This window comes from Sedimentitalea sp. XS_ASV28, from assembly GCF_041224545.1.
In the GTDB taxonomy this organism is placed as follows: domain Bacteria; phylum Pseudomonadota; class Alphaproteobacteria; order Rhodobacterales; family Rhodobacteraceae; genus Sedimentitalea.
Genome location: NZ_JBGFGP010000130.1, coordinates 1 through 57,671, shown reverse-complemented (window position 1 = coordinate 57,671; position 57,671 = coordinate 1). Strand labels below are relative to the sequence as shown.

Genomic DNA, 57,671 nt, shown 5'->3' with positions numbered 1-57,671 from the left:
CGACGGCGCCCGTACTGATCGTGACGCACAAGACGACACGCGCGGCACTGGATGATGCGCTCGCCGAAATGCAAAAAACCGATGTCATCGCCGCACCCCCGGTTGCGTTGCGCATCGAGAGCGTATGATATCTTGTAAAACACCGCCCGAAACAGGAGCCTTCCATGACCGAAACCAATGAATTCCACGATCGCATGCTGTCGTTGGGCCTCGCCCGTGTTGCCGAACAGGCCGCGCTCGCGTCTGCGTCGCTGATTGGTCGCGGTGATGAGAAAGCCGCCGACCAGGCAGCCGTCAACGCCATGCGCGAGCAGTTGAACCTGCTGGATATTGCCGGCGTCGTGGTCATCGGGGAAGGTGAGCGGGATGAGGCGCCAATGCTCTATATCGGCGAAGAGGTCGGAACCGGCAACGGTCCGGGCGTCGACATCGCGCTCGATCCGCTGGAAGGCACCACGCTCACGGCCAAGGACATGCCGAATGCGCTGACGGTGATCGCGATGGGACCGCGCGGCTCGATGCTGCACGCACCTGACGTGTATATGGACAAGCTGGCCATCGGTCCGGGCTATTCCGAGGGACTGGTGTCGCTCGACATGCCGCCGGCCACACGGGTTTCGGCGCTGGCGACGGAAAAGGGCTGTTCGCCAACCGACATTACGGTTTGCATCCTCGAACGCCCGCGTCACGAAGAGATGATTGCCGAAGTGCGCAGCACCGGCGCGTCGATCCGCCTCATCACCGACGGGGACGTGGCCGGTGTCATGCACTGTGCCGAGGCCGGAAAGACCGGCATCGACATGTATATGGGTCAGGGCGGAGCGCCCGAGGGTGTGCTCGCTGCGGCGGCGCTGAAATGCATGGGTGGGCAGATTCAGGGTCGCCTGCTGTTCCGCAACGACGATGAAAAAGCCCGCGCCACCAAGGCCGGGATCACCGATCTGGACAAGATCTACACCCGTGACGAGATGGCCCGGCAGGACGTGATCTTTGCCGCGACCGGCGTCACCGGCGGCACCTTGCTGGCCGGTATCAAGCGCGAGCCCGGCTGGCTCACCACCCAGACCCTGCTGATGCGCTCCAAGACCGGCTCGGTGCGCCGCATGGAATACCGCACCCCGGTCTGATCGCTCCGCGAAATCTGCCGGTCGGCCCCTCCGGGGGTCTGCCGGTCATTCATCAAGCCAACGGAGAAAGAGACTCGTCTTGGCATTTCTCGACATCGAGTCCTCGCTCACCGGACGCCGCTGGATCGGGCCGGATGTCGACGCCGAGCGCGCAGCCGACGCGATGGCTCAGGAAACCGCCCTGCCCCGCGCAGTCTGTCAGGTCCTGACTCGGCGCGGGGTGCCCGCTGCCGAGGCCGAAGCGTTCCTGTCCCCGCGCCTGCGCGACCTGCTGCCCGACCCGCGCAGCCTGCGCGACATGCAGGTGGCCTCTGCCCGGTTCCTTGAGGCGGTAAGTCAACGCCAGCGCATCGCGATATTCGCCGATTACGACGTGGATGGCGGAAGTTCCGCCGCGCTGCTGATCGTCTGGCTGCGGCATATGGGGCTTGCCGCCACTCTCTACATCCCGGATCGCATCGACGAAGGTTATGGCCCGAACGTGCCGGCAATGACACAGCTCGCCGCCGCACATGACCTTATCATCTGCGTCGATTGCGGCACGCTTTCGCACGAGGCGATTGCGGCGACCGGCGACGCGGATGTCATCGTGCTTGATCATCACCTCGGCGGCGAAACCCTGCCCGCCGCGCTCGCCGTGGTGAACCCGAACCGGCAGGATGAAAGCGGAGAGCTGGGATATCTCTGCGCCGCCGGTGTCGTGTTCCTGATGCTGGTCGAAACCGCGCGCCAGATGCGCGAGGCCGGGATGAAGGCAGGGCCGGACCTGATGGAGTTTCTGGATCTGGTGGCGCTGGCCACCGTCGCCGATGTCGCCCCCCTGATCGGTGCCAATCGCGCGCTTGTGCGTCAGGGGCTGAGCGTCATGGCCCGCCGCGAGCGGCCGGGTCTGGTGGCGCTCTGCGATGTGTCGCGCATGGAGTCCGCCCCCAGCAGCTACCATCTCGGATTTCTGCTCGGACCCCGTGTGAACGCTGGTGGACGGATCGGAAAGGCCGACCTCGGCGCCCGTCTTCTAGCCACCGGGTCGGCCAGCGAAGCCGAGGCACTGGCAGCACAGCTCGACATGCTCAACACCGAGCGCCGGGACATCGAGAGCGCGGTGCGGGCGGCCGCGATGGAACAGGCCGAAGCGCGTGGTCTGGACGCGCCGCTGGTCTGGGCCGCCGGTGAAGGGTGGCACCCCGGTGTCGTCGGAATCGTTGCGTCCCGGCTCAAGGATGCGGCCAACCGCCCGGCCATCGTGATCGGTCTCGATGGCGACGAGGGCAAGGGCTCGGGCCGGTCGGTCGCCGGCGTCGATCTTGGAGCCGCAATCCAGCGCCTCGCCGCCGAGGGTCTCTTGCTCAAGGGAGGCGGTCACAAGATGGCCGCCGGCCTGACCGTTGATCGCGATCGCCTGCCCGAGGCAATGGAGCGTCTGTCGGAGCTTCTCGCCCGGCAAGGTGCGGGCCGTGCCGGGCCCGCCGACCTGCGGCTGGACGGGGTGCTTATGCCCCGGGCGGTCACGATCGAGCTGATCGAGCAGATCGAACAGGCCGGTCCGTTCGGCGCCGGTGCCGCGGCACCCCGCTTTGCCCTGCCCGATCTGGAGGTGCGCTATGCGCGACGCGTCGGTGAATCGCATCTGAAACTCTCGCTCAGCGATGGCATGGGCGGATCTCTGGATGCGATTTCCTTTGGCGCATTCGACACGCCGCTGGGGCAGACAATGATCGATCACGGCGGCGCCCGTTTCCACGTCGCCGGCCGCCTTGAAATCAACGAATGGCGCGGTCGCAAGACGCCCCAGCTTCGCCTGGACGACGTCGCACCTGCGCGATCCGCCTGACCCGGTCGCTCATCCACTTTCTTTTCGATTTCGGTATTTTTTCTCTTGCGTGCCCCCGTGCGATTGCCTAATGAACGCCCACTAACGCTGGCCCGTTCGTCTATCGGTTAGGACGCCAGGTTTTCAACCTGGAAAGAGGGGTTCGATTCCCCTACGGGCTGCCAGCCACCTTCCCTCAAAAGAGACAGGAATATCAGGGCGCTAGCGCACTGTCCCGGATCTGAAATCCGGGCATTTGGCCGCCCCTTCGTTAAGAGGACTGGCCGCGAAGATGCCGGCCCGCCTGACGGACGATCTCGGCAACCTGCATCAATTGCTCGCCCAGGGGATTGGTCTTGCGCCAGATCATCCCGATGCGCCGTGACGGTTGCGGTTCGGCAAAGCGGGCAATCGACACCGATGCCGCACGCGTTTCGACCGACACGGCCATCTCCGGAATCAAGGTGACTCCCATCCCGGCATCTACGATCTGAACCAGTGTAGACAGCGAACTTCCATCCAGCCCGTCGCGGGGCAAGGAGGACTGGATATTGCAGAACGCCAGGGTTTGATCACGAAAGCAATGCCCCTCTTCCAGCAACAAAAGGCGCATCCGGCGCAACTCCTCGCCTTTTGGAACCGGATTGCCGGCTTCTGCCCTCGGGCGGATCAGCACGAAGTTTTCCGAGAACAGCTCGGTCTCGACCAGCGACGGTTCACCAATCGGGAGAGCGACAATCGCGGCGTCCAGACGTCCGTCCAGAAGCTCCTGGACCAGCTTGGGAGTCATCGTTTCGCGCACGAACACATCCAGTTCGCCATGTGCCTCGGACAGGCGGGCGATGATTGTCGGCAAGAGGTACGGCGCAATCGTGGGGATCACACCAAGGCGCAAACGCCCGACCAGCCCGGCGTGCGAGGCCCGCGCAAGATCGCCCAGCCCCTCGACCGCGCGCAGCACGTCCTGCACCCGCAACAGGAACGCCTCGCCCAAGGTCGTCAGCCGGACCTGCCGCGCGGCGCGCTCGAAGAGAATCGCGCCAAGGTCCTGCTCGAGTTCCTTGATCTGCACCGAGAGCGCCGGTTGCGTGATGGCACAGGCTTCGGCGGCTCGGCCGAAATGCCTGTGTCGGGCGAGCGCCTCGAAATAGCGCAACTGTTTGAGCGTGACATTTTTCATAAGAAAATTTTATCGCAACAATGAAAAAATACAACTTATAGAAATCATCGAGCTTTGTTATAACGATTCTAGAAAGCAGGAGATGCCACAGGACCAGCCGATAATCGGACCGCGGCCTTACCAATGGCCGGATGAAACTGCGATTTGCATGGCAAGCCCGGTGAGGCCGTGCCGTGCTCTCGCAAGTGAGATGTGCCTGCTTTGAAACGTCAGTTAAGATAGCCAGAACGGGAGCTAAGACATGGACGGAAACAATATCGACACATCGGGCAAATGTCCGGTTCTGCACGGTAGCAATACCGAGAGCAGCAAGTCGGTGATGGATTGGTGGCCGAACGCGCTGAACCTTGACATCCTGCACCAGCACGACACCAAAACCAATCCGATGGGTCCGGACTTCAACTATCGCGAAGAGGTCAAGAAGCTCGATGTCGAGGCGCTCAAGGCTGATCTTCGCGCGCTGATGACCGAAAGCCAGGACTGGTGGCCTGCCGACTGGGGCAGCTATGTCGGGATGTTCGCCCGGGTCTCCTGGCACGCGGCGGGATCGTATCGCCTCGCCGATGGTCGCGGTGGCGGCGGCACCGGAAACCAGCGTTTCGCGCCGCTGAACTCCTGGCCTGACAACGTCAACACCGACAAGGGCCGTCGTCTGCTCTGGCCGATCAAGAAGAAGTACGGAAACAAGCTCTCCTGGGCCGACCTGATCATCCTGTCCGGTACCGTGGCCTATGAGGTCGCGGGGCTGAAGACCTACGGCTTTGCCTTTGGTCGCGAGGACATCTGGCATCCCGAGCATGACGTATACTGGGGCGCCGAGAAGGAATGGCTGGCGCCCAGCGACGCGCGCTATGAAAATGTCGAAGAGCCGGCCACCATGGAGAACCCGCTGGCGGCTGTCCAGATGGGTCTGATCTATGTGAACCCCGAAGGCGTCAACGGCCAGCCGGACCCGGCAAAGACTGCGGAGCAGATCCGCGAGACCTTCAAGCGGATGGCGATGGACGACGAGGAAACCGCCGCGCTGACCGCCGGTGGGCACACCATCGGCAAAAGCCACGGTAATGGCTCTGCCGACAACCTCAGCCCCGAACCGGAAGCCGCCGGCCCCGAATACCAGGGCATCGGCTGGGTAAACACCAAAGGCCGTGGCGTTGGCCGCGACACAGTGGTGTCAGGCATCGAGGGCGCATGGACAGCCAATCCGACCAAATGGGACATGGGCTGGTTCGACATGCTGTTCGATCACGAGTGGGAGCTGAAAAAGAGCCCGGCAGGCGCGTGGCAATGGGAACCCGTCAGCATCGACGAAGCCGACATGCCGGTCGACGTAGAGGACCCCTCGATCCGCTGCATGCCGATCATGACCGATGCGGACATGGCGATGAAGGTCGACCCCGCCTATAATGCGATCTGCCAGAAGTTCCGCGAAGATCCGAATTACTTCTCGGAAACCTTTGCGCGTGCCTGGTTCAAGCTGACCCACCGCGACATGGGACCCAAGGCACGCTACATCGGGCCTGACGTACCTCAGGAAGACCTGATCTGGATGGATCCGGTGCCGGCCGGTTCGACCGATTACGATGTGGACGCACTCAAGGCAAAGATTGCCGATAGCGGCCTGAGCCTGTCGGACATGGTTTCAACCGCCTGGGACAGTGCCCGGACCTATCGCGGTTCGGACATGCGCGGCGGTGCGAATGGCGCCCGCATCCGTCTTGCGCCGCAAAAGGACTGGGAAGGCAACGAGCCCGAGCGTCTGACCCGTGTCCTGTCGGTGCTGGAACCGATCGCGGCAGAGAGCGGTGCCTCGCTCGCCGATGTCATCGTGCTGGCCGGTAATGTCGGTGTCGAACAGGCTGCAAAAGCTGCCGGTGTCGAGATCAAGGTGCCGTTTGCACCCGGTCGCGGCGATGCCACGGACGAGATGACCGACGCCGAAAGCTTTGACGTGCTTGAACCGCTGGCCGATGGCTATCGCAACTGGCAGAAGGCCGATTACGTGGTGAGCCCGGAAGAGATGATGCTCGACCGCACCCAGCTGATGGGCCTGACCGCAAGCGAGATGACGGTTCTGGTCGGCGGCATGCGGGCCATGGATACCAACCACGGCGGAACCAAGCATGGCGTGTTCACCGACCGTCCCGGCGCGCTCACTCCCGATTTCTTCGTGAACCTGACCGACATGGCGTATCAGTGGATCCCGGTCGATAACGGTCTCTATGAAATCCGTGACCGCAAATCCGGCGAGACCCGCTGGACGGCAACGCGGATGGATCTGGTGTTCGGCTCGAACTCGATCCTTCGCTCCTATGCCGAGGTCTATGCGCAGGACGACAATCAGGCGAAATTCGTCAATGATTTTGTTGCCGCATGGACCAAGGTCATGAACGCGGACCGGTTCGACCTGAACTGATCCGATCCATGAAAAGCAGGGGCGGCGACATCATATGTCGCCGCCCCTGTTGTGTTCGGTGCGCCGGACAAGATCGAGCCCGCGTGGCCACAGGTGCCCGCGGCGCAGCCTAGCGCAGGCGACTCGCGATCTGTTCCGACAAGGTCAGCAAGGCACCACTTGTCGCGGCAGCAACCGAGGTGGGCGTCTGATCTGCCATCGGGCGCAGGATCTCGAACCGCTCGATGCGTTCGCGCACCACCCGGTCCGGCGATGAGATGGCGTATTGACCGCTCAGCCGGAACTGGCCGTCAAACTGCGCAACCATGCGCTCGACCCGCACATCGACCCGCGCATCGGGCGGTTCCGCCAGGGGCCAGGGTTCGGTCATTGCCGTCGCGGACGAGGCCGCGTCGAGATTGCGCGCCAGGGCCAGCGATATGCCCCGCACAGGGTCGTCCGCCCAGATCGCACTGGACAGCGGCAACAGCGCGCCGGCCTCGTCCTGTACCACGATTTCCGACGCCGAGGCATAGTCGGGCAATTGAACGTCACGCACCTCGATCGTGCTGACCCGAACGCCGACACGCTGCGCCGGCGATGGTGCGTCGAGCAGGTAGCGGGCATTGGTCTCGCCGCACCCGGCAAGCAGCGGCGTCATCGCCAGACACAGGGCCAATCGGCTGAATACAGTCGTCATTATGGCATCACTTTCCAAACAGGATCGAATTAGGGCTACGCTCAAGCGTGCGCACCAGCGCGGCGATACTACGCGCCGTGGTGCGTACCTCGCGCAGCATGGCAAGGGTTTCCGCGTTGAAATCGGACCGTGCACCATAGGTGGCGATCAGCGCCTCGGCCTCGGTGACGATTCCTTCCAGCCGGTTGACCACGCCGGGCAGACCGGCGACCGCCGTTTCGACCGATACCGCGGCATCCTTGGCCGAAGACAGAGCGACGTTGACATTGCTGACCGCATCGCCCTCGCGCAGATCACCCAGCAGGTCCCGGACCTCGACCAATGCAGAGGCCAGTGCCGGCGGCAATTCCCGTGCGCCGTCCGTGTCGATCAGCGCATTTGCGCTGTTCATCAAACCGGTCGCCGCATCCAGCAGTTCTTCTGCCTTCAGACCCGCGACCTTGGCCGCCACCTGACGCAGTTCCGCGACCACAGCGGGCACGTCATCGGCGGCGGTGTACAAGCTGTCAGCCGCCTCTTCCGCCCGTTTCAGTGTCGCCACCAGTTGCTCAACCAGGTTTTCCGTATTGGCCTTGGCAATCGTGCTGCGCAGTTCCTCGATGACACCCCTCAAATCGCCGGGCAGCGCCTGCATGGCTTCACCGGCGACCAGTGCACGGGCATCCTCGATGAGCCCGACAATCTCTCCCGGTGCGGCGCGGACCTTTTCGCTTGACGCGATGGCCTCGATGCTCGCCATCATGCCGGTCGCCCGTGCGATCAATTCCTCGATCTTGAGCCCGTTTATCCGTTCCATCACGCCTTCCATCGTGGCGTTCAGGTCGGGAAGATCGGTTTCCACGCTCGGGATCATCGGGTAGGGTTCGGCCTCGCGATCAAACACCGCCGGCACCGCGTTTTCGATTTCCACGAGTTCCACGATCAGCGACGACGTCAGCAGACTCGCCTTGTTGAGCCGTGCCCGCACGCCCCCTTTGACCGCCTGTCCGATGAAATCGAGCGCCTCTTGCGTCGTGGCACCCTCAGGCAGCCCCATCAGGTCAGGATCGACCTTGAACGTGACCAGCTGGTTCACCTGCGGCGTGTCGCTGTCATCGCTTACAAAGGCCGAGAGCGTGTCAACCTCGCCGATTTTCAGACCCTTGAAGTTCAGCGCCGCCCCCGGTGACAGGCCCGACACGCCCTCTTCGAATATCGTCGCAACCGTCAATGTCCGGGAAGACACGCGCGAGAAGGCATTTTCGCGAGCCATATCCTCGTCATTGTAGAGTTCATAGACCTGTCCCGGTTTCACCGGCGCACCGCCGGAAAAGAAGGTGTTGAACGACACGCCACCGCTGATCAGCGTTGCAAAGCTGCCCACATCCAGCTTGAGCCCCGCCGCACCAAGCGATACGGCGAAACCCGACGTGTCCCAGAACCGCGTCGCCGTCGTCAGGTACTTGTCATAAGGTGCCTCGATCATCGCATCGATCAGAACCGCCGAGCCGGCCTTGTTCAGACGCGGTGTCTCGGTGCGACCGACGCGAATGCCCCGGTAAAAGATCGGCACGCCACCGGATATTATCTTGCCCCCGGATACGCGCAGGGTAATGCGTGTGCCCTTTTCGTTCAGGTCGATCAGCGGTCGGCTCTCCAATCCCACGAAGGATTCTACGGCCGGCGCGCCGGTATTCTCCCAGCTGCTGTCGATGTAGACGCCGCTCAGCACCGTCGACAGGCCAGAAACGCCCTCGGCAGAAACTTCGGGCCGTACCACCCAGAATTGTGCAGTTTCATTGATGAACGGCGCCACCTCTTTCTGAACGCGCACGGACACCTCGACCGTTTTCAGATCGTCAGAGAAGCCGACCTTTTCCACCATCCCGATCGTGACCTCGCGATACCGAAGCGCGGTTTCACCGGCCTTGATCCCGGCAGCGTTCTCAAAGCTGATCTCGATCAGCACGCCGCGATCGGAATAGGCTTTCCACGCCACCATCAGCGATACCAGCAGTGCCAGAACCGGCACCACCCAAACCAAGGACAGATTGCGCCACGGCGAGCGCGAGGGTGGAGTGACATCCATATCGGCTGGTTTCAGGTCTTCACTCATGTTGGATCGGCCTCATCCGCGTCCCATATCAGTCGGGGATCGAAGCTTTGCGCGGAAAGCATCGTGAATGCAACCGACAAGGCAAATGATACCGCCGCGATCCCCGGATGCACATTGGCAACAAACTCGAATTGTACAAGGGCCGACAGGATCGCAACGACAAATACGTCCAGCATCGACCAGCGCCCGATGAACTCGACCACCTCGTACAGGTGCAGGCGCGCCTTTGCGCTCAGGATACTGGCGCGGTTGATGCTGAGCGCGAGAAAGGCGATGGCAATGAACTTGCCGACCGGAATGATCACCGAGGCAATGAACACGATAAGCGCAACGCCATAAGAGTTGTACGCGATCAGCTCGAAGACACCGCCAATGATCGTGTTCTGGGTTTCATGTCCCAGCGACGCGGTCCTGAGCATCGGGTAGATGTTCGCCGGGATGTACATGATCAGCCCGGCAATCCACCAGGCCCAGACATGTTGCAGGCTGCCCGGGTCGCGGCTGTGCAAAGACGAACCGCAACGCAGGCAGGTCGCCTCGCCGGGGTGATGCACCTTGCAACAGGTGGTGCAAGCCACGAGGCCCGCACGGCGCGCGGTCAATACCGCGATCGGTCTTCTAGCGTCTTCCAAATCGTCAACCTGCACATTACCGTGTCATTCAGAGTCGTAACCACCACCAGCGCAACAAAGGCCCAGAACGCCGGGCCGACCGCCACCGTCGCCAGCCCCCCGACCTTGACCAGTGCCACCGCGACACCGACGATGAAAATCTCGGCCATCGACCATGGCCGCAGAACCTGTGCGAAACGGAAGGCCGCTGTCGCATGACGCGCCGGGGCGTGTCCGATCATCATCGGGCCGATCGCATACAAGATCGCGATGAGCCGCAACGCCGGCAGGATCACGATCAGCGCCGCCACCGCAAAGGACAGCGGCAGCAGCAGCCCGTCGGAAAAGGCGGTAATCGCGTCCAGCACCGAACTGTGCTGCTCAAAGCCCCCCGCGCTCAGATCGAGAAACGGAAAGAACACCGCCGTGACCATCAGGATCAGAGCAGTGGCGGCAAGCATGACCACGCGGGTCATCGCGTCCGGCTTGGGCGCAAACAGGACTTCTTCACAGCGATGACAACTTGCCTGCGCGTTGTTCGGCACATCGACAACGTAATGCAGGGCATCGCAGACCGGACAGGCAATCAACCCGTCTACATCCATGAGTGTTTCTTTCACGGCGCGTTCCTTTCATCGTCTAATCTATGTGTTTTCCACAAAAAGCAAAGCCAACAACTCAGAGAGGTGAATGAATCGAAAGGCGGCAAACTTCCGAACGCAGCGTTCGACATATCGTTCGATGCGCCGGGTGCAGATGCGAAGCGGCGATTGTCCGGTTCTGTCCCTGCGTATCGCGGGTGCCGGCCTTCACTCGTCTATATACCGATCCACCACGCGCGGCGCTCCGCCCGGAGATTGGCCCCGGATATCGATCCGAAGTCCGTCGACAGGCGCATTCGTCCATGCGATTTTGAGGTAAGTGCTTGTAATCTGCCCTTGATTCCGCAAGAAATACCAGACGATCTAGGGAGGAAACAATGAAAACACTTGTAACCGGGCTTGCCTCGGCGGCGTTGCTTATGGCCGGTTCGCTGGCTGTTCAGGCGTCCGAAACCACCATGCGGATCTCGCTGCAACTGCCGCTGAAGAGCCATTTGGGGCAAAATCTGCTGGCCTTCAAGGAAGAGGTCGAGGCCACATCGAACGGCGACATTTCCGTCGAGATCTATGACAGTGCCCAACTCTACAAGGACAAGGAAGTGCCGCAGGCCGTCGGTTCCGGCGCCATCGAGGCGGGCGTCGCGTCGCTGACCCGCTATGTCGGTGACATCCCGATGGTGGACATATTCTATCAGCCGTTCCTGTTCGATACCGAAGAAAAGGTCCGCAAGGCGGTCGCCCCCGGCAGCCCGGTGCGCGGCCCTATCGATGAAGCGGTCAAGGAAACCGGATCGACGATCCTCTGGTGGCAGGCTTATGGCGGCGCGGTCATGCTCTCCAACGGTGGGCCCATCGCGACTCCGGCAGACATGGAAGGCAAGAAGGTTCGCGTGTTTGGCAAGACCCTCGGCGACTTTACCGAAGCCGCAGGCGGCGCGCCCACCATCATTTCCGGCTCGGAACAATATCTTGCCTATCAACGCGGCACCGTCGACATCGGCATGACCGGTGTGTCGGGTGTGCAGTCGCGCTCGCTCTGGGAGGTGATGGATACGATCACGGTGACCAACCACGCCGATATCGAATTTGTCGTCGTGACCAATACCGACTGGTGGAACGGATTGCCGGCGGAACATCGCGAGATCATCTCGGCGGCGGCGGTCAATGCCGAAAACGCGGTGCGTGACGAGATGGCCTCGATCGAGGCCAGCGCCTATGCCATGGCTGAAGAAAACGGCATGGCCATCTACACCCCGACCGAAGAGGAACTGGCCGCGTGGAAACAGGCGTCGCAGCCGGTCTACGAGATTTTCCTTGGCAAGACCGGTGACGCCGGCAAGGCCATGCTGGACGCCGCCCAGCAATTCTAGGCCCCTGCCGCCCCGCGCATGTCGCGGGGCGATCCGCTGTCCAAGGACCACCGATAATGCGCATCGTCACACTGATTGAAACCGCCATGGCGTGGCTGGCGGCCGGGCTGCTGACCCTGACCGGCGTGCTGCTGACCTATGAGGTGGTCGCACGTTATTTCTTCAACGCCCCGACGATCTGGGCGGCGGAGCTCAGCCAGCTCTGCCTGATCTGGGCCTGCCCCATCGCAATGGGATGGGCGCTGAGCCATGGTCGCCATATCCGGGTCACGGCGCTGACCGCACAGATGCCGCGCCCGTTGCGACAGGCTGCGGAGGTGGCATCGCTGCTGGTGATTCTGTGCTTTTCGGGGGTGGTGCTGGTCTATGGTTACCGCATCTTTTTCGACAGTTTCGAACGTGGGCGCACCACGGGCACGATGCTGGATCTGCCCGCCTGGCTTCCCGAAGCCTCGATACCCGCAGGGTTCCTGCTCCTGATCCTGTCTTGTCTGGCCTGTCTCTGGCGCATCTGGCAGGGCGATGACATCACGCATGCCGAGGGCCAGGAATGACGGTCGCCGTAATTCTCGTCGCGCTGTTCGGGCTATTGCTCATCGGGGTGCCGGTGGCTTTCGCGCTCGGCGCGCTCGGCCTTGGCATGCTGATCGCCGGGGGGTTCTCGCCCCTGATGGCACCACAGGCGATCCTGTCCACGATGGACGGCTTCATCCTGCTCGCCGTGCCTCTGTTCCTGCTGATGTCCAATGTGCTGCTCAAGGGAGGTGTGGGGCGTGATCTCTTTGCGGCTGTGCAGGCCTGGGTCGGGCACTGGCCGGGCGGGCTGGCCGTGGCAACGATCCTGTCCTGCGGCATCTTCGCGGCGATTTCGGGAAGTTCCGTCGCCACCGCCGCCACCATCGGCACGGTCGCCGCTCCCGAGATGATCTCGCGCGGCTATAACAAGCGGTTCGTCTATGGACTGCTTGCTGCCGGCGGTACGCTTGGCATCCTGATCCCGCCGTCCATCCCGCTGATCATCTACGGGTTTGTCACCGAGGAATCTGTGATCGCGCTGTTCATGGCCGGAATCGGTCCGGGTCTCGGACTGATCGTACTGTTCATCATCTATGCAATCCTGTCCGCCCGGTTCCTGCAGGACTACACGCCCGTCCCCGCCGCAAGCTGGAGCGAACGGCGCCGCGCAACCCTGCGCGCGCTGCCCTCGATCGGATTGGCCGCTGTCATTCTGGGCGGTATCTATTCCGGTGCCTTCACCCCGACCGAAGCAGCGGCAATCGGCTTTGCGATGGCCCTGCTGATTACCGGCGTCCTGCTGCGTTCGCTCAGCTGGGCCAAACTGTGGGAAGCAATGATGGCCTCGATGGCCACCACCGTGGCGATCCTGCTGATCATCGCGGGCGCAAAGATCTTCGGCAAGGCGATCACCCTTTATCGCATTCCGCAGGAGATCTCGCTGATGATCTCCGAAGCCATCGCGACGCCTGTCGGGCTGATCCTCCTGGTTTCGCTGGTCCTGCTGTGCATGGGGCTGGTGTTCGAGGCGCTGTCGATGGTGCTGATCATGACGCCGGTGCTGCTGCCCGCCGCAACCGGCATGGGATTCGATCCGATCTGGTTCGGCATCTACATGGTCATCATGGTCGAATGCGCATTGATCACGCCGCCGGTCGGGCTCAACCTGTACGTCATTCAATCCGTCACCCGGTCGAGCCTGTCGGATGTGTCGCGCGGCACCCTGCCCTTCCTTGCACTGATGCTGCTGATGGTTGTCCTGCTCTATCTGTGGCCCGATCTCGCCCTCTATATTCCATTCAAACTGTGATGCCCGACATGCCCCAATCCCAAGCCGACAAACTGCGCGACCTGCTGGCCCAGCCCGGTCTGATCACGATGCCCTGTTGTTTCGATCCGCTTTCGGCCAAGCTGATCGAACAGGCGGGGTTTCCGCTCAGCTTCATGTCGGGCTTTGCCACGGCCGCCGCGCGCCTCGGGATGCCGGATACCGGGCTCATGTCATATGCCGAAGTGCTGGATCAGGGGCGCAATATCTGTAACGCGGTGTCGATGCCTGTCATCGGCGATGGCGACACCGGGTATGGCAATGCGCTGAACGTCAAACGCACCGTCGCAGGTTTCGCACAGGCCGGATTCGCCGCCGTCATGATCGAAGATCAGGTCGCCCCCAAACGCTGCGGCCACACCGCGGGCAAGAGCGTGGTGAGCCGGGACGAAGCCTATGAACGCATCCGCGCCGCCGCCGATGCGCGGGCCGAAGGCCATGATATCCTGATCCTCGCCCGAACCGATGCCCGCCATGATCATGGACTTGACGAAGCCATCTTGCGCGCGCGCGAGTTTCGCCGCCTTGGCGCCGACATCCTGTTTGTCGAAGCCCCCCGCGACGAACACGAGATGCGCGTCATATGCGATGAGCTGGACGGTCCCAAGATGGCCAACATCGTCGAGGGCGGCATGACCCCGGCCCTGCCCCCTTCCGAACTCGAAGAGATCGGCTTCAAGATCGCCGCCTATCCGCTGACACTGATGGCGGCGGCGATGCAGGCGATGACACAAGCCCTTGAGGCATTCAGGACCGGCACACCGGCTCCGGACACGCTCATGTCCTTTGACGACATGAAAACGCGCATTGGCTTTGATGCCTATTTCGAAGAAGAACAACGCTATGCAAATCGGCGCTGACCCGGCTGTACGGTTGCAATTTCAAGCCTCAAGGCGCATCAATCGGAAAACTCAGGGGAGATTTGACAGAATGACCAAGACACTTGTTTCCGCGCTCGCGCTGGCCGCAGCCGCGACCACGGCAACCGCCGAATGCAATTCCGTGACCTTTTCGGATGTGGGCTGGACAGATATCACCGCGACGACCGCCGCCACCACCGTGGTGCTGGAGGCACTCGGCTATGAGACAGACATCAAGGTTCTGTCCCTGCCGGTGACCTACGCCTCGCTTGCGGCGGGCGACATCGACGTATTCTTGGGCAACTGGATGCCCACGATGGAGGCCGACATCGCGGCCTATCGCGAGGCAGGCACCGTCGACACCGTGCGCGCCAACCTTGAAGGGGCGAAATACACACTGGCCACCAACAAGGCCGGGGCCGATCTCGGCATCACCTCGTTCGATGCCATCGCGACACAGGGCGAGGCTCTGGACAACACGATCTACGGGATCGAACCCGGCAATGACGGCAATCGCCTGATCCTCGACATGATCGAGCAAGGTGCATTTGGGCTGAACGATTTCGACGTCAAGGAAAGCTCGGAACAGGGGATGCTGGCACAGGTGGCCCGCGCCGACCGACGGGACGAGCCGATCGTATTCCTGGGCTGGGAACCACACCCGATGAACGCCAATTTCGAGCTGACCTACCTGACCGGCGGCGACGATTTTTTCGGTCCCAACCTTGGCGGTGCCACCGTCTTTACCAACACCCGCGCCGGATATGTCGAGGAATGCCCGAATGTCGGCAAACTGCTGATGAACCTCGAATTCACGCTGGCTATGGAAAACGAGATCATGGGTGCGATCCTTGACGACGGGGCCGATCCGGCCGATGCCGCATCCACGTGGATCGCTGGCAATCCCGACACGCTGAAGGCATGGCTTGACGGCGTCAAGGATGCCAGCGGCGAGAATGATGCTTTTGAAACCGCCAGCAAAGCCTTGCTGAACTGATCCGCCGTCCGGCCTCAGCACCTGACACGGAGCATCCATGGATTGGTTGACCAACCGCAAGATTCCCGTCGGGGACTGGGCCGAGGCTTTTTTTCTCTGGCTACAGGACAATTTCGACTGGTTCTTCGACGCGCTGTCGGTGTTCATGGAAACCATGATCGACGGCATCCTCAGGGTGCTGCAAACCCCGCACCCGCTGATCGTGGTTGCGGGGTTTGTCGGACTGACATGGCTGTTCCAGCGCAGTTGGAAAACCTGTCTTTTCGTTGCGCTCGGATTCCTGTTCATTCTGAACCAGGGCTATTGGGAGGAAACCACCGAGAGCCTGACGCTGGTCCTGTCGGCCTGCGTCTTCTGCATGGCGCTCGGGGTGCCGCTCGGGATCGCGGCGGCCCACCGGCCCAAGCTCTATCGCGCCATGCGCCCGGTGCTGGACCTGATGCAGACCCTGCCCACCTTCGTCTACCTGATCCCTGCCATCGTGTTCTTTGGCATCGGCATGGTGCCGGGACTGATCGCGACGGTGATCTTTGTTCTGCCCGCACCGATCCGGCTGACGCATCTGGGGGTCTCATCGACGCCGCAACCGTTGCTGGAAGCGGCGCAATCATTCGGAGCGACCAACCGGCAGACGCTGTTCAAGGTGGAACTGCCCTACGCGCTGCCACAGATCATGGCGGGGTTGAACCAGACCATCATGCTGTCCCTGTCGATGGTGGTCATTGCCGCACTTGTGGGGGCCGACGGGCTTGGCGTGCCTGTCCTACGGGCGATCAACTCGGTGAATATCGCGCTCGGGTTCGAAAGCGGTTTCATCATCGTGGTGCTGGCGATCATGCTCGACCGCATGCTGCGGATGGAGCGCTGAACGATGACAGATGCCACTTCCGCCGCCGTCACGATCGACAACGTGTCAATCGTGTTCGGAGACCAACCGGAACAGGCCTTGCCCCTGATGGACGCATTGCAGGAGCGCGCGGAGATCCAGACCGCCACCGGCCAGGTTCTTGGGGTGCATGATTGCAGCCTCACCGTCCAAGAGGGCGAAATCCTTGTCCTCATGGGCCTGTCAGGGTCCGGCAAGTCCACGCTGCTGCGCGCAATCAACGGGCTGAACCCGGTGGTGCGCGGCTCGGTCAGCATCAACGACGGCACCGGTATGGTCGATGTCACCCACGCCGATCCCGCGACCCTGCGTCGGGTTCGCCAGAACCATGTCGCCATGGTGTTTCAGCAATTCGGCCTGCTGCCCTGGCGCACCGTGCACGAGAATGTCGGACTTGGTCTCGAACTGTCCGGCCTGTCGCGCAACGACCGGCGCGCGCAGGTCAACCGGCAGCTTGAACTTGTCGGTCTGGCGGACTGGGCCGACCGCAAGGTCGGTGAACTGTCAGGCGGGATGCAGCAGCGCGTGGGTCTGGCCCGCGCCTTTGCCACGGACGCACCGATCCTGTTGATGGACGAACCGTTCTCGGCGCTTGATCCGCTGATCCGGACGCGGCTGCAAGATGAATTGCTGGACCTGCAAAAAGAACTGCGCCGCACCATCATCTTTGTCAGCCACGATCTGGACGAGGCATTCAAGCTGGGCAACCGGATCGCGATCATGGAGGGCGGCCGCATCGTGCAATGCGGCACTCCGCAACAGATTTTCTCCGCCCCGGCCAATGATTACGTCGCCGATTTCGTGGCGCATATGAATCCGCTTGGCGTGCTCTGCGCCCGCGACGTGATGGAACCGGTCGGCGACAGCGTCCCCGCCGCGTGCGTCGCTCCCGACCTGAGCATTCAGAAGGTGATGGGCCAGGTTCTGCAAACCGGTCACCCGGTCGGCGTCATGGTGGACGGCGACATCATTGGCCAGATCAGCGGCGACAGCGTTATTGCAAAGCTGCTCGATCCGCGCGGCAGCTAGGACAGAGCGGCGCGCGTCAGACGACCGGGGCCGATCATTGCACGGGGAATCTGGCGCGGGTCCGGTTGGAGAACGCCACCAGCGACAACATGACCGGCACCTCGACCAGCACACCGACGACGGTCGCCAGCGCCGCGCCCGAATTGAGACCGAACAGCGAAATGGCGACGGCCACGGCGAGTTCAAAGAAATTCGATGTCCCGATCAATGCGCAGGGTGCGGCGATCCTGTGCGGAACCCTGAGCGCGAAGGCGGCGGCATAGGCAATCGCGAATATCCCGTAGCTCTGGATCAGGATCGGCACCGCGATAATCGCGATCACCAGGGGTCGGTCGAGAATGACCTGGCCCTGCAATCCGAACAGGATCACCACAGTCGCGATCAGACCGGCGATCGAAAACGGTTTTATGGAGTCGCGAAAGGCGTTGATGCGCGCCTCTGTTCCCAGAAAACGCCGCGTCAGAAGTCCGGCGACGAACGGCAGCGCAACGAACAGCAAGACCGACAGAACCAGCGTGTTCCACGGCACCTCGATATTGGTCACGCCGAGCAGCAGCGCGACAAGAGGTGCGTAGGCAAACACCATGATGACATCGTTCACCGTGACCTGAACCAGCGTGTAGCTTTCGTCGCCGCGCGTCAGTTGCGACCAGACGAACACCATCGCCGTACAGGGTGCCGCGCCCAGCAGGATCAGGCCAGCCGTATATTGCATCGCATCCTCGGGCGAGAGGTAATCGGCAAAGACATGGTCAAAGAACAGGACCGCCAGCGCCGCCATTGTAAAAGGTTTGATCAGCCAGTTGACAATCAACGTGATCAAGAGCCCCCTCGGCTGGCGCACCGCGTCCCTGAGCGAGGCCGGATCGACCCCCACCATCATCGGATAGACCATCGCCCAGATCAGCACCGCAACCACCAGATTGACCTGTGCGACCTCGGCCGCCGCGATCATGTCCACAAGGCCGGGCGCGACACTGCCCAGGGCGATCCCGGCGAGAATGGCCAGTGCGATCCACAGGCTGAGGTAACGTTCGAAAATGCTCATGCAATTGCGCCTTGCGAGGTTTGAGGTTTGAGTTTGCCGGCGGCGAGCGCACTCAACGCCACCATGATCGCCGCCGTTCCGAGACACAGGGGCAAACCGCCTGTCTGATAGGTCAGCCCTGACAGCAGCGTTCCGAGCAATCGCCCCGCTGCGTTGGCCATATAGTAAAATCCCACATCCATGGTCACCCGATCATCACGCGTGAAAGCGAGGATCAGATAGGAGTGCAGCGACGAGTTCACCGCGAACAGCACCCCGAAGGTCATGAGGCCGACAACCAGCGACAGCGTCAGCCAGGCCACCGGTTCGCTCTGCGTCGCGACCAGCCCCGTCAGAACCGCAGGCACCGCGCAGAGCATCAGCGCCCAGCGTTGCACGGCGCCGACAAGATCGGCTTCGCTGCGCGCATTGGCGCGCAGGATGCGTGGCGCTGCGGCCTGGATCGCACCATACAGAATGATCCAGATCGCCATGAACGTCCCGATCATGAAAAACGCCGTGCGGTTGCCCGCTTCGCTGCCATCCGACAGAACCGCGTAGAAATAGATCGGGATGCCGACCACGAACCAGACATCGCGCGCGCCAAACAGGAAAACCCGCGCCACGGACAGCCAGTTCACATTGCGCGACCGCGAAAAGAGTTCCGAGAATTTCGCGTCCTTGCGCCCCTCGGGCAAGCCCGGTGGCATCGACACGCGCACCGCGATCAGGATCAGCCCAAGCGCCGCAGCCATCACCCACAGCGTCGCGACAAACCCGATGGTCGCGAGACCCGCTGCCCCGACCAGAAAACCGAAACCCTTGACCGCGTTCTTGGACCCCGTGAGCAATGCGACCCAACGAAACAGTCCGCCGCCCGTCGCCGGCGCAAGCAGTTTGACCGCCGATTTCGATGACATCTTGGCCAGGTCCTTTGCCACGCCCGATGCGCCCTGCACCAGCATCACGAAGGCCACCGATGCGCCGACTGTCCAGCCGGGATCAAGCCGTGTGAGCGCGATCAGCGCAGCAACCTGCAGGGCAAGCCCGGCATAGAGCGTGCTGGTTAAACCGAACCGCGCCGCGATCCACCCCGCCGACAGGTTGGTCACGATGCCCGCGATCTCGTAGAGCACGAAGAGATAGGCCAGTTGCACCGGCGAAAACCCCAGCGTGTGAAAATGAAGCAGCACCAGCATGCGCAACGCACCATCGGTGAGCATGAAGGCCCAATAGGCGGCGGTGACGGCGATATAGGCCGACAGACCCGCGGCACGCCCTGTCACAACGATGCCCCGACCATCAGCGCCACGTCGGCCAGCCGATGCGCATAGCCCATTTCATTGTCGTACCACGCGTATATCTTGAGCTGGGTTCCGTTGACCACCATGGTCGACGGCCCGTCCACAATCGTCGAGCGGGTGTCATTGGTGTAATCGGCCGAAACCAGCGGGCGGTCCTCATAGCCGAGGATGCCCCGGAGCGGTCCCTCGGCTGCGCTTTTGAACAGGGCGTTGACCTCGTCGACACTGGTCTCGCGCTGCATTTCGAACACGCAATCCGTGATCGACGCATTGAGCAGCGGCACGCGGATCGCGTGACCGTTCAGCCGCCCCGCGAGTTCGGGATAGATCAGGGTGATTGCCGTCGCGCTTCCGGTCGTGGTGGGGATCAGCGAATTCAATGCCGAGCGCGCGCGTCGCAGATCCTTGGCCGGCCTGTCGACGATTGTCTGCGTATTGGTCACATCATGCACGGTGGTAATAGACCCGTGGCGGATACCGATGGCGTCATGCACCACCTTGACCACAGGCGCGATGCAATTGGTCGTGCAACTGGCCGCGGTGATGATCCGGTGTGTCGCGGGGTCATAGGCCCTGTCATTGACTCCCATGACGATGTTGGCGGTCGGCCCATCCTTGACCGGCGCTGAAACCACGACCTTCTTGATCCCGGCGTCAAAATACGGTGCCATCTTGGCCTCGGTCTTGTGCTTGCCGGTGCAGTCGATCATCACGTCTACCCCATCGAGCGGCAGCGCGCCGGGATCAGCCGTACCGACAAAGGGCAACTGCGTGCCGTCTATCGTCACGCTGTTTGCATCATGGCTGAACGTGGCGGGCCAACGACCATGCACCGTATCGAATTCGAGCAGATGCGCGTGCATCTGTGCATTACCCACCGCATCGTTTATCCAGGCGATCCTGGCCCCGCGTTCCAGCAGCGGGCGCAAGGCCAGTTTCCCGATGCGGCCAAGTCCGTTGATGGCATAGACTGTCATGATGGCACGTTCTCTTCGGGCAGTCGGGCCAGATCATCGACCGCGTGTTGCAGGGAGACCCGATCCAGAGACTTGATCGGCAAGGCGGCAAAACCGGCGATGCGCCGTGAAAGTGCGCCATAGGTCTGCTTCAGGGCCAGTGCCTTTTCCGCTTCGCCACCCGGAACCCCGGTGGGATCGGGCACGCCCCAATGTGCACTTATCGGTTGTCCGGGCCAGGTCGGACACTCTTCATTTGCGGCCCGATCGCAAACCGTGAAAACGAAATCGAATCCCGGCGCGTCGGGGCACCGATAGGTGCTCAGCGCCTTGGATCGCAGATTTGCAATGTCATGCCCGCAGGTTCGGAGCAGATCGAGCACGCGCGGATCCGGCGCGGAACACGGGTTAGTTCCGGCAGAGTAGGCGTTGAACATCCCTCCCCCCTCGTGACGCAACAGCGACTCCGCCAGGATCGAACGAACCGAATTTCCGGAGCAGAGAAAGAGGACGTTGTACGGGCGCTCAGGCCGGGGTGCGGGCTCTGTCGCCGATGGCATCGAGATGGGAGGGCACAGTTCGGGACGACCGCGGCAGCAATCGAGGAACAGGTGGTCGAAGGTCTGCCGCACGCCCGCAAGATTGACGCTGTAGAGCAGCGATGTCCCTGCCCGCGTCTGCACCAGCAGCCCCGCCTGCACCAGCGTCGCGAGGTAGGCGGAAAGCGTGCTTGCCTTGAGGTCGAGCGCCCGCGCCAGTTCTCCCGCCGCAACTTGGTCCGGATACCGGCGCATCAACAGCCGGAACAGCGCAAGGCGCTGCGGATGTGCCAATGCCGACAGGCGGGAGAGAATATCTATTTCCATATTTCATGAATAACCGAAATATAGGTTTGTGCAACCGGTTTCCGCGCGTTTTTTTTCAGATCGAAACAATGCGCGGGCGGTGGCGTTGAACGATCCACCGTCACACTGTTCGTCGCTTAGGTCGTAGCCAGGCAAGCGATGCGATCACCGCGCGGCGGCCACCTTTGCACCTTGCGGGATAGTCGGCGGTGCCGCGTTCAGGCGCTCGATGGCAAAGCCGGCGGCCTGCTTGTATCCGGCCACGAAGGCCGCCCGTTCATCGGGCGGGATAACCTCGTCGATATTGTCGAACGCGCCGCCACAGCGCTCATGCACGAGATTGAGCAACCCGAACGGACCCGCCTCGCGGTTGCGCAGCACCAGTTGGGACACCGGCGCGCACAGAGCCGCGTCATATGCCGCAAGCGCGTCTGGCGTGACACCCCGCGCGACCATCGACTGCCCGAGCACACGCGCATCGACGATCGCCTGGCTCGCCCCGTTTGACCCGGTCGGATACATCGCGTGCGCCGCGTCTCCCATCAGCGCAACGGGTCCGTCAACCCAGGTCGGGATCGGGTTACGATCGATCATCGGGTTCTCATACGCGATGTCCGACGCGCGCAGCATCGCCGGGACGTCGAGCCAGTCATAGCGGAACCCGTCGAATTCATGCGCGAAGCTGTCGATTTCAACCGGGCGGAACCAGCCGCTCTTTTCCCAGCGATGCCCGGGCGCGACGGTCTGTTCGGCGATCCAGTTGACGGTGCAGATTCCGTCAGGATCGGGATGCGAAATCGGGTAGACCACCATACGGTGCCGATGTGTGCCCAACCCGACAAAGGACGATCCGGTTCGGATCGGGCGCATCCGCGTCGTGCCGCGCCACATCAGAATGCCGCCCCAGTGGATCGGAGGCTGATCCGGGTACATCTGCGCGCGGATGGTCGAATGGATACCATCCGCACCGATCAGAAGCGTGCCATCATGGCGCACCACATCGCCCCGCGCATCGGTGCAGGTCACCGAGACACGCCCGTCCGGCAGGTGCTCGTAGGATGACACGCGGGTTCCCATCCGCACCGCGTCCGGCCCCAGCCTGTTGATCACGGTTTCATACAACAACACGTGAAACAGGCCGCGATGCATGGCATATTGCGGCCAGGCATACCCGGCCTCGAGCCCGCGCGGCTCCGCATAGATTTCCCGGCCGTTCAGCCCGACAAGCGCCCATTCGCGGGCCGGAAGCCCAACCGTGTCCAGCGCGTCGGTGCCGATGCCGAGATCCATCAACTCGCGCACCGCATTCGGTTGCAGGTTGATCCCCACCCCCAGCGGGCGCATCTCGCGCGCCGCCTCGAAAACCGTGGCCCTGACACCGATCTGATGCAGCGTCAGCGCAAGCGTCAGCCCGCCGATCCCACCGCCGGCAATCAGGACATGTGGTTCGCTCATGGGATCCTCCTTTGGCGCCAGCGGATCGTCCTAGCCTGCGTCATACGTCACGCGGCCACCGCAAATCGTGAGCCGCACCGACAGCGCGCCCACCGCTTCCGGCGCGACCTTTTCAATGTCGTCGGACAGGATCACCAGATCGGCGAACATGCCGGGCGTCAGCCGGCCTTTTCTGCCTTCGCTGAACTCCGCATAGGCCGCCGTGGACGTATAGCTCGCCAGTGCATCATGCAGGTTCTGTCTCTGATCCGTCCAGTTGCCGCCAAGCCCTTTTGGCGCGACCGCCGCGCCGAGCGATGGCAACACCTCGACCGGCACCACGGGCCAGTCGCTGGAGAAGATCAGGGGCACACCGGTTTCGCGGATCGTCTGACAGGCGTAGGCCAGCGGCTTCTGGTCTTCGTGCAAGACCTGCCCCTCTTTGGGGGGCGCAAAAAGCCCACCCCACGGCGCGTGCAGCGGCTGCATCGAAGCGACGACGTCAAGCGCCCGCAGGCGCGGCAGATCGTCAGGATGAAGCACTTCAATATGCTCGATCCTGTGGCGACTGTCGCGGACGCCGTTGGCCGCGCGGGCGGCGGCATAACCGTCAAGCGTGCCGCGCACGGCGGCGTCGCCGATGGCATGAACGCTGATCTGCAAACCCATCGCATCCGCCCGCACGCAGATCTCGTTGAACTGTTCCGGCGCGAACAACGGCGCACCGGTGCTGTCCGGCCAGTTCGGATAGGGGCGCAACATGGCCGCCGTGCCGGATTCCACGACCCCGTCATGAAACAGTTTCAGCCGCCCGGACCAGAGCCAGTCACTGTCAAACCGTCGGCGCATCTCGTCCGCCTCGGCAAGACGGTCGACAGGATCGAAATTCTTGAGATGGAACGGAATCTGTCCCCGGCAAATCAGGTCTCCCTCGGCCTCGATCTCCGACAGCAGCTCAAGCTGATACAGGTTGCCGTCCATGTTGTGAAAGGTGGTCACGCCGGTCTTTGCCAGATGCCGAAGCGCGTCGCGCAGCACCGCCTTGTCCGCCGCACGTTGCTGCGATGTCGCCGGAGGAGAAGGATCGTTGCCGGTTGTCATGCCCAGAAGGTCACGCCCCCCGGATGCGGTCTTGGCGAGAACGTGTTCATACGCACCGGATTCGAGCAGTTCGCCGGTTGCCAGCCCGTCTGCACCCATCACGATCTCGCTGCCTTCAGATACCGAACCGCCCCGCAGGATGCCGGCGAGTTCCAGAGCGCGGGTGTTGGCCCATAACGTATGATGATCCGCCGCCATCACCGCAAACGGCCGGTCGGGCATTACCCGATCAAGCCCGTGACGGTCGATCGTCCGTCCCGGCCCCAACAGATCGTAATGCGCCCCGATCGCGTAGAGCAGCGGCACATCCGGCTGCTCTGCCGAATAGGCGCGCACCCTGGCCGTGACGGTTTCGATATCATGGCTGGTCGAGAGGTCCAGCAGGCCCAGTTCCAGACCGCCGGAAAACAGATGGATATGGCTTTCGATGAAACCCGGCAGAACCGTGCACTTCGCCGCGTCGATGGTCCGCGTGTCGGGTCCGCGCATTGCGCCTATCTCGGCATTGCTGCCGACGGCGAGAATACGACCGCCCGCAAGTGCAATGGCCTCGGCGTGTCCGTTGCTGTCGTCAAACGTGATCAGCCTGCCATTCTCGATGATGATCTCTGCAACCGTCATGAACCTGTTCCGCCCCTGTTGTTGTGTCAGCCGAGTCTCGCGACCAGTTGTTGTTGCTTGTCCCACCAGGGCGCCGCCGCTTCAATCTGCGAGGCGAGCGACATCAGGCCCTCGTCCGCGCCGAAAGGCATCGCGAGATGCACGCCCACCGGCAGGTCCTCTGCGGTCCAGTGCAGCGGCAGCGACACGGCGGGTTGCCCGCTCGCGTTGAAGACGGCGGTAAAGGGCGAATATTCGAAAACGCCGCCCGGCCCGGTGCGGTAATCGAGGAAATCCTCGTTATCCGGCTTGTGCCGTCCGACCGGCGCGGGCGGCGCCGCCAGCGTCGGCGTCACCAGCACATCGCACGCGGTCAGGAAATGCGCCATGCGACGGCCAAAAGCATGTATCTCGCCAATGGCCTCAAGATAATCCGCGCCGGAGATCTGCTCGGCATAGGCAAGTGCACCGCGTGTCACGCCATCCAGCAGTTCCCGATCGAGCGGTTTGCCCCGCAGGACCGATCGAACCGACAGCGCCGTGCCGCAGGCGACAATACGTGTCCAAGCGATCATCATCGCCTCGACATCCAGATCGGCGGGCAAACTGACCGGTTCGACATCATGTCCAAGGCTCTCGAGCAGGCGACCGGTCTTTTCGACCGCTTCGGCACAGTCGGCATGCACCGGCGTCCCGCTGAGTGTCATCGGGCACAGCGCGACACGCAACCGGCGTGGTGGCGCGACCAGCGCCTGCACAAAGGTCCCTTGCATCGGTGGCGGGAAATAAGGCGCACCAAGATCCGGCCCGTTGACCGCATCCAGAAGCGCCGCGGTGTCGCGCAGGCTGCGTGTCAGAAACCCGTCGATCGCCATTCCGCCCCAGCCCTCGCCGGCCCCCGGCCCTTCCGGCAGGCGCGCGCGCGTGGGTTTGAATCCGACCAGCCCGCAGGACGACGCCGGAATGCGCACCGACCCGCCGCCATCGCTGCCATGTGCAACCGGCACGATCCCTGCCGCAACGGCGGCAGCCGCCCCACCGGACGAGCCCCCCGACGTGTGATCGGTGTTCCAGGGGTTGCGCGTCGGTCCGCCGTAGACCTGTGCCTCGGTCACCGGACCGACGCCAAGTTCCGGCGAGGTGGTGCGACCGAAACTGACCAGCCCTGCGGCACGCAGGCGCAGAAAGAGTTCGCTGTCATAGCTGTGCGCGCTGTCGCGCATCAGGGCAGACCCGTTATTGGTCGGAAAATCAATCGCCTCGGCCCCGAGATCCTTCAGCAGAAACGGCACGCCGGTGAATGGCCCCTTCGGCAGCCCGGCGCGGATCGCATCGCGCGCAACCTCCTCGCGCAGCATCACGACCGCGTTCAGTGACGGGTTGATGGCCGCGACGCGCTCAAGCGCACACTCCAGCAACGTATCGGCTGAAACCTCGCCACTTGCCACCAGCGCCGCCAGCCCCGTGGCGTCGTTCTCGAGATAAATGTCCTGCATGATGTCCCTGCTGTCTTCGTCTTGGGATCACGTTACACGCGCCATCCGAAAAGACCAGAGGCCGGACCTGCATCACGCTCGAGACAAGAAAACCCGCGCCAGTCGATCTGACGCGGGGCAACTCTGATGTGTTCCAAAGGACGCTTTGGCGTCGTCAATCGGCGATACGCGACCCGTCAGGACAGGTCGCGGCGCGCGAAACGCCGCGTTCCCTCAGAACAGGTCCGGTTCGTAATCGCGGCTGTCATCATCGGCGGGAGAATACATGTTGATCTCCATGCCGCAGTTCACTTCGGTGATTTCAGGTGTCTTCCAGGCCATTCGGTATCCTCCCAAGAGTTCTGTATTGGCGCAGCTTATCCCCGGCACGACACCGAACAAATGATCCTTTGGTCTTAGTGCCCGGCCCTTGGACCAAGGTCGCATTTTCCGGAACGCGGTCGCGATCTAGCCTGCGGCCATGCGCGCGTTACTTTGGCTAATGATACTGGGGCTGCATGCCGGCCTGCTCGGCACCGTCGCCCTGGGCGAACCGTTGCCGCGCGAGGAGATCGCCGCGCTTGTGCCGCAACCCTATTCGCTGGGCGAGCCGGTCGGAAATGACGGGGTCTACCAGCTTATCGACATCAGCCGCGCCGATGCGGGGTTCGTGTTTGAAACCGAACCGCTCGCGCCGCTGCCCGGCTTTTCCGGCGCACCGGTGAACCTTCTGGTCCTGCTGGACCATGACGGCAAGTTCCTCGATGTGCGCCTGATCGAGCAGAATGAGCCGATCTTTGTCTCCGGCCTGGGCGAAGCACCTTTTCGTGCCTTTCTTGAACAATATGCCGGGCACTCGATAACCACGTCCCTTGTGGTCGGAACGCCCTACCGAGGCGCATCGCAGGGCAGCTCGCTGGTTTATCTGGATGGCGTCACCAAGGCGACCGCCTCGGTGCGGATCGCACATGAATCGATCATGGCCGCCGCGCTTGCCGTGGCGCGCGAAAAGATGCAGGGCATCAGCGCAGAACCACCGGCACATCCCGACCCGGATCACGACGAGCCGCTGGACTGGCAGGCGCTGGTCGATCAGGGGCTGGCCACGCGCCTGCGCGTCAGCAATGCCGAAATCGAAGACGCATTTGCCGGCACCCTGTGGGAAGGCGATGATCCCGAAGCCACCGATTATCCCGACGAGCCCTATCTCGACCTCTGGATTGTCGATATCGGGCCACCGTCCATCGCCCGCGCGGTGCTCGATGACAGCGGATTGCGGGAATTGGCGAATTTCCTCGAAATCTCCGGCGATGACGAACCGATCCTGTTGATTGAGACCGCCCGTCACGGGCTGGTCAGCGACGATTTCGTGCGCAATACCGCGCCCGACCGGATTTCTGCCGAGCAAAACGGATTCCCCGTGGCGTTGCGCGATGCCGACCTGTTCTTTGATCTGGCAGACGGCGTTCCCGACGGGCGTGCGATGATCCTGCGTACCGACCGGCGGCTGGGCTTTGATCCGGCAAGCGAATGGACGCTGAGTGTCGAGGCGGTCCGGCAACATGGCATGTTCCAGCCCGAGACCGGCAGCGTGACGTTATCTGTCACGCACCAGACCGATGAGCGGTTCTTTGTTCGCCCCGAGGTCGTCACCCCGGCGCCGCCATGGCTGTCTGCCTTGCAGAACCGCATGGCCGATATGGTCTTGCTGGCCGGGTTTCTTGCGCTGCTGCTCTGGCTGCTGTTCTTTCGCATGAACCCGCTGGCGGACAACCGGGCATTCACGCCGATCCGCCTGACCATTCTGGCGGTGGTGATCGGATTTATCGGCTGGTGGGGTCAGGGCCAGCTCTCGATCGTGACGGTTCTGGGCAGCCTGCGCGCCCTGTTCGACAATGGCAGCTTTGCCTTCCTGCTCTACGATCCGTTTTCACTGCTGATCTGGGCGGTGACACTCGCCGGTTTCGTGCTCTGGGGACGCGGGCTGTTCTGTGGCTGGCTCTGCCCCTTCGGAGCGATGCAGGAATTTTCCCATCATCTCGGACGCCTGTTGCGCCTGCCGCGTATCGAGCCTTCCGCCCGATGGGACGCGCGGCTGAAAAAACTGAAATATGTCCTGCTGGCCGGTCTGGTCGCGACGGTCTTTCTCGCTCCGGATCAGACCGATCTCGTGGCCGAGGTCGAACCGTTCAAGACCGCGGTAACGACATTTTTCATGCGCGATTGGTACTATGTCGCCTATGCGTTGTTCTGGCTGGTGCTCGGGATAACGATGTTCAAGGGCTTCTGCCGTTATGTCTGTCCACTCGGCGCGGTGATGGCGATTGGCGGCATGCTGCGCGGTCGCGACTGGATCGCGCGACGGTCCGAATGCGGTAGTCCCTGTCAATTATGCAAGGTCAAATGCAACTATGGCGCAATCAAGCGCAGCGGAGAAATCCAGTATTCAGAGTGTTTCCAATGCCTCGATTGTGTGAGCATCCACAACGACCGGAGTCGCTGTGTTCCCCTGGTTCTGTCACGCAAGAACCAGCTGCGCCGCGAGGCGGCGGAATGATCTCGCGACGCCGCTTCCTTGCGATCGCGGCGGCGGCGGCGGCGACACCCGCCTGTGCCGCACCGGTCAGATGGCAGGGACATGCGCTTGGAGCCGAGGTATCGCTGACCATTCACGCGCAGCCTGACGCCGCCGAGGGCGCGTTGCACGACATGCGCGCGATGTTGCGCCGCGTCGAATGGCTGTTCAGCCTGTTCGACCCGGGTTCGCGCCTGTCCGAACTGAACCGGAACGGAAGGCTGACAGACCCCGAACCGGAACTGCTTGGCCTTTTCGAACAGGTCGACCGCGTCCATCGGGCGACGGGCGGTGTGTTCGATCCGACGATCCAGCCCCTTTGGCAGGCGATACGAAATCGCGAACCCCTCGACCGGGCGAGGACGCTGCTGGGATGGGACCGCGTGGACCGCACATCGCGCCGGGTGACGCTCGATCCCGGTCAGGCGCTGACCCTGAACGGGATTGCACAGGGCTATGCCACCGATCTCGCGGCGAATGACTTGCGCCGGCGCGGCTTTGACCGGGTGCTGGTGAATATCGGCGAATTCAGCGGGATCGGCGGCCCGTGGCGTCTTGGCATCTCGGACCCGACCCAAGGATTGATTGCGACGCAGACGCTGACCAACCGCGCCATCGCCACGTCAAGCCCGGGCGCAATGTCACTTGGAAACGGACAGGGTCACATCGTCGGACCGCAGGGCCAGCCGCCGCTCTGGTCGACGGTCAGTGTGCAGGCCGACAGCGCCGCCATTGCAGACGCCGCATCGACCGCGTTCTGCCTGATGCCGGTCGCGGCAATCCGCAACGCTCTGCCGCATTTGCCCGGAAACGCAAATGCGACACTCGTTGATGACAACGGCGATATCGTTACGTTGGCATAGGCAAAACGCCGGTGCGGCCCGTGCTGAACAGGCCGCACGCAGGCACGCATCTCAGCTCGAAATCATCCGCTTCAGCCAGCTTTTCTTGGCGGGCTCGCCACCTTCTGCCCCGGCGTCGGATTCTCCGTCGGCAGGTCCCTGCACCACCTCCTGGAAGCGCGCAAAGAACTGCGCCGCCATCTTCTTGGCGAAACCGTCGATGATACGGCTGCCCAGCTGCGCCAGCTTGCCGCCAACCTTGGCATCGACATCATAGGTCAGCAGGGTGCCCTCGCCGCTGTCGGCGAGCGTCACCTTTGCGCCGCCCTTGGCAAAGCCCGCAGCGCCCCCCTTGCCTTCTCCGGTCAGGGTCAGGCTCTCACCTTCCACAACATCGGAAATGGTCACGGCCCCCTTGAACGTCGCCTTGACCGGGCCGACCTTCTGCACGACGGTCGCTTCGAACCCGTCCTCGGCGGACCCGCTCATTTCCTGACAGCCAGGCACACATTCCTTGAGCACCTCGGGGCTGAGCAACGCCTCCCACACCACGGACCGCGGGGCGGCAATTTCAATGGAGTCATTCATCTGCATGGCTAGGGTCCTTCAACCTTGTTGGTTTACAGTATTGGTCGGCGCATCGTTCGGCAATCCGACCATTGGTTAAGTCAGCGCAGTTCGGGCGGGTGAAACGTCAGGCCGTGATCGGCGAAAATCCGTTCGAGCCGTCCGTCCGCGATGGCGGCAACGATGGCGTCATCCACCGCGTAAGCCAACGGTCGGTACGCAAAGTGCACCGCGACGCCCACCGTCCAGTTCCCGACAGAGAAGCCCGGCAATGGCGGCGTATGCATCGCAAGTTCGGGTGTGAGCCCATGTTCGATCTGCGCGCGCGCACCCATCGCGGCCTTGGTTTCGCCCTGCGCCAGACCTGTCATGGCTGCCGCCATCGTGGGGTAACGGCGCACATTGCCGACCAATTGCCCGCCGGGAAAGGACGAGAGGTAGAAATCTGAAATCGAGTCATTCTCCACGGCGACCGTATCGAAGCGGAAATAGGCCGGCACAGGCGGATCCTCCGGATAGGCCGACTTGCGGTAGGCAATGGCGATTTCCTCGACATTGTATTGTCCGGTGAACACGACCTGCTCGACCCGACAGGCAAAATCGCTGTCATAAGGAACATGCAGCATGACATTCGCGACGCTGCCGCTGACCACCGGGCCTTTCCACACCCAGTTGCGCAGATCCGCTTCCAGTGTCTCGCCCGCCGCCACCAGCTTGAAACGTGCCTCGACCCCAAGGTCCGCCGCGATCAAACGTCCGAGATCGATATCCACGCCGACCGGCTTGCCGTCTTGTTCGTAGGACCAGGGCGGAAAATCCTCGTACACCGCGAAAGTGATGAAGCCACGCTCGCGGATGGTGTCGAGATCCGCCCCGACCACGTCACGGGCGGTGTTCTGCGGTTTGGGTTGCGGGACGTAATCCGCACAGCGGGCCCAGACGCCGCTTGCCGCGAAACATCCGAGCAGCAATGCAACCAGTGCGGCGTGAAGTGTCTTTTGCATGTGCCCCCTCAGCCCCCGGAAAAGGGCGCGCGCCGGCGCGTCCTTCGGGGTTTGTCGCGGATCAGTGTGCGGCGGACAGACCGATTGTCAACGCCTCGCTCGCCCCCTGGAAGTCCGGAGACTCACCGGTAATCAGGTTGGCCGCGCGATATGCCGGGCTGTCAGCGACCGGTGCGCCCGAACCGGTTTCGATCTCGGCGGCGATCTCGGAGAGCTCGGCCTGCAATGCCGACGCATCATCCCCCGCCGACATGCCGGCCAGTGCATCCCGGATCTCCTTGAGACGACCTGTATAATCGTCCAGCGCTCCATCGTCGGCCCGGGTTTCTATATAGGTCCGGATCGCCCAGGCCGCCTTTTGCCCGAGCAGTTCGCCAAAGGCCGGCATCTTGGTTATGCCATTCTGCGTATAGCCGGTCTGGAACCTGTCCACGAACCATTCATCGCCATATTCCTCGGCCTCAAGATAGCGAAGATCCGGCGCAAGGCCGCCGGAAACCCCGCCAAGCCCGTGGCACCGCGCGCAGTTCTGGTTATAGCCACTGTCACCGATCTCGATCGCCTTGGCCCAGACCTCGGGACCCGCATCGCGATAGGGATTCTCGGTCAGCCACTCTTCGCCAACATCGGGAAGCGCATCGGTGTCGATCGCCTGTGGCGCAACATCGCCATGCGCAAATGCCATGCCAGCCACAAGCCCCAGTCCGAACGCAGCGATCGGCAATCTCAACATGTCTCCATCTCCCTCATGTCTCGTATCAGCGGTGTTGTAGCCCGGTGATGCTGCACTGCGGTATTCGACCTTGGTTATAGAACCGCGCCCTGCAGGCGATTCCTTCGACCTTGGTCTAATGGCAGCGCCGGAACCCATGCCACAGAGTACCGGCAACAAAGGGGGCAACCATGTTCAGACAGTCAATGCTCAACCTCGGGTTGGTGTTGGGCCTCGCCGCACCCGCGTTCGCGGATGTGACCCTGCCGGTCACGTTCCTGCAACAGATTCCGCCGCGCCCGCCGATTCTGTCGAACCTCGATCCGATCCCCGAGGATCTGGGCGCCGCCGGGGCGCGCCTCGGAGAGCTCGAGAACAACACCACCGGACAGTTCCTGAACCAGAGCTACGAGCTCGAGGTGATCCAGCTCGCGCCCGACGCCGATCTCGCGGCGGCGGCAAAACAGGCGCTGGCGCGATCGCCCTACCTGATCCTCGATGTTCCCGCGGCAGCGGCGCAACAGGTCGCGGACCTGCCCGAAGCGGCTGACGCCCTGCTCTTCAATGCCGGTGCGCGGGATGTCGAACTGCGCGATGCGGGGTGCCGTGCCAATCTGCTGCACACGATCCCGTCGGACGCGATGCGTGCGGACGCGCTAATGCAATTCGCGGTCTTCAAGCAATGGAACAGGCTTGCATTGATTTCCGGCGCCCATGCGCAGGATGCGGTGTTCGCCGATGCCCTGCGGCGGAGCGCCACCAAGTACGGGCTTGACCTGATCGCCGAGAAAACCTGGACCTTCGATGCCGACATGCGCCGAAACGCGGCGCAGGAGGTTCCCGTATTCACCCAGGATCTCGGCGATTTCTCAATGCTGCTGATTGCGGACGAACTGCATGATTTTGGACGTTACGTTGCCTACAACACCTGGGCGCCGCGTCCCGTGGCAGGTTCGGAGGGCCTGCGCCCGCTCGCCTGGCACCGCGTCGTCGAGCAGTGGGGCGCCGCCCAGTTGCAAGGCCGGTTTCACGAGCTTGCCAACCGCGACATGACGGCACGGGATTATGCCGCATGGGCGGCAATACGCGCCCTCGGCGAAGCCGTGACCCGCACGAATGCGGGGGATGTCGAAACGATCAGGGCATATATCCTCTCCGATCGCTTCGAACTCGCCGGGTTCAAGGGGCGTCCGCTCAACTTTCGCGCATGGAACGGGCAGTTGCGCCAGCCGATCCCGCTGGTCACGGAACGTGCGCTTGTCACTCAGGCCCCCCTGCCCGGCTTTCTGCATCAGTTCAACGAAATGGATTCACTCGGGCTGGACCGGCCCGAAAGCAGCTGCGAGGCCTTCGAATGAAACACCTGCTTTTCTGTACCGCGCTCACTGCCGCATTGCCCGCCTGGGCCGGCGAAATCTGGGTGACCAACGAAAAGGACAACACGGTCAGCGTTATCGATGTCGAGACCCTGAGCGTCGTCAAGACCTATCCGACCGGTGAACGCCCGCGCGGGATCACCTTCTCGCAGGATCACAGCCGCGTCTATATCTGCGCCTCAGACAGCGACACCGTTCAGGTCATGGACCCGGACAGCGGCGAGATACTGCATGACCTGCCCTCGGGCGAAGACCCGGAGCAATTCGTGCTGCATCCGAATGACCGCGATCTCTATATCGCCAACGAGGATGACGCCGTCACCACCGTGGTCGACACCGAGACCCGCAAGGTCGTCGCGCAGATCAATGTCGGGATCGAACCAGAGGGCATGGCGGTCAGCCCGGACGGAAAAACGGTGATAACCACGTCGGAAACGACGAACATGGCGCATTGGATCGACACCGAAACCCGCACGATCTATGCTAATACGCTGGTCGACTCGCGCCCGCGTCATGCGGAATTCACCCATGACGGTTCCGAATTGTGGGTCAGTTCCGAAATCGGCGGCACCGTCACCGTGTTCGACACCCGGGATCAGTCCCAGAAGGCGCGGATCGAATTTGCCATCAAGGGCGTGCACCCGGATCGCGTGCAGCCGGTCGGTTTCGAATTTTCGAAGGATGGCAAATCGGTCTTCGTCGCGCTCGGGCCATCCAACCACGTTGCCGTGGTGAACGCCGAAACCTATGAGGTCGAGGATTATGTTCTGGTCGGTCGTCGCGTCTGGCACATGGCGTTTTCGCCGGACATGACGCAGCTGTTCACCACCAATGGTGTCTCCGGCGACGTCACAGTGATCGACGTGGCCAGCCGCAAGGCCATCAAGACAATCAAGGTCGGGCGCTTCCCGTGGGGCGCAGCGACCCGTCCCTAGCCTTTGCGCAACCACAGCATTCCGCGTCTGCGCGCACGGGACCGATCAAAAAGCGGCCCTGCCGGCACGAATTGGGCATATGGCCGGTGGCAAAGCGACCCGTCATACGACCATTGTGCAATTTCGCGCCGTGGACTTGCTTCTGATAATACAACCAGCCAGACAGCCAGACCCAACTGGTGTGAAGGCTATGCAATTTTACACCAAGGGGGGAGAAAACCCATGAACAGGTTCATCGCGGTCGTTGCCGCAAGCGTTCTCGCGTCAGGGATGGCGCAGGCTCAGGTCACGGAGGATGACCTCAGGAACGATCAGTCGATCACCACCCAGATCGTCACCAACGGCATGGGCCGGCACCTGCAGCGCTACAGCCCGCTGGACATCCTGAACAAGGACAATGTCAAGAATCTGGTCCCTGCATGGGCATTCTCGCTCGGCGGTGAAAAGCAGCGCGGCCAGGAAACTCAGCCGCTGGTCTATGACGGCGTGATGTATATCACCGGCTCCTACAGCCGGCTCTATGCCATCGACCTCGCCACGGGCACGGAACTCTGGCAGTATGATGCGCGCCTGCCCGAAGGCATTCTGCCCTGCTGTGACGTGGTCAACCGCGGTGCAGCGATCTATGGGGACAAGATCTATTTCGGTACGCTGGACGCCCGCATCGTCGCGCTTGACCGCAAGACGGGCGACGTGGCCTGGCGCAAGAAGATCGCCGACTACAAGGCCGGCTATTCCTATACCGCCGCACCGCTCATCGTGAACGGGCTGGTCATCACCGGCAACTCGGGCGGTGAATTCGGGATCGTCGGCGAGGTACAGGCCCGCGACGCCGAGACCGGCGACCTGGTCTGGACCCGCCCCGTGATCGAAGGTCACATGGGTACGCTGAACGGCGAGGAATCCACCATGACCGGCACGCTGAACGCGACGTGGCCGGGTGATATGTGGAAGACCGGCGGCGGCGCGACCTGGCTGGGCGGATCCTATGATATCGACACCGACACGCTGGTCTTCGGTGCCGGCAACCCGGCCCCGTGGAACAGCCACCTGCGCAATGCCGGCACGCCGACCGAAGGCAACGCCGGCGACAATCTCTACGCCGCCAGCCGGATCGGCATCGACCCCGCAAATGGGGAAATCAAGTGGCACTATCAGACCACGCCGCGCGAAGGCTGGGATTATGACGGTGTGAACGAGGTGGTGGCCTATACCGACCGTGCGGGCAACAAGCGCTATGCCACGGCCGACCGGAACGGCTTTTTCTACGTGCTGAACCGCGAAGACGGTGCATTCGTCAGCGCGGCGCCCTTCGTCAAGGACATCACATGGGCATCGGGCATCGACGACTCCGGCCGTCCGATCTTCAACGAGGACAACCGCCCGGGCAACCCGTCGGACGCAGCGGACGGCAAGAAGGGCGATGTGGTCTTTGCCTCACCGGGGTTCCTCGGCGGCAAGAACTGGATGCCGATGGCGTTCAGCCAGAAGACCGGAAATTTCTACGTTCCCTCCAACGAATGGGGCATGGATATCTGGAACGAGCCGATCAGCTACAAGAAGGGCGCCGCCTATCTTGGCGCCGGGTTCACCATCAAGCCGAACTACGAAGACCATATCGGCAGCCTCAAGGCGATCGACCCCGACACGGGCGAGATCAAGTGGGAATACAAGAACAACGCGCCGCTCTGGGCCGGTGTGATGGCCACAGCTGGCGGCCTCGTGTTCACTGGCAACCCCGAGGGCGAAATCATTGCCTTTGATGACGAGACCGGAGAAGTCCTGTGGTCGTTCCAGACCGGCTCGGGCATCGTCGGGCAGCCAGTCACCTACGAACTGGATGGCGAGCAATATGTGTCGCTCATCTCAGGCTGGGGTGGCGCCGTGCCGCTTTGGGGTGGCGAAGTCGCCAAGAAGGTGAACTATCTCAACCAGGGCGGCATGCTCTGGACGTTCAAGCTGCCCAAGCAGCTCGCCTCCAACTGAGATCACGCCAAACGACACGACAGCGCGCGCCTCACCGGCGCGCGTTTTGTGTTTCTACGACTTTTCGACAAGTGCGCGGATTTCGGCTCTTTGCTAGCCTTTGAAGACACAAGGCGATAGGTTTCCCGTGAACATGATGAACAAGCCCTCTCCGCCCACCACGTTTCAGTCCGCTCTTGTCGTGGACGATCACCCGCTGTTTTGCGATGCGCTCTCGATGACATTGCAGACGGTGGCCGGGATCGGACGGATCGACAGCGCCGCCACCTTGCAGGAGGCCATCGAGTGGCTGCAGGGCCACGACTCGCCCGACGTGATCGTGCTCGACCTGAACCTGCCCGACGTCAACGGTCTCGAAGGCGTGATCCGCATGCTCAAGGTGACCAGCGCACCAATCGTCGTGGTTTCGTCGATGGCCGACAACCGCGTGATCAGTTCGGTGATCCATGCCGGGGCGGCGGGTTTCGTTCCAAAGCACAGCCAGCGTGCGGTGTTCAGGGCCGCTTTCGAAGATCTGGCCCGGGGCGAGGTGTTCGTGCCGCCCGGTTACGACCTGCTGGAGAATGACGAGGCGGTGCCGCAAAACGATGCGGTCAAGCGGCTCGCCAGCCTGACCAACCAGCAGGCGCGCATCCTGCAACTGATCTGCGAAGGCAAGTTGAACAAGCAGATCGCCTTTGACCTCTCGATCGCCGAGACCACGGTAAAGGCGCATGTGACCGCGATCATGCGCAAGCTGGGCGTACAGAGCCGCACGCAAGCGGTGCTGATCGCCAAGGAAACAAGTTTCGGCAGCGTCTTGTCAGACCGCATCTGAACTGGATAGCATCGGCTGGCCAAACAGGGAGGAGCGGCCATGCAGCGGTCCAACGGTCTGTCCGGCGCGTTGTCGCGCATGTCGGGCATCGTACGCTCTGCCTTTGCCCACCACGATGCAGCGGATGCGATCGGCGATCTGGCGCGGGCGCTGGACCCGTCCGATCTCGCCGCTGTCGTGCTGTTCGTCACCCCGCAGGCAGACGTTGCCGAAACGATCAGACGCGCCAAGGCCGTCTTTGCCCCGGCCCCCGTCGTCGGCTGTACCACGGCAGGCGAAATATCCAGCCAGGGCTATTCCGAGGGCGAGATCCTGGCGATCGGGCTGCCGCGCAGCCACTTCATCATCCGCACGTTGCTGGTCGAAAATCTTGAGACCTATGACGCGCAATCGCTGATCGACCGGATGATCCGCAACCGCAACGAGATGATCCGCGACGAACCCGACTGGAGCTATGAATTTACCTTCCTGATGATCGACGGGATGTCGACGCGGGAAGATACCTTTGCCTCGGAACTGTCCATCGGCCTCGGGCCGGTCCCGTTGTTCGGCGGCTCGGCGGGCGACGGCATGGATTTCGGATCGACCTTCGTACTCGATGACGGCATCGCCCACACCAATGCTGCGGCGCTTCTGCAGGTGCGCACGCGCTGTCCGATCAAGGTATTCAAGACTGACCACCTTGTTCCCACGGAACAGCGGATGGTGGTCACCGACGCCGATCCCGACCGGCGCATCGTCTACGAGATCAACGCCGAACCCGCCGCCCGGGAATACGCCCGCCTGCTCGGCAAGGATCCGGAGCAACTCACCACCTTTACCTTCGCGGCCCATCCGGTCGTCGTTCGCATCGACGGTCAGCATCATGTCCGCGCCATCCAGCAGTTGAACGCCGACGGCAACCTGAATTTCTTTTCCGCAATCGACACCGGGCTGGTCCTGACCCTGGCCGAACCCGAGAACATGGCCACCCACCTGGAACGCGAGATCGGCCAGCTTTCGTCGCAACGCGAACCGGACGCGATCCTTGCCTGCGACTGCGTTTTGCGCCGGCTTGAAGCGCAGGAAAAACAGATGACCGGCGCTCTGTCGGACATCCTGTCGCGCAATCGGGTCGTCGGGTTTTCCACCTATGGCGAACAGTTCAATTCGATGCATGTGAACCAGACCCTGACCGGCGTCGCCATCTATCCGCCTGACGAGATCGAGGCCGATGGCTGACTCGCTGATCAATCCCGAAGACTCTGTCGAGCGACAAAACGAAAAGCTGAAGATCATCGCCAGCGCGCTGATGCAGCGCGTCGAACAAAGCGTCGATGCCGCAGGTGCCGCCTATGCCCAGTTCCAGCGGGCCGCCCTGCTCGAAGAGGAAGTCCGCGCGCGCACGCGCGATCTGGAACGCGCGCTTGACCTTTTGAATGAATCCAACGCCCGCCTTGCCGTCGCCAACAGCGAGACCGAGGCCGCGCGCTCGAACCTCGCCAATGCGATCGAGACCGTGCAGGAGGGGTTCGCCATGTTCAATGCCGAGGACGAACTGGTCATGTGCAACAGCCGGTTCGGCATGCACATGCCCGATATTCGCAACCTGCTGCGACCGGGACTGGGCTTTACCGACTATGTGCGTATCGTCAGCAACAGCCGCTATCTCTCCCTGCCGGACCGCGAAACCCCGGACATCTGGGCCGCGCAACGTCTGGTGAGACATAAGGATGCCAGCGTCATCTTCAATGTCCGCATGTCGCAGGATCGCTGGGTACAGGTGAGCGAACACCGCACACGCGATGGCGGCACCGTGATCCTGCAGACCGATGTGACCGACATCATGCGGCTGGAGCGTCAGGAACGCGACCGGATCCTCGACGATCAGGCCTTGCTCATCCGCGCGACGCTCGAACATCTGCGTCAGGGCGTGTGCATATTCGATCAGCTCGGCCGCCTGGTGGGCTGGAATCGCAGGGTCGGCGAATTGCTGTCGATCCCCATCGGGCGCTTTACCATCGGCAGCAGCTTTCAGACGATCTATGACCAGTTTCGCGCCGAAATTTCCCTGACCGACGATGTTGCCTATGGCGAGATCGATGACTGGGTGCGGGGCCGCCGCAGCAGAGAGTCCCTGTCGTTTGAAATCGAACACCGGTCCAGCCGGACGCTTGCCGTGCACATGCAAGAGATGCCCGACCGCGGCTTTGTCATCAGCTTTACCGATATGACACCCGAGCGCACGGCCATCCGTGCCATTTCCGAAGCGAACGAGATGCTGGAGTTGCGGGTGATGGAGCGCACGCTCGATCTTGAGGATGCGTTGTCAGAGGCCGAACGCGCCAATGCTTCCAAATCCCGCTTTGTCGCTGCCGCCAGCCATGATCTGCTGCAACCGCTCTCTGCGGCCAAACTCTATGTCGCGTCGCTGGATGGAGATGCGCTCGATCCACAATCGCGCCAAAGCGCCGCCAAGGCCGCGAGCGCATTGCAGAGCGTGGAAAACATTCTTTCCGCCCTGCTCGACATCTCCAAGCTCGACTCGGGTCAGGCGAACCTGCACCTGTCGACGGTGTCGCTGGACCGGCTCCTGTCGCAACTGCGCGACGAATTGGGTCCGACCGCAGCGGCCAAAGATCTGGACCTGCGCATCCTGCGCACCGGCGCAGATGTACAGAGCGATGCAACCTATCTGCGCCGCATCCTTCAGAACCTCGTCAGCAATGCCATTCGCTATACGGATCGGGGTCGTGTGCTGGTGGGGGCGCGGCGGATGGGGAAATCCGTGCGCGTCGAGGTCTGGGACACCGGCCCCGGCATCGCGGAGGACGAACAGGACCTTGTATTCGGTGAATTCCAGCGGCTGAACGCGACCGCGAGTGCCGCCGATGGCATGGGACTGGGCCTTGCGATTGTCGATCGCGCCTGTGCGCTGCTGAGTCACCCGCTGCACCTGCGCTCGCAGGTTGGGCGCGGAACAGTGTTTTCGGTCGAATTGCCGCTTGCGCCACAGGACCGGCCACAACTCGCGCCGGATACCAACACGCCCGAGCCCTGGCACGACAACCTGCAACACCGCATCGTGCTCCTGATCGAGAACGATGAAGAACTGCGCAACGCGCTGACCCTGACGATGGAAAACTGGGGGCTTGACGTGCTGCCCTGCCCGAACACGGCAGAGGCACAGGCCTTGTTGAACGACATCGACATGGCACCGGACGTGATCGTCGCCGACTACCAGCTTGATGACAACCACTCGGGCCTTGATGCGATCTCCGAGATCACAGATGTTTTCGGCCCCATTCCCGCCTGCATCATCTCCGCCAACCGCAGCGTCGAGCTCGAGATGCGCTGCCGCGAGAGGCGATTGCCGCTGCTCCACAAGCCGATCGACACGGACCAGTTGCAACGCTTCCTGTCCGGCACGCCCTCCTGAACGACCTAACCGGCGAGGCTGGGCAGGTAGAGAACGATCGACGGGAACGCCACCAGCAACGCGATGGTTATCGCATCGGCGACAAAGAACGGCATCACGCCCTTGAACACGTCCTGAACGGTCAGGTCCTCGCGCACCCCGGCCACGACGAAACAGTTGAGGCCAATGGGCGGGGTGATCAGGCAGAACTCGGCCATCTTGACCACGAGTATCCCGAACCAGATCGCACACATGGTTCCGGACATGCCGAATGCGCTCTCCGCCGCGGTCACGGTCTCGCCTCCGTTCAGCGCCATAACCGCCGGATAGACCACCGGCAGCGTCAGGAGCAGCATGCCAATCGCATCCATGAACATGCCCAGCACCGCATAGGCCAGCAGGATGCAGATCAGGATCAGCATCGGCGACATGTCGAGCGACGTGATCCAGTCGGCGAAAGCGGCTGGCAACTCGGCAAAACCGAGAAAGCGCACATAGATCAGCACACCCCAGATGATCGTGAAGATCATGATCGTCAGCTTGGCGGTGTCCAGCAATGCCGATTTCAATTCCGACCACCGCATGCCGCGAAACACCGCCATCAGGAACACGATAAAGGCACCGATCGCACCGCCCTCTGTCGGTGTGCCCCACGCATCGCCGAACGGATTGTAGACAAAGAAGATGATGATCACCACCACCGCCACGATGGGCAGCGCGGGCGGCAGCGCCCGGAACCGCTCGCCCCAGGTAAAGCCCCGGACCGGTGGGCCCACGGTTTTGAAGATCATCGCGATCCCGATGATCAGCACCGCATAGACCACCGCCGAAAACGCCCCCGGAATGAACCCGGCCAGCAGCAGCTTGCCCACATCCTGCTCAACGATGATGGCATAGATCACGAGGATGGCCGACGGAGGAATGAGAGACGCAAGCGTCCCGCCCGCCGCAACCACACCGGCGGCGAATTGCTTGTTGTAGCCGATCTTGAGCATCTCGGGGATCGCGATGCGCGCAAACACCGCCGCCGTCGCCACCGAGGCCCCGGACACCGCCGCGAATCCCGCGGTGGCGAAGACCGTCGAAACGGCCAGCCCACCCGGCACCCACGCGATCCACCGCTTCGCGGCCTCGAACAATGCCGTGGTCAGGTTGGCGTAATAGGCCATGTAACCGATCATGATGAAGACCGGGATCAGGCTCAGAACCTGCGCCGAAACCTTGGAATGCGGCACCTGCCCCGCCGTCTTGATCGCAACGGTCAGCGCCCAGCCCAGATGCTCGCCACCGAAATCCCGCTTGGCCCAGAATATCAGGACAAGCCCGACCAACCCCGCAAGCGCCGCCGCAAACGCCACGCGCATGCCCGCGAGCACCAGAATCAACAGGCCCGCGCTGACCCACAATCCGATTTCAATGGGTTCCATCAGTCATGCCCCGCAAGCTGGCTGGCCTCGGCCTGGGCCTGTTCGGCCACGCTCAGGTTCAATGGCACGGCCACCGGGTTCTCAAGCCCCAGAACAAGCGCGCGTCCGTAGCCCACCGCCTGCAGGATCAGGCGGAGCACCAGAACCGCAAACGCCACCGGCACCACGAGCTTGGACGGCCATGTGGGCAGGCCGATATCGATCGAGCTGTCGCGGCTGCACAGGGGGCGCGCGCAATCAAAAGAGCGGTCGAAATGCTCCCAGGCGCCCCAGGCCAGCGCGGTAACGAGGATCAGGATGAGAATGACCGACACCAGTTCGAAAAGCCACAACACCCGTCCGCTGAGCGCACCGACCAGCATGTCCATGCGAATATGGGTGCCATCCCGCTGCACATAGGAAATTCCCATGATCGCGATGATCGGCATGGCAGCCTCGATATAATCGACATAGCCGAGCAGCGGCATGCCAAAGAACTTGCGCCCGATCACCGAATACGCCGCGAGAAACATCAGCGAGAAAATCGCCAACCCGCTCAGCAACGCGCAAAAGCGTTCGACCGGCAGCAAGGCCCGGTCCAAACGGCTCAGCAGGCTGGAATCTTCCAGTACCGCGGCAGAACCCGCCATGTGCTCATCCCCTCATTCAAAGACGGGGCCGCGCACATGGCACGGCCCCGCAATCCGGTTCGCTCCCGGCTCAGTTCGATCCCTTGGCATCCGCCAGGGTCGATACCACCAGATCATAGAGTTCCTGACCGGGAAGGCCCTGTGCTTCAATTTCCTCGATCCAGGCCGCGCGGATCGGGTCGGCGGCGGTTTTGCGGAAAGCGTCAAGCTCGGTGTCGCTGATCTCGACCTTGGTGACGCCTTTTTCTTCCAGCACGGCGTCCCATTTCTTGAGCAGTTCGCCATAATTGGCAAGGTAATGCGCGATGGCTTCGTCCACCGAGCTGTCCAGCGCCTCGCGCTCGTCATCGCTCAGCGCCTCATAGGCATCGATATTCACCACCACCGGGCAGTTCACCGTGCCCGGATTGAGGTTCGCGGTCCACCAGTCGGCCTGGTTGATGGTGCCGAAAGACAGGTGGGCGTGCTGGGCAAAGGCCACGGTATCGACGACACCGGATTCCATCGCCTGATAGGCTTCGGTCGCGGTCACCGAGGTCGGCACCGCGCCGACCGCCTCGAACGCTTTGCCCAGGCCGCCGGTGGCGCGCACCCGCATGCCCTCGAATTCGCTGAGTTCGTCGCGCGGCTCGCCCGTGCCGACGATATTGTATTGCGGCATCGGGCTGGTCATCAGCAGCTTGGCATTCCACTGGGCCATTTCTTCCTGAACCGCCGGATGGGCATAGACCGCGTGGCTGACTGCGACCTCCTCGTCGAGATTGGACACGCCGAGGAAGGGCAGTTCCAGAACCGTGATCAGGCGATTCTTGTCTGGATGGTATCCGGCGCAAAACTGTGCCATTTCGAATGCGCCGATGGAAATGCCATCCAGGTTCTCGCGATTCTTGGACAGTCCGCCATAGCTGACATTCATGGTAAATTCGCCGTTGGTCTTTTCGCTGACAAGCTCGGCGAGCTTTTCGACATGTTCGGTAAAGGCGCGGCGCTTGCCCCAGACAGATACGTTCCATTCGGTCGCCGATGCCTCGGCAACGAAGGATGCGGCAACTGCCGCGGCGACCGCCCCGGTCAACATCTTGTTCATGAAGTACTCTCCCATATTGCGATCCAGTCGCCGGACCGCTTGGACCGAACGCTAGCGCGCCCGCCCGGTGAAGCCAAGCCCCCGACCCTGCACAAATCGGCATCCGCCTGCGGTCGATTCGCCGTCTGACCGCGACATGCGCCCCGGCACCGCGCCGCAAAATCCGCATTTCGCGGCGCTCTGCTTGCATGCGAACAAACTATCGCAAGGGGGGCTTCTCGTCAGGTTGACCCGGGGGCAACATCAGGCGTGCGGACACGTTTGCGATCCGTTAACAGTCAATGCGTTGCACCTACACAAGAAAATGTGAACAGCAGCAAAAAGTTTACAAAAATCGAACGCTCTTCGAAAATCATTTACAAACTAATCGTTCTATTCCCGTAAGTTATTTCCATATTTTCAGTTTCAGTTATTATTTGTGGCGAGGAGTATCGGGCGTTAACGTCCCGGAACGGGCGAGCCAAAGCCCCGCATCAATGTCAGAGGGAGGAGCCTCGTATGAGCACAACAGCACCATCGGACACCGCCACGCAACGGTCATACGCCCCGTCGCAGGAAGTCATCGCCAACGCGCATGTCAACGCTGTGAAATATGACGAGATGTATGCAGCCTCGATCAACGATCCGGACGCGTTCTGGGGCGAGCAAGGCAAGCGGATCGACTGGATCAAGCCCTACACCCAGGTAAAGGACGTCAATTTCAGCCTGGGCAATGTCAAGATCAACTGGTTCGCGGATGGTACGCTGAACGTGTCGGCCAACTGTATCGATCGTCACCTCGAAGCGCGCGGCGATCAGACCGCGATCATCTTCGAGCCGGACGATCCGAACGAAGCGGCGCAGCACATCACCTATTCCGAACTGCACCGCCGCACCTGCCGGATGGCGAACATTCTCGAAACCATGGGTGTGCGCAAGGGCGACCGGGTCATCATCTACCTCCCGATGATCCCCGAAGCCGCTTATGCCATGCTGGCCTGCGCCCGGATCGGCGCGATCCACTCCATCGTCTTTGCAGGCTTTTCGCCCGATGCTCTGGCGGCCCGCGTCAACGGTTCGGACGCCAAGGTCATCATCACCGCCGACGAAGCGCCGCGCGGTGGCCGCAAGACTCCGTTGAAGTCCAACGCCGACGCAGCCCTGCTGCATTGCAAGGACACGGTGAAATGCCTGGTTGTCAGGCGCACCGGCGGCCAGACCACCTGGATCGATGGCCGCGACTACGATTACAACGAAATGGCGCTGGAGGCGGATGACTACAGCAAGCCCGCCGAGATGAACGCCGAGGATCCGCTGTTCATCCTCTACACCTCGGGTTCGACCGGCCAGCCAAAGGGCGTGGTCCACAGCACCGGTGGCTATCTGGTTTATGCCGCGCTGACGCATGAGGTGGTGTTCGACTACCATGATGGCGACGTTTACTGGTGCACCGCCGATGTGGGCTGGGTCACCGGGCACAGCTATATCGTCTATGGTCCGCTCGCCAACGGCGCGACCACCCTGATGTTCGAAGGCGTGCCAACCTACCCTGACGCCAGCCGCTTCTGGCAGGTCTGCGAGAAACACAAGGTGAACCAGTTCTACACCGCCCCCACCGCCATCCGCGCTTTGATGGGCCAGGGCACCGAGTTCGTCAATAAATGCGATCTTTCGAGCCTGCGTATTCTTGGCACCGTGGGCGAACCGATCAATCCCGAAGCATGGAACTGGTACAATGACGTGGTCGGCAAGGGCAATTGCCCGATCGTCGACACCTGGTGGCAGACCGAGACAGGCGGCCACATGATGACCCCGCTGCCCGGCGCCCATGCGCTCAAGCCCGGCGCGGCGCAGAAACCGTTCTTTGGCGTGCATCCCGTCGTGCTCGACCCGCAATCGGGCGAGGAAATCAACGGCAATGACGTCGAGGGCGTGCTGGCGATCAAGGACAGCTGGCCCGGCCAGATGCGCACCGTCTGGGGCGATCACGAACGGTTCGAAAAAACCTATTTCTCCGACTACAAGGGATATTACTTTTCGGGTGACGGGTGCCGCCGCGACGCGGATGGCGATTACTGGATCACCGGTCGCGTCGACGACGTGATCAACGTATCGGGGCATCGCATGGGCACCGCCGAAGTCGAAAGCGCGCTGGTTGCCCACCCCAAGGTCGCCGAGGCTGCCGTTGTGGGATACCCGCACGACATCAAGGGGCAAGGCATCTATTGCTATGTCACGCTGATGAATGGCGTGGAGTCCAGCGATGAGTTGACCAAGGAACTGCGCACATGGGTCCGCACCGAGATCGGCCCCATCGCGTCACCCGACGTGATCCAGTGGGCTCCCGGCCTGCCCAAGACCCGCTCGGGCAAGATCATGCGCCGTATCCTGCGCAAGATAGCCGAAAACGACTATGGCTCGCTTGGTGACACCTCGACCCTGGCCGACCCTTCGGTTGTCGATGATCTGATCGCGAACCGGGCGGGGTAAGAAACCATGGATGCAGCCACGATGACCAAGCCCGCCGTCCTGATCCTGCTGGGCCCTCCGGGCGCGGGCAAGGGCACGCAGGCCCGCATGCTCGAGGAAAAATTCGGCCTTGTCCAACTTTCCACCGGTGATCTTCTGCGTGCCGCCGTTGCGGCCAGCACCGAGGCCGGCAAGGCCGCCAAGGCGGTGATGGAGGCCGGGAAACTGGTCAGCGACGAGATCGTGGTCAACATCCTGCGTGACCGTCTGGCCCAGCCGGACTGCGCCAGGGGCGTGATCCTCGACGGTTTTCCCCGCACCACGGTACAGGCCGGGGCGCTGGACGCGCTGCTCGCGGAATCCGGCCAGGGCATCAACGCGGCGATCAACCTCGAAGTTGACGATGCCGCGATGGTCACGCGCATTTCCGGGCGGTTCACCTGTGGCGATTGTGGCGAGGGCTATCACGATACGTTCAAGGCCCCGGTCGTTGCCGGAACCTGCGACAAATGCGGCAGCACAAACATGAAACGCCGCGCCGACGACAACGCCGAAACCGTTGCCAGCCGTCTTGTCGCCTATCACGAGCAGACCGCCCCGCTGATCGCCTATTACAAGGCGCGGGACGTGCTCAAATCCATCGACGCGATGGGCGATATCGACACGATTGCCGCCGATCTGGCAGCGATCGTGAAACAGGCCACGGCCTGACAAGACCCGGCCACTGCAAGGTTAACGCGGTGGCCATCATCTTTGGAGGAAGAAGGAGGAACCGCCATGGCGGACCAATCAACTCATGCCGCGAGCACCGCTGAGGCCGACAAGGGCTATTGGGCGGCGAACGTGCGCATCATTCTGATCAGCCTCGTCATCTGGGCGCTGGTGTCTTTCGGGTTCGGCATCCTGCTGCGTCCGATGCTGTCGGGCATTGCCGTCGGGGGGACCGATCTCGGTTTCTGGTTCGCACAACAGGGTTCGATCCTGGTGTTCCTGGCCCTGATCTTTTTCTACGCGTTCCGGATGAACAAGCTCGACGCGGAATTCGGCGTCGAAGAGGAGTAATAACCCATGGATCAGTTTACCATCAACCTGCTGTTCGTGGGCGCCTCCTTTGCGCTTTACATCGGCATCGCGATCTGGGCCCGGGCCGGCTCCACATCGGAATTTTACGCCGCCGGTCGCGGCGTTCATCCCGTCACCAACGGCATGGCGACAGCCGCCGACTGGATGTCGGCCGCCTCCTTCATCTCGATGGCCGGTCTCATCGCCTTTACCGGCTATGACAACAGCTCGTACCTGATGGGCTGGACCGGCGGCTATGTGCTTCTGGCGCTGCTGCTCGCGCCTTACCTGCGCAAGTTCGGCAAGTTCACCGTGTCCGAATTCATCGGTGATCGTTTCTACAGCCCGACAGCACGTCTTGTCGCTGTGATCTGCCTGATCGTGGCATCGACCACATACGTGATCGGCCAGATGACGGGCGTCGGCGTGGCCTTTGGCCGGTTTCTGGAGATCTCCAACACCTGGGGTCTGCTGATCGGTGCCTGTGTCGTTTTCGCCTATGCTGTGTTCGGCGGCATGAAAGGCGTGACCTATACACAGGTGGCGCAATATTGCGTTCTGATCATGGCCTATACCATTCCCGCCGTGTTCATCAGTCTGCAACTGACCGGCAACCCGATCCCGGCCCTCGGTCTGTTCGGCGACTATGCCGCGACGGGCGAGCCGCTGCTGGCCAAGCTGGACGCCATCGTGACCGAACTCGGCTTCAACGAGTACACGTCGCATAACGGCGATACGCTGAACATGGTGCTCTTCACCCTGTCGCTGATGATCGGGACCGCGGGTCTGCCGCACGTGATCATGCGCTTCTTTACCGTGCCCCGCGTTGCCGATGCGCGCTGGTCCGCCGGCTGGGCGCTGGTCTTTATCGCGCTGCTCTATCTGACCGCACCGGCAGTCGGCGCCATGGCCCGTCTCAACATCACCGACATGTTCTGGCCCAACGGCACCAATGCCGAAGCAGTCTCGGTCGAGCAGATCGAAACCGATCCGCGTTACGACTGGATGGCCACATGGCAGAAAACCGGATTGCTGGGCTGGGAAGACAAGAATGGCGACGGCAAAATCCAGTACTACAATGATCAAGCCGAAAGCATGCAGGCCAAAGCATCCGAAAATGGCTGGCAGGGCAACGAACTGACCAACTTCAACCGCGACATCCTTGTTCTGGCCAACCCGGAAATCGCCAACCTGCCCGGATGGGTGATCGGTCTGGTGGCCGCTGGCGGTCTCGCGGCCGCGCTCTCGACCGCCGCCGGTCTGCTGCTTGCGATTTCCTCTGCGGTCAGCCACGATCTGATCAAGGGTCGCTTTGCCCCCGAGATTTCGGAAAAAGGCGAGTTGATGTCCGCGCGTATCGCCATGGCCGTCGCCATCGTCGTCGCCACCTATCTGGGTCTCAACCCTCCGGGCTTTGCGGCGCAGACCGTGGCCCTGGCCTTTGGTCTGGCGGCGGCATCGATCTTCCCGGCACTGATGATGGGCATCTTCTCCAAGAAGGTGAACAACTCGGGCGCCGTGGCGGGCATGCTTGCCGGTCTGATCGTGACGCTGGTTTATATCTTCCTGCACAAGGGCTGGTTCTTCATCCCCGACACCAACACCTTTACCGATGCTGATCCGCTGCTGCTGTCGATCAAGTCGACCTCGTTCGGAGCGGTCGGTGCGATGATCAACTTTGCCGTCGCCTACCTGGTTGCGGGCATGACCAAGCCGGTTCCGCAGGACATTGTCGACCTGGTGGAAAGCGTGCGCGTCCCACGCGGCGCAGGTGCGGCAACCGCCGGTCACTAAGACAAGGGGGCCGGGCACTTTCCCCCGACTGTGCCCGTCCCTGCCCGGTCCCGCCCGTCGACTTTCGGGCGGGACCACATTCGTTCCGAGCTCCGGTGCCCCATGACCCTGCCAACAGACAAGATTCTTCGATTTCTTCGCTCGGTTCATCCCTATGACAGCCTGGCCGCCGACACGCTTGACGATCTTGCCACGCGCTTTCAGGTTATGACGATCGGCAAGGGTGATCCGATCTATGCGGTCGGCTCACCGATGCAGGGGCTCTACCTGCTCTATGATGGCGAAGTCGAGGTGCGCGACGCGAATGGCAGTCCGGTTTCGCTGCTCGGCGCGCGCAATTCATTTGGCGAGCGCGGCCTGGTCCGAGATGGCAATGCGTTGACGTCGGCGCGCGCCGCAACCGACAGCATCCTGCTGATGTTGCCCCGTGCGGATTTCGACGACCTGATGGCGTCGGAACGCGCATTCGCACGGTTCTTTGACCGCCGTCGAAACGACACCCGGCGCGGCAGCGATCTCGCCACCAGCCGGGTCAAGACCTTCATGGCCGACACGCCCGTCACCTGCCCCCCGGTCACCGATGTGCAACAGGCGGCGCGCCTGATGCATGACAACCGGATTTCCTCGCTCTGCATCGTCGACGGAGACCGGCTCGCGGGGATCGTCACGACACGCGATCTGACTGGCAGGGTGCTGGCCCCCGGCCTGCCCTGCACCACCCGTGTCCAGGACGTCATGACCCGCGATCCGCTGACCCTGTCGCCGTCCGCCATCGGGTCGGACGTGCTGCATGCAATGATGGAACATCGCATCGGCCATATCCCGATCGTCGAGGCGGGGCAGCTTGTCGGGATCGTGACCCAGACCGACCTGACACGTTTCCAGGCGGTCAGTTCCGCCGAACTGGTCAGTGCCATCGCCCGCTCAGGCAGCGCCGACGAGATGGCCCGTGTCACCGCCGAGATACCGCGCCTGCTGGTCCAGCTGGTTGCCGGTGGAAACCGGCACGAGGTGGTCACGCGGCTGATCACCGACATTGCCGATACCGCAACCCGCAGGTTGCTGCATCTCGGTGAACAGAAACTCGGCCCGCCTCCCGTTCCCTATCTCTGGCTTGCCTGTGGCTCGCAGGGGCGGCAGGAACAGACCGGGGTTTCGGATCAGGACAATTGCCTGATCCTCGATGACGCGGTGACGCCCGAGCAGATGCCCTATTTCGCCGATCTCGCCCGGTTTGTATCCGACGGGCTTGACACCTGCGGCTATTATTATTGCCCCGGCGACATGATGGCGACCAACCCGCGCTGGTGCCAACCCCTGCGTGTCTGGCGCCAGTATTTCCAGGGATGGATCGCGACGCCGGACCCACAGGCCCAGATGCTGGCCAGCGTGATGTTCGACCTGCGCGCCATCGGCGGCGACAAGTCGCTGTTCGAAGGGCTGCAGAAAGACACCTTGCACGCCGCCAGCCGCAATTCGATATTCGTGGCGCATATGATCGCCAACTCGCTCAAGCACACGCCGCCGCTTGGCCTGTTGCGGGGGTTTGCCACGATCCGGTCGGGCGAACATCGCAACATGATCGATCTGAAGCTGAACGGCGTGGTGCCGGTTGTCGATCTCGGGCGCATCTACGCATTGAAGGGCGAGCTGACCGAGGTCAACACCCGCGCCCGCCTGCAGGCCGCAGAAGCTGCGGGCGTCGTGTCCACCGCGGGCGCACGCGAACTTGTCGATGCTTACGACCTGATCGCCGAGACCCGGCTGACCCATCAGCTCGCGCGGATCAACGCCGGTGACGCAGCGGACAATTTCATGTCGCCAACGACCCTGTCCGACTTTGAGCGAAGTCATCTGCGGGATGCGTTTGTCGTGGTAAAGACAATGCAGTCGTCTGTTGGCCAGGGTCGTGGCATGCTGAGCTGACCGGGCCGCAAGGCGGGTGGTAATGGGGAACGGGGATGCGCCAGCGTCCCCAGCGAGGAGGATGCATGTTTCTGGAACTGATCGGTACGGTTTTCGCCGGCATCGCGGCGGCGGGCCTCGTCATGTTGCTCAGTCGCGTCACGGGCGGGCGCCTGCCGCGTTGGGCGGTTCCGGTTTGTGCCGGCCTTGCGATGATCGCCATGACCGTTTCGATGGAATACAGCTGGTACGAGCGCACGCGCGCCGGCCTGCCCGATGATGTGCAGATCGCGGAGACCGTTCAGAAGAAGAGCCTCTATCAGCCCTGGACATATCTGGTTCCCTATGTGAACCGGTTTGTCGCCGTTGACGCGGCATCGATCCAACGGCATCCGGAGCAACCGGCGCAACGCATTGCCGATCTCTATTTCTTCGGTCGCTGGGCCCCGGTGCGCAAGATACCGGTGGCCTTTGACTGCGCGGAAAACCGCAGCGCGGTACTGGACAGCGACACGCAATTCGGCAGCAACGGAGATATCGTGAACGCAAACTGGCAACCGGTCGAGTCCGGTGCCGCGCTACTGACGACGACCTGCGGGCTGTCGTGATGTCCCGCAAACTGGGCCTGCGGTTGCGAATCTTCCTGTTCTTCTGCCTGCTGGCGGGGGGCAGTGTCGCCATCGCGGTGATTTCGCTGATGATCGGCTACAATCGGGCGGGACAGCCCGACATGATGGACGCTTTCGTCCTCGCCGGTGTCCTTTCGGTGTTCCTGATGGTGGCTCTGATCGCCGGCATCTGGCTGCTGTTTGACGAGAACATTGCAAAGCCCGTTGAACGTATCGCCGCCAACCTGCGCGCCCGGGCCCATGCCGGGGCCGCCGGCGGGATCGACAGGAACACGGCACGCTACCTGGGCGATCTGGCCCTTGCCGCCGAGGCGGTGACAGCCAAGCTCAGCGAAAATGCCACATCGACCGCCGAGCAGGTCGCTGCGGAAACCGCGCGGCTGGCTGCGGACAAGGAATGGCTGACCGCATTGCTGACCGAAATTCCGGTCGCGATGATCATCGTGAATCCCGGTCATCGGATCGTATTGTACGACGGTCAGGCCGCCGCGGTTCTCGCGCAGATCGCCCATCCACGCCTGCAGGCTTCCCTGTTCGACTATCTGGAACAACAACCTGTCGAGGCGGCCTATCGGAAGCTGGCCAGGACCGGCAAGGAGGTGGGGTTCACCGCGCAAAGCGTGACCGGACAGCAAAGCTACGAGTTGCGGATGAAACCGCTCGGTCAGGGCCACGGCTACCTGCTCACGCTCGATACCAGCGCCGTCCGGATCGCCCCGGATGAGGCGCGGCCGCTGGTCTATGATTTCGATCTTCTGGAGACGTCCGGGGATGGCGCTTTCGAGAAACGGCCCCTGACCGATCTGTGCTTCGTGGTGTTCGATACCGAAACCACCGGCCTCTTGCCCCACAAGGACGAGATCGTGCAGATCGGCGCGGTCCGGGTCCTGCGCGGGCGCATCGTGCAAGGCGAAGTCCTGGACACGCTGGTCGATCCGGGCATGCCGATTCCTGCTGCCTCAAGCAGGGTGCACAGGATCACCGACGCGATGGTTGCCGGAGCCCCCGACATCACCGAGGCCGGTCGGGCATTTCACAAATTCGCCACCGACGCCGTCATCGTCGCCCATAATGCACCGTTCGACATGGCCTTTCTGCGGCGGCACGCGACCGCTATGGGGGTGGAATGGAACCATCCGATCCTTGATACGGTTCTGCTCTCGGCGGTGCTCTTCGGCGCGTCGGAAACCCATACGCTGGATGCGCTGTGCGACAGGCTCGGCGTGAGCATTCCGCACACCTTGCGACACACCGCTCTTGGCGATGCACAGGCCACCGCCGAAGTCCTGTGCGCCATGCTTCCGATGCTGCGGGCAAGGGGAATGACGACGTTCGGAGACGTCATCGCGGAAACCCGCAGGCACGGACGCCTGCTTGAGGATTTGAACTGAAACGTTCCGCGACCAACCTGAAACATCAGTTCCCTGACGCGTTGAGATCTTTTATTTCAGGCCGCCCTGGCCTCGTCAGAGCCATCGCGGAACGCATCAGCATGCGAAACAACCTGCTCTGGCGGTTCCCGGCCCAACGCCACCGCTGACGTTTCTTTGCCGCACCCGTTCGGTTCGGGCCTTCTTTGACATTGACGCTCGCAAAAACTCTCAATGTTCCGGGCTTCAGTCGCACGCGATAACCGACGTAGGAATCATGGCTGGCTTTGGTTGGCGATGTTGTCAGGCTTGATGATCTGGACGCCGTTCTACGAATTTTCACACCGCGACAACCGGATCGTCTCGCCCCGTATATTGCGTAGACACGTCCAAAACGCGCGCCGGCCTTTCGACAGGGCAACCGCTCAGACGGCATTCATGGAAACCCACCCCGATCACGATGTTTATATTCACAATCGTAAATCACGGTTTCGGCACTCAACCCGAAGTGCAGAGCGACACGCCAGCAAGCGGAAAGTCAGCTTACCCCCTTGTCGAATGTTGAGCGAAAGTGATCGAATCCACCGATTGTCTGATTTTTGTCAGCGCGCCGTGACAAGCAAACCCGACTCGACGGCCAAGAATTTTGCGACCCAAACCGGACCCCCGCCACGATCTGACTGTGTGTCGGTCAGGCGGGGCAGACCCGATTTTTGCAGGTGCGGCTATTGCTCATGCAGAAAACCATCGCGCATGCAGCGCGACATTTGCGGCGGCACAGAGCATTAACCGAACCGGTCGTTCGCCTAGACTGATATCGCAGGATTTGCGATCATCCTTTTGCTGCGACCGGGTTCGACAATCGAGACACGGACCATTGCTGCTGTTGCACAGTTTGGGAGAAAAGTCCGCTGTACGGGCGTCATCGTGTCACCGAAAAAGAGCGACAAGTTCTTGCAGGTCAATTCCACGACAGATTAAGCCCTCTGGCTTGACAGTTTCCACATCCTCGCCAGCGACAATCGCATTTACAACCGCATCTTCGATCGACTCGACCGTGGCCATGTAGATCGGATCGATGAACTCGTTGTTGAGCACGGCACGCTCGACAACCGCTTTGTTGTGCTGCGGCATTGGCAACAGAAAATGCCATAAAGATGTCGCCGGAGTTGTTTCCGCCGGCGAGCCACCACGGCCAATGCCAATGGCGGCCCGTTTGGCGGTTTGATGCAGTGACAGGCCAGACAATGGTGCATCGGTTCCGACGATGACAATGATCGAGCCGGTCTCTGTCTCTCTTAGCCGGCCTTCCGTCATAATCTGCCCGACGGGATTCCCTAGAATGCTCAGCCACGGGCGGATGCCGTGGTTGGCCTGTACCAACGCCCCGACGGTAAAGGTGTTTCCGCCGATGCTCACCTGTCGCGACGCGGCTCCGGTTCCCCCTTTGAATTCGTGACAGATCATGCCGTTACCGCCGCCGACCGAGCCTTCTGCGACCGGCCCATAGGAGGCTGAATTAAGCGCAGAGATAGCATGTTCGGCGGTACATGCTGACCGTTGATGTCAGTCAGCCAGCCGTCATAGGTTTCGGCCACCACCGGCATCGCCCAGGCATGATTGTTAGTGAAGTAATCGGAATACCGGTCAATCATCCAGCGGGTGGTGCCGTGATGCACCATGCCCACCGAATACGTGTTCGTGATCATGACCGGACCCACGAAATAGCCTGCATCGTTGATCCAATGCGTGCAGGTCATCTCACCATTTCCATTCAGGGAATAGTGACCCGCCCAAACAGGCTTTGGTGTGCCTTCCTCATCCCGCGGGAGGATGGCGGTTACACCAGTTCGGATGTTCTTGTCATGGTCGGTCAGTGTTGTGAAACCCACCTTGACCCCGGGAACATCAATGAGTGCGTTAAAGCGACCCAGCTGCCCGGGAAAGGGAAGGCCAAGGTCGCGCGCACGAATTCTGGATTTGTCCTTTTCCATCTGTAATTCCAGTATTTATTTGAAGGCCAAACACCGATGGCTGTTTCGCTTGCGCTACCGCTATGATGGCCCGGGTTATTGCCGGTCAGCCTGGTTTTCTGGGTGTCCCTCACGCAAATAAAGCGAGCGATACCAAAGATCGTCCATGACCCGGATGACGAGGTCGAGATCAATTGGCCCATCATTGTCATCCCAGCCCGACAGCCTGCGAACATCTGCAAGCAGCGTATCGGACATGTTGATCACGGCCCGGGCCTTGAGGCGGACAAAGGAATAGTTTGGATCATCCCGAGATGTCAGGCCGCGGTGTTCAAGATCGCGAACGATGCGGTCGGACCAGATCCGGTTAACGGAATCCATACGCGCCTCGATGTCGGTGTCTTCGCGCAGTAGAATCTCGCGCGCGGCCAACAGGCGCGGGTTTTTCGCCGCCAGCATCACCGAGTATGTATTTGCGCGGTGGATTGATGCGCGCAATCCAAGTCCGCCGCCCCGGGGTCGATGACTGCGCATCAAGGCCCAGTATTTGCGAAGCACCGCCTTGGTGATGTGCGCCCGGCTGTGGAAGTACAAATAGAAGGTGCCACGCACCATTCCCGCCGCATTGGCAAGATGGTCCACTGTCAGGGATTCATACCCGACTCGTTCGATTTCTCGGGCCGCGACGGCCAACAGGACCGCACGTGTGCGAACCCTTTTTCGACGTTTTTGCATCGCATGGGCGCGATCTTCCAGGATTTCGGCAACGCTAAACCCTTCTGAGAGTTGTGCTTTTTTTAGTGATGGACCGGCAATTTCTGTCTGCATGAAAAATATTTGACATGTCGTCCAATTTTAGTCAATCTTCAAAAATAAGACATATTGTTCAAAAATTGATCACACATGCAGGGATCGCGCGTTCGCTTCGAAAACGTCAGCAAGTCCTTCGGGACCACCGTGGCGCTTTCGGACTTCAACCTCGACATCGCTCCGGGGGAATTCGTGACCTTGCTGGGGGCGTCGGGTTCCGGAAAATCCACCGCGCTGAACATTCTGGCCGGATTTTCCGATGCCACGTCCGGCGAGGTTTTCATCGATGATCGCCCACTGACCGATGTAGCGCCCGAGAATCGCAACGTTGGCATGGTGTTTCAGAACTTCTCGCTATTCCCCCACAAAACCGTGGCGGACAATGTCGCCTTCCCGCTCAAGATGCGGAAAGTCCCCAAGCCGGAAATTGACCGTCGGGTGAAAGCAGCACTTGAGATGGTAAAACTGGGAGAGTTTGCCGCACGCAAGGCTGCGCTCTCGGGTGGGCAGCGCCAGCGTGTCGCCCTGGCGCGCGCTGTCGTGTTCGAGCCACCGGTCTTGTTGATGGACGAATGCCTGTCAGCCTTGGACCTGAAGCTGCGCGAAGAGTTGCAGGAAGAGATCCGCCGCATTTACCGCGAGATCGGCACCACGGTTTTATTCGTGACCCATGACCAGACCGAGGCGCTGACCATGTCGGACCGGATCGCGATCCTCGAAGGCGGCCGGATCGTGCAGATCGATGCGCCCGAGGCGCTCTATGATCGTCCGCGCACCCGGTTTGTGGCCGACTTTATAGGGCAGTCGAACATGTTCGATCTGGCGGCTGTAAAAGATGGCCGCGCAGAAGTGCCCGATATGGGTATAGATATTCCTGTTGCGGACACTTCCGCCATTGCAATCAGCTTGCGACCCGAGCGCATCCGCGTGGTGCTGGGCGATGCGCCAGAGCACAAATCCATTTTCGAAGGTGTTGTTGAAGACGAGACCTTCTTTAGCCCGGTTGTAGCGCAATCAGTGCGCCTGGCGTCTGGCCGGGTGCTGGACGTGCGTAGCCAACGGTCGGGGCACGATCACCTGCCACATACGGGCGAAACCATCAAACTGGTCTTCGACCCGGCAGACGCCGCTCCATTGGCCGCTGACTGAACTCAAACAGGTCTAAGGGAGAGAACCATGAAACTGGCCAAGACTTTCATAGCGCTCACGCTGGGCGCCACAATCGCGGCAAGCGTCACATTCGCCGAAGGCACGCTGACCTATGCCGGGTCGGGCGGTGGCCTGGCGCAGGTGATGAAGGGTGTCTTTGACGATCCGTTCACCGCCGAAACCGGGATCGTCGTGAAGGCGCAGGCCACGACCGAGCGCGCCTCGGCTCTGAAGGCCATGCAAGTGGCTGGCAAGGTCACATGGGACGTGGCCGAACTTGACCCGGTTGCCTATGCCACCGCCTCGCTGTCGGGCTGGCTGGCACCGCTCGATTGGTCCGCCATCGACCCCGACAACAATCTACCGGACAGCGCAAAACTGCCTGACGCGGCCATCGCGGCAACCTTCTCGACCATCATGGCGGTGCGTACCGACAAGCTGCCCGAAGGCAAGCGGATGGCTTCCTGGGCGGATTTCTGGGACATCGAAACCTTCCCCGGTGGCCGTGCCTTACAGAACCAGCCGATCGACAACCTCGAATTTGCCCTGATCGCAGATGGGGTTGCTCCGGCAGACGTGTAGACCGTGCTGGCTACGCCGGAAGGACAAGACCGCGCCTTTGCCAAGCTGGATGAGATCAAACCGCATATCACCGCGTGGTGGACCGCCGGTGCACAGCCAGTGCAGATGCTCTCGGACGGGGAAGTCGCATATACCTCGGCGTGGAACGGGCGCATCACCACGCTGGCTGGCGAAGGTGTGCAGGCTGAAATCAACTGGAACGGTGGCGGCATTGACCTGCCCCCCTTCGGTCCCTCGTTCATAACGAGAGTCTGCGGGTTTGATCTTGATAATCATGGGTTTCGGTTTGGGCAAGCGCGCCGGGCGCGGAGCCCTCAAATTGCTCAAGCGCTCGGCGCGCTTGCAGTG

47 protein-coding genes, 1 tRNA gene and 2 pseudogenes (1 of these 50 running past the window's edge) are annotated in these 57,671 nt (G+C 62.0%); 29 read left to right on the top strand and 21 right to left on the bottom strand.

Annotation, left to right across the window (positions count from 1 at the left end; translation table 11 throughout):
- From AB9K34_RS11305 to AB9K34_RS11290, 4 genes are all read left to right on the top strand, one after another.
- Nucleotides 1–128 carry the 3' portion of a homoserine dehydrogenase gene (locus tag AB9K34_RS11305; RefSeq protein WP_369954530.1) on the top strand. It extends 1,159 nt beyond the left edge of the window, so 128 of the gene's 1,287 nt are visible here — the last part of the coding sequence; its start codon lies beyond the left edge, outside the window; its stop codon occupies nucleotides 126–128.
- A gap of 36 nt (nucleotides 129–164) precedes the next feature.
- Nucleotides 165–1,127 carry a class II fructose-bisphosphatase gene (gene glpX, locus AB9K34_RS11300; protein ID WP_369954529.1) on the top strand — a complete coding sequence of 321 codons (963 nt, stop codon included), beginning with the start codon at nucleotides 165–167 and terminating at the stop codon, nucleotides 1,125–1,127.
- A gap of 79 nt (nucleotides 1,128–1,206) precedes the next feature.
- Nucleotides 1,207–2,958, top strand: coding sequence for a single-stranded-DNA-specific exonuclease RecJ (gene recJ / locus AB9K34_RS11295; RefSeq protein WP_369954527.1), 1,752 nt, complete (start codon nucleotides 1,207–1,209; stop codon nucleotides 2,956–2,958).
- Nucleotides 2,959–3,047: 89 nt separating this feature from the next.
- Nucleotides 3,048–3,122 (top strand) — tRNA-Glu (locus tag AB9K34_RS11290).
- A gap of 86 nt (nucleotides 3,123–3,208) precedes the next feature.
- Here the strand turns inward: AB9K34_RS11290 and AB9K34_RS11285 are convergent.
- Entirely contained in the window at nucleotides 3,209–4,117 is a 909-nt protein-coding gene (locus tag AB9K34_RS11285) for a LysR substrate-binding domain-containing protein (RefSeq protein ID WP_369954526.1), read from the bottom strand.
- Between the two features lie 241 nt (nucleotides 4,118–4,358).
- Here AB9K34_RS11285 and katG point away from each other — a divergent pair, with 241 nt between their 5' ends.
- Nucleotides 4,359–6,533, top strand: coding sequence for a catalase/peroxidase HPI (gene katG, locus AB9K34_RS11280; RefSeq protein ID WP_369954525.1), 2,175 nt, complete (start codon nucleotides 4,359–4,361; stop codon nucleotides 6,531–6,533).
- Between the two features lie 109 nt (nucleotides 6,534–6,642).
- Here the strand turns inward: katG and AB9K34_RS11275 are convergent, their stop codons facing one another.
- Genes AB9K34_RS11275 through AB9K34_RS11260 form a run of 4 tightly spaced genes read right to left on the bottom strand, consistent with a single transcriptional unit; the run spans nucleotide 6,643 to nucleotide 10,538 of the window.
- A complete protein-coding gene (locus AB9K34_RS11275) occupies nucleotides 6,643–7,212 on the bottom strand; it encodes a membrane integrity-associated transporter subunit PqiC (protein ID WP_369954524.1) in 570 nt (189 codons plus the stop codon).
- 7 nt (nucleotides 7,213–7,219) lie between these two features.
- Nucleotides 7,220–9,307, bottom strand: coding sequence for an MlaD family protein (locus AB9K34_RS11270; RefSeq protein WP_369954523.1), 2,088 nt, complete (start codon nucleotides 9,305–9,307; stop codon nucleotides 7,220–7,222).
- Complete coding sequence (locus AB9K34_RS11265; RefSeq protein ID WP_369954522.1) at nucleotides 9,304–9,939, bottom strand: paraquat-inducible protein A; 636 nt, start codon at nucleotides 9,937–9,939, stop codon at nucleotides 9,304–9,306. Before AB9K34_RS11265 ends, AB9K34_RS11270 begins: the two co-directional genes overlap by 4 nt.
- Entirely contained in the window at nucleotides 9,906–10,538 is a 633-nt protein-coding gene (locus tag AB9K34_RS11260) for a paraquat-inducible protein A (RefSeq protein WP_369954521.1), read from the bottom strand. Before AB9K34_RS11260 ends, AB9K34_RS11265 begins: the two co-directional genes overlap by 34 nt.
- Nucleotides 10,539–10,897: 359 nt before the next feature.
- Here AB9K34_RS11260 and dctP point away from each other — a divergent pair, with 359 nt between their 5' ends.
- From dctP to choV, 7 genes are all read left to right on the top strand, one after another.
- Nucleotides 10,898–11,890, top strand: coding sequence for a TRAP transporter substrate-binding protein DctP (gene dctP, locus AB9K34_RS11255; protein ID WP_369954520.1), 993 nt, complete (start codon nucleotides 10,898–10,900; stop codon nucleotides 11,888–11,890).
- A 56-nt stretch (nucleotides 11,891–11,946) separates the two neighbouring features.
- A complete protein-coding gene (locus AB9K34_RS11250) occupies nucleotides 11,947–12,444 on the top strand; it encodes a TRAP transporter small permease (protein ID WP_369954519.1) in 498 nt (165 codons plus the stop codon).
- Nucleotides 12,441–13,715: a TRAP transporter large permease gene (locus tag AB9K34_RS11245; RefSeq protein WP_369954518.1), complete on the top strand. Its 1,275-nt coding sequence runs from the start codon at nucleotides 12,441–12,443 to the stop codon at nucleotides 13,713–13,715. Before AB9K34_RS11250 ends, AB9K34_RS11245 begins: the two co-directional genes overlap by 4 nt.
- Before the next feature lie 8 nt (nucleotides 13,716–13,723).
- Nucleotides 13,724–14,593, top strand: coding sequence for an oxaloacetate decarboxylase (locus AB9K34_RS11240; protein ID WP_369954517.1), 870 nt, complete (start codon nucleotides 13,724–13,726; stop codon nucleotides 14,591–14,593).
- 70 nt (nucleotides 14,594–14,663) lie between these two features.
- Nucleotides 14,664–15,590 (top strand): choline ABC transporter substrate-binding protein, encoded by a 927-nt coding sequence (choX, locus tag AB9K34_RS11235; RefSeq protein WP_369954516.1) that lies wholly within the window; start codon nucleotides 14,664–14,666, stop codon nucleotides 15,588–15,590.
- A 37-nt stretch (nucleotides 15,591–15,627) separates the two neighbouring features.
- Nucleotides 15,628–16,458, top strand: coding sequence for a choline ABC transporter permease subunit (choW, locus tag AB9K34_RS11230; RefSeq protein WP_369954515.1), 831 nt, complete (start codon nucleotides 15,628–15,630; stop codon nucleotides 16,456–16,458).
- 3 nt (nucleotides 16,459–16,461) lie between these two features.
- On the top strand, nucleotides 16,462–17,505 hold the full coding sequence (gene choV, locus AB9K34_RS11225; protein WP_369954514.1) for a choline ABC transporter ATP-binding protein: 1,044 nt from the start codon (nucleotides 16,462–16,464) through the stop codon (nucleotides 17,503–17,505).
- Nucleotides 17,506–17,539: 34 nt separating this feature from the next.
- Here choV and arsB read toward each other — a convergent pair whose 3' ends face one another.
- The 8 genes from arsB to pqqA all read right to left on the bottom strand — a co-directional run bounded on the left by arsB (nucleotide 17,540) and on the right by pqqA (nucleotide 26,589).
- On the bottom strand, nucleotides 17,540–18,553 hold the full coding sequence (gene arsB, locus AB9K34_RS11220; RefSeq protein ID WP_369954513.1) for an ACR3 family arsenite efflux transporter: 1,014 nt from the start codon (nucleotides 18,551–18,553) through the stop codon (nucleotides 17,540–17,542).
- Nucleotides 18,550–19,818: an organoarsenical effux MFS transporter ArsJ gene (arsJ, locus tag AB9K34_RS11215; RefSeq protein WP_369954512.1), complete on the bottom strand. Its 1,269-nt coding sequence runs from the start codon at nucleotides 19,816–19,818 to the stop codon at nucleotides 18,550–18,552. The genes arsB and arsJ overlap by 4 nt, the downstream gene beginning before the upstream one ends.
- The gene (locus tag AB9K34_RS11210) at nucleotides 19,815–20,813 is read right to left on the bottom strand and encodes an ArsJ-associated glyceraldehyde-3-phosphate dehydrogenase (RefSeq protein ID WP_369954511.1); all 999 of its coding nucleotides are present in this window, start codon (nucleotides 20,811–20,813) and stop codon (nucleotides 19,815–19,817) included. The genes arsJ and AB9K34_RS11210 overlap by 4 nt, the downstream gene beginning before the upstream one ends.
- Nucleotides 20,810–21,658: a helix-turn-helix domain-containing protein gene (locus tag AB9K34_RS11205; protein ID WP_369954510.1), complete on the bottom strand. Its 849-nt coding sequence runs from the start codon at nucleotides 21,656–21,658 to the stop codon at nucleotides 20,810–20,812. Before AB9K34_RS11205 ends, AB9K34_RS11210 begins: the two co-directional genes overlap by 4 nt.
- A 144-nt stretch (nucleotides 21,659–21,802) precedes the next feature.
- Nucleotides 21,803–23,092 carry a flavin-dependent oxidoreductase gene (locus AB9K34_RS11200; RefSeq protein WP_369954509.1) on the bottom strand — a complete coding sequence of 430 codons (1,290 nt, stop codon included), beginning with the start codon at nucleotides 23,090–23,092 and terminating at the stop codon, nucleotides 21,803–21,805.
- A 30-nt stretch (nucleotides 23,093–23,122) separates the two neighbouring features.
- Nucleotides 23,123–24,793, bottom strand: coding sequence for an amidohydrolase (locus tag AB9K34_RS11195; protein ID WP_369954508.1), 1,671 nt, complete (start codon nucleotides 24,791–24,793; stop codon nucleotides 23,123–23,125).
- Nucleotides 24,794–24,819: 26 nt separating this feature from the next.
- Nucleotides 24,820–26,268, bottom strand: coding sequence for an amidase (locus tag AB9K34_RS11190; protein WP_369954507.1), 1,449 nt, complete (start codon nucleotides 26,266–26,268; stop codon nucleotides 24,820–24,822).
- A gap of 213 nt (nucleotides 26,269–26,481) precedes the next feature.
- Entirely contained in the window at nucleotides 26,482–26,589 is a 108-nt protein-coding gene (pqqA, locus tag AB9K34_RS11185) for a pyrroloquinoline quinone precursor peptide PqqA (RefSeq protein ID WP_369954506.1), read from the bottom strand.
- A gap of 139 nt (nucleotides 26,590–26,728) precedes the next feature.
- On the opposite strand from pqqA, the gene AB9K34_RS11180 reads away from it, so the two are divergent.
- Both AB9K34_RS11180 and AB9K34_RS11175 read left to right on the top strand, forming a co-directional pair.
- Nucleotides 26,729–28,804 carry a 4Fe-4S binding protein gene (locus AB9K34_RS11180; RefSeq protein ID WP_369954505.1) on the top strand — a complete coding sequence of 692 codons (2,076 nt, stop codon included), beginning with the start codon at nucleotides 26,729–26,731 and terminating at the stop codon, nucleotides 28,802–28,804.
- Complete coding sequence (locus AB9K34_RS11175; RefSeq protein WP_369954504.1) at nucleotides 28,801–29,685, top strand: FAD:protein FMN transferase; 885 nt, start codon at nucleotides 28,801–28,803, stop codon at nucleotides 29,683–29,685. The genes AB9K34_RS11180 and AB9K34_RS11175 overlap by 4 nt, the downstream gene beginning before the upstream one ends.
- A gap of 51 nt (nucleotides 29,686–29,736) precedes the next feature.
- On the opposite strand, the gene AB9K34_RS11170 is transcribed toward AB9K34_RS11175, so the two are convergent.
- From AB9K34_RS11170 to pedF, 3 genes are all read right to left on the bottom strand, one after another.
- Entirely contained in the window at nucleotides 29,737–30,258 is a 522-nt protein-coding gene (locus AB9K34_RS11170) for a CoxG family protein (RefSeq protein WP_369954503.1), read from the bottom strand.
- Nucleotides 30,259–30,332: 74 nt separating this feature from the next.
- On the bottom strand, nucleotides 30,333–31,235 hold the full coding sequence (locus AB9K34_RS11165; protein WP_369954502.1) for a substrate-binding periplasmic protein: 903 nt from the start codon (nucleotides 31,233–31,235) through the stop codon (nucleotides 30,333–30,335).
- Nucleotides 31,236–31,296: 61 nt separating this feature from the next.
- Nucleotides 31,297–31,968, bottom strand: a complete 672-nt coding sequence (gene pedF / locus AB9K34_RS11160) for a cytochrome c-550 PedF (protein ID WP_369954501.1) — start codon at nucleotides 31,966–31,968, stop codon at nucleotides 31,297–31,299.
- A 170-nt stretch (nucleotides 31,969–32,138) separates the two neighbouring features.
- Here pedF and AB9K34_RS11155 point away from each other — a divergent pair, with 170 nt between their 5' ends.
- The 6 genes from AB9K34_RS11155 (at nucleotide 32,139) to AB9K34_RS11130 (ending at nucleotide 40,479) form a co-directional block, all read left to right on the top strand.
- Nucleotides 32,139–33,305 carry an ABC transporter substrate-binding protein gene (locus AB9K34_RS11155; protein ID WP_369954500.1) on the top strand — a complete coding sequence of 389 codons (1,167 nt, stop codon included), beginning with the start codon at nucleotides 32,139–32,141 and terminating at the stop codon, nucleotides 33,303–33,305.
- A complete protein-coding gene (locus tag AB9K34_RS11150; RefSeq protein WP_369954499.1) occupies nucleotides 33,302–34,258 on the top strand; it encodes a YVTN family beta-propeller repeat protein in 957 nt (318 codons plus the stop codon). The genes AB9K34_RS11155 and AB9K34_RS11150 overlap by 4 nt, the downstream gene beginning before the upstream one ends.
- A gap of 222 nt (nucleotides 34,259–34,480) precedes the next feature.
- Complete coding sequence (locus tag AB9K34_RS11145; protein ID WP_369954498.1) at nucleotides 34,481–36,244, top strand: PQQ-dependent methanol/ethanol family dehydrogenase; 1,764 nt, start codon at nucleotides 34,481–34,483, stop codon at nucleotides 36,242–36,244.
- Between the two features lie 133 nt (nucleotides 36,245–36,377).
- Nucleotides 36,378–37,061 carry a response regulator gene (locus AB9K34_RS11140; RefSeq protein ID WP_369954497.1) on the top strand — a complete coding sequence of 228 codons (684 nt, stop codon included), beginning with the start codon at nucleotides 36,378–36,380 and terminating at the stop codon, nucleotides 37,059–37,061.
- Between the two features lie 39 nt (nucleotides 37,062–37,100).
- Nucleotides 37,101–38,282 (top strand): FIST N-terminal domain-containing protein, encoded by a 1,182-nt coding sequence (locus AB9K34_RS11135; protein ID WP_369954496.1) that lies wholly within the window; start codon nucleotides 37,101–37,103, stop codon nucleotides 38,280–38,282.
- Nucleotides 38,275–40,479 (top strand): PAS-domain containing protein, encoded by a 2,205-nt coding sequence (locus tag AB9K34_RS11130; RefSeq protein WP_369954495.1) that lies wholly within the window; start codon nucleotides 38,275–38,277, stop codon nucleotides 40,477–40,479. Before AB9K34_RS11135 ends, AB9K34_RS11130 begins: the two co-directional genes overlap by 8 nt.
- A 5-nt stretch (nucleotides 40,480–40,484) precedes the next feature.
- On the opposite strand, the gene AB9K34_RS11125 is transcribed toward AB9K34_RS11130, so the two are convergent.
- The 3 genes from AB9K34_RS11125 to AB9K34_RS11115 all read right to left on the bottom strand — a co-directional run bounded on the left by AB9K34_RS11125 (nucleotide 40,485) and on the right by AB9K34_RS11115 (nucleotide 43,601).
- Nucleotides 40,485–41,885: a TRAP transporter large permease gene (locus tag AB9K34_RS11125; RefSeq protein ID WP_369954494.1), complete on the bottom strand. Its 1,401-nt coding sequence runs from the start codon at nucleotides 41,883–41,885 to the stop codon at nucleotides 40,485–40,487.
- Entirely contained in the window at nucleotides 41,885–42,514 is a 630-nt protein-coding gene (locus AB9K34_RS11120; protein ID WP_369954493.1) for a TRAP transporter small permease subunit, read from the bottom strand. Before AB9K34_RS11120 ends, AB9K34_RS11125 begins: the two co-directional genes overlap by 1 nt.
- Nucleotides 42,515–42,584: 70 nt before the next feature.
- Nucleotides 42,585–43,601, bottom strand: coding sequence for a C4-dicarboxylate TRAP transporter substrate-binding protein (locus AB9K34_RS11115; RefSeq protein WP_369954492.1), 1,017 nt, complete (start codon nucleotides 43,599–43,601; stop codon nucleotides 42,585–42,587).
- Nucleotides 43,602–44,099: 498 nt separating this feature from the next.
- Here AB9K34_RS11115 and acs point away from each other — a divergent pair, with 498 nt between their 5' ends.
- The 7 genes from acs (at nucleotide 44,100) to AB9K34_RS11080 (ending at nucleotide 52,830) form a co-directional block, all read left to right on the top strand.
- Entirely contained in the window at nucleotides 44,100–46,070 is a 1,971-nt protein-coding gene (gene acs / locus AB9K34_RS11110; protein WP_369954491.1) for an acetate--CoA ligase, read from the top strand.
- A gap of 6 nt (nucleotides 46,071–46,076) precedes the next feature.
- Complete coding sequence (locus AB9K34_RS11105; RefSeq protein WP_369954490.1) at nucleotides 46,077–46,760, top strand: adenylate kinase; 684 nt, start codon at nucleotides 46,077–46,079, stop codon at nucleotides 46,758–46,760.
- Between the two features lie 66 nt (nucleotides 46,761–46,826).
- Nucleotides 46,827–47,111: a DUF4212 domain-containing protein gene (locus tag AB9K34_RS11100; RefSeq protein ID WP_369954489.1), complete on the top strand. Its 285-nt coding sequence runs from the start codon at nucleotides 46,827–46,829 to the stop codon at nucleotides 47,109–47,111.
- Nucleotides 47,112–47,117: 6 nt separating this feature from the next.
- Nucleotides 47,118–48,905 (top strand): sodium:solute symporter family protein, encoded by a 1,788-nt coding sequence (locus tag AB9K34_RS11095; RefSeq protein WP_369954488.1) that lies wholly within the window; start codon nucleotides 47,118–47,120, stop codon nucleotides 48,903–48,905.
- A 102-nt stretch (nucleotides 48,906–49,007) separates the two neighbouring features.
- Entirely contained in the window at nucleotides 49,008–50,831 is a 1,824-nt protein-coding gene (locus tag AB9K34_RS11090) for a DUF294 nucleotidyltransferase-like domain-containing protein (protein WP_369954486.1), read from the top strand.
- 65 nt (nucleotides 50,832–50,896) lie between these two features.
- Nucleotides 50,897–51,418 (top strand): hypothetical protein, encoded by a 522-nt coding sequence (locus AB9K34_RS11085; RefSeq protein ID WP_369954485.1) that lies wholly within the window; start codon nucleotides 50,897–50,899, stop codon nucleotides 51,416–51,418.
- Nucleotides 51,418–52,830, top strand: a complete 1,413-nt coding sequence (locus AB9K34_RS11080; RefSeq protein ID WP_369954484.1) for a PolC-type DNA polymerase III — start codon at nucleotides 51,418–51,420, stop codon at nucleotides 52,828–52,830. The genes AB9K34_RS11085 and AB9K34_RS11080 overlap by 1 nt, the downstream gene beginning before the upstream one ends.
- Before the next feature lie 909 nt (nucleotides 52,831–53,739).
- On the opposite strand, the pseudogene AB9K34_RS11075 reads toward AB9K34_RS11080, so the two are convergent.
- Nucleotides 53,740–54,803: pseudogene (locus AB9K34_RS11075) on the bottom strand (P1 family peptidase).
- 75 nt (nucleotides 54,804–54,878) lie between these two features.
- Nucleotides 54,879–55,610 carry a TetR/AcrR family transcriptional regulator gene (locus AB9K34_RS11070; RefSeq protein ID WP_369954483.1) on the bottom strand — a complete coding sequence of 244 codons (732 nt, stop codon included), beginning with the start codon at nucleotides 55,608–55,610 and terminating at the stop codon, nucleotides 54,879–54,881.
- Nucleotides 55,611–55,685: 75 nt separating this feature from the next.
- Between AB9K34_RS11070 and AB9K34_RS11065 the strand changes: the two genes are divergently transcribed.
- Both AB9K34_RS11065 and AB9K34_RS11060 read left to right on the top strand, forming a co-directional pair.
- Nucleotides 55,686–56,741, top strand: coding sequence for an ABC transporter ATP-binding protein (locus AB9K34_RS11065; protein ID WP_369954482.1), 1,056 nt, complete (start codon nucleotides 55,686–55,688; stop codon nucleotides 56,739–56,741).
- 27 nt (nucleotides 56,742–56,768) lie between these two features.
- Nucleotides 56,769–57,509: pseudogene (locus tag AB9K34_RS11060) on the top strand (extracellular solute-binding protein); the annotation flags it as partial.
- Nucleotides 57,510–57,671 lie beyond the last annotated feature (162 nt).

Excerpts from the sequence above, each read along its gene's own strand:
- glpX (WP_369954529.1), top strand. The coding sequence starts at position 165 with ATGACCGAAACCAATGAATTCCACGATCGCATGCTGTCGTTGGGCCTC.
- AB9K34_RS11285 (WP_369954526.1), bottom strand. The coding sequence starts at position 4,117 with ATGAAAAATGTCACGCTCAAACAGTTGCGCTATTTCGAGGCGCTCGCC.
- katG (WP_369954525.1), top strand. The coding sequence starts at position 4,359 with ATGGACGGAAACAATATCGACACATCGGGCAAATGTCCGGTTCTGCAC.
- AB9K34_RS11275 (WP_369954524.1), bottom strand. The coding sequence starts at position 7,212 with ATGACGACTGTATTCAGCCGATTGGCCCTGTGTCTGGCGATGACGCCG.
- AB9K34_RS11270 (WP_369954523.1), bottom strand. The coding sequence starts at position 9,307 with ATGAGTGAAGACCTGAAACCAGCCGATATGGATGTCACTCCACCCTCG.
- dctP (WP_369954520.1), top strand. The coding sequence starts at position 10,898 with ATGAAAACACTTGTAACCGGGCTTGCCTCGGCGGCGTTGCTTATGGCC.
- AB9K34_RS11250 (WP_369954519.1), top strand. The coding sequence starts at position 11,947 with ATGCGCATCGTCACACTGATTGAAACCGCCATGGCGTGGCTGGCGGCC.
- AB9K34_RS11245 (WP_369954518.1), top strand. The coding sequence starts at position 12,441 with ATGACGGTCGCCGTAATTCTCGTCGCGCTGTTCGGGCTATTGCTCATC.
- AB9K34_RS11240 (WP_369954517.1), top strand. The coding sequence starts at position 13,724 with ATGCCCCAATCCCAAGCCGACAAACTGCGCGACCTGCTGGCCCAGCCC.
- choX (WP_369954516.1), top strand. The coding sequence starts at position 14,664 with ATGACCAAGACACTTGTTTCCGCGCTCGCGCTGGCCGCAGCCGCGACC.
- choW (WP_369954515.1), top strand. The coding sequence starts at position 15,628 with ATGGATTGGTTGACCAACCGCAAGATTCCCGTCGGGGACTGGGCCGAG.
- choV (WP_369954514.1), top strand. The coding sequence starts at position 16,462 with ATGACAGATGCCACTTCCGCCGCCGTCACGATCGACAACGTGTCAATC.
- arsB (WP_369954513.1), bottom strand. The coding sequence starts at position 18,553 with ATGAGCATTTTCGAACGTTACCTCAGCCTGTGGATCGCACTGGCCATT.
- AB9K34_RS11210 (WP_369954511.1), bottom strand. The coding sequence starts at position 20,813 with ATGACAGTCTATGCCATCAACGGACTTGGCCGCATCGGGAAACTGGCC.
- AB9K34_RS11205 (WP_369954510.1), bottom strand. The coding sequence starts at position 21,658 with ATGGAAATAGATATTCTCTCCCGCCTGTCGGCATTGGCACATCCGCAG.
- AB9K34_RS11200 (WP_369954509.1), bottom strand. The coding sequence starts at position 23,092 with ATGAGCGAACCACATGTCCTGATTGCCGGCGGTGGGATCGGCGGGCTG.
- AB9K34_RS11195 (WP_369954508.1), bottom strand. The coding sequence starts at position 24,793 with ATGACGGTTGCAGAGATCATCATCGAGAATGGCAGGCTGATCACGTTT.
- AB9K34_RS11190 (WP_369954507.1), bottom strand. The coding sequence starts at position 26,268 with ATGCAGGACATTTATCTCGAGAACGACGCCACGGGGCTGGCGGCGCTG.
- pqqA (WP_369954506.1), bottom strand. The coding sequence starts at position 26,589 with ATGGCCTGGAAGACACCTGAAATCACCGAAGTGAACTGCGGCATGGAG.
- AB9K34_RS11180 (WP_369954505.1), top strand. The coding sequence starts at position 26,729 with ATGCGCGCGTTACTTTGGCTAATGATACTGGGGCTGCATGCCGGCCTG.
- AB9K34_RS11175 (WP_369954504.1), top strand. The coding sequence starts at position 28,801 with ATGATCTCGCGACGCCGCTTCCTTGCGATCGCGGCGGCGGCGGCGGCG.
- AB9K34_RS11170 (WP_369954503.1), bottom strand. The coding sequence starts at position 30,258 with ATGCAGATGAATGACTCCATTGAAATTGCCGCCCCGCGGTCCGTGGTG.
- AB9K34_RS11165 (WP_369954502.1), bottom strand. The coding sequence starts at position 31,235 with ATGCAAAAGACACTTCACGCCGCACTGGTTGCATTGCTGCTCGGATGT.
- pedF (WP_369954501.1), bottom strand. The coding sequence starts at position 31,968 with ATGTTGAGATTGCCGATCGCTGCGTTCGGACTGGGGCTTGTGGCTGGC.
- AB9K34_RS11155 (WP_369954500.1), top strand. The coding sequence starts at position 32,139 with ATGTTCAGACAGTCAATGCTCAACCTCGGGTTGGTGTTGGGCCTCGCC.
- AB9K34_RS11150 (WP_369954499.1), top strand. The coding sequence starts at position 33,302 with ATGAAACACCTGCTTTTCTGTACCGCGCTCACTGCCGCATTGCCCGCC.
- AB9K34_RS11145 (WP_369954498.1), top strand. The coding sequence starts at position 34,481 with ATGAACAGGTTCATCGCGGTCGTTGCCGCAAGCGTTCTCGCGTCAGGG.
- AB9K34_RS11140 (WP_369954497.1), top strand. The coding sequence starts at position 36,378 with ATGATGAACAAGCCCTCTCCGCCCACCACGTTTCAGTCCGCTCTTGTC.
- AB9K34_RS11135 (WP_369954496.1), top strand. The coding sequence starts at position 37,101 with ATGCAGCGGTCCAACGGTCTGTCCGGCGCGTTGTCGCGCATGTCGGGC.
- AB9K34_RS11130 (WP_369954495.1), top strand. The coding sequence starts at position 38,275 with ATGGCTGACTCGCTGATCAATCCCGAAGACTCTGTCGAGCGACAAAAC.
- AB9K34_RS11125 (WP_369954494.1), bottom strand. The coding sequence starts at position 41,885 with ATGGAACCCATTGAAATCGGATTGTGGGTCAGCGCGGGCCTGTTGATT.
- AB9K34_RS11120 (WP_369954493.1), bottom strand. The coding sequence starts at position 42,514 with ATGGCGGGTTCTGCCGCGGTACTGGAAGATTCCAGCCTGCTGAGCCGT.
- AB9K34_RS11115 (WP_369954492.1), bottom strand. The coding sequence starts at position 43,601 with ATGAACAAGATGTTGACCGGGGCGGTCGCCGCGGCAGTTGCCGCATCC.
- acs (WP_369954491.1), top strand. The coding sequence starts at position 44,100 with ATGAGCACAACAGCACCATCGGACACCGCCACGCAACGGTCATACGCC.
- AB9K34_RS11105 (WP_369954490.1), top strand. The coding sequence starts at position 46,077 with ATGGATGCAGCCACGATGACCAAGCCCGCCGTCCTGATCCTGCTGGGC.
- AB9K34_RS11100 (WP_369954489.1), top strand. The coding sequence starts at position 46,827 with ATGGCGGACCAATCAACTCATGCCGCGAGCACCGCTGAGGCCGACAAG.
- AB9K34_RS11095 (WP_369954488.1), top strand. The coding sequence starts at position 47,118 with ATGGATCAGTTTACCATCAACCTGCTGTTCGTGGGCGCCTCCTTTGCG.
- AB9K34_RS11090 (WP_369954486.1), top strand. The coding sequence starts at position 49,008 with ATGACCCTGCCAACAGACAAGATTCTTCGATTTCTTCGCTCGGTTCAT.
- AB9K34_RS11085 (WP_369954485.1), top strand. The coding sequence starts at position 50,897 with ATGTTTCTGGAACTGATCGGTACGGTTTTCGCCGGCATCGCGGCGGCG.
- AB9K34_RS11080 (WP_369954484.1), top strand. The coding sequence starts at position 51,418 with ATGTCCCGCAAACTGGGCCTGCGGTTGCGAATCTTCCTGTTCTTCTGC.
- AB9K34_RS11070 (WP_369954483.1), bottom strand. The coding sequence starts at position 55,610 with ATGCAGACAGAAATTGCCGGTCCATCACTAAAAAAAGCACAACTCTCA.
- AB9K34_RS11065 (WP_369954482.1), top strand. The coding sequence starts at position 55,686 with ATGCAGGGATCGCGCGTTCGCTTCGAAAACGTCAGCAAGTCCTTCGGG.